The following is a 57,671-nucleotide window of genomic DNA, read 5'->3' on the forward strand; positions in this document are numbered from 1 at the left end:
CCAGTTTTTGCAAGAAGAGCGCGCTGACGCTGACTTTATGACAGAACGCCAGGATGTGGTCGAAGAGGGGAGATTCGAACTGTGAGTCGCTTGTTCATGCTATCTGTTCCTTCATCATGCGTGAACACCCTGCAGAGGTGATTGAAAAGTTGCAGCAGTGCACGCTGCGGCGTGATCGGATTGTGGTCTCTGCCATCACTTACGCTGAAATGCGTTTCGGGGCGGTTGGCAAAAAAGCCTCACGCCATATGCCACTAGTTGATGCTTTCTGTCGCCGGCTTGATGCGGTGTTACCTTGGGATAGCACCGCAGTAGACGCTACGACGAAAATTAAAATCGCGCTAGCCGCAGCAGGCACGCCTATTGGTCCGAATGATACGGCCATCGCGGGTCATGCTATCAGTGCTAAGGCCATATTGGTCACCAATAATCGGAGAGAATTTGAGCAAGTACCGGAGCTGACGTTGGAAGATTGGGTTAAATAATCGCGGATGATGTCTGGTGAAGTGAAAGTCCTGATTCTTGCTAAGCTGCCTATACGGCAGTAAATCCATCACTCAACAATAACCCGCTCATCATTCTCTCCAAGACAGATACTTAACTGCTGCCCGTCAGGGCTGAAGGCGCAGTAGGGGAGAGGTTCACGCAGGTAGAGATGCAGCGGGAGCGCGAAATAAAGCGCGATCAGCAGCAATGCAGCGACCGCTTTCGCATAGGTTGGGCGTTGAGCTATTGGGTTGCGCTGGGCGTGTCGATATTTCATGATGCCAATAGCGGCCATGCCTGCGCCTACCAGCATGGAAACATACAGTTCGCCGGACATGGGGGACAGTATCTGCTCGCCGCTTTCATACGCCTGCCAATATTGAATGCGCCACAGGGCGCTGATACCGATTTGCACCAGTCCCGCAAGTATCCAGGCAACACGCCATCCCGAGAGCCGAAAGAGCGCCAGAAAGCAGAAACCCGATGCGGCGCAAGACCAGTAGATGAGATCGAACATCGCGCTAAACATGCCGCCAAACAGCGTGCCGCCAACGTCCGTCGGTTTCAGAGTATAGAAATTAATGAGGGCAAACAGCGTCAGGATAGCGGATACGGCAAGCCAGCTTGCCGCATAGTAGATGACCCGTTTTAAGGTCGGCAAGCCATGAGCTTGCCGATAAAAACTAGTCAGTCCGTTTTTACTCACCGTCGACGTATTCCAGCGCGGTGCGCTGGGTTAAGCGCGTAATCAGTTCGTAGGCGCTGGCGCCCGTATGCGCAGCAATGCGTTCAACCAGTAGCGTTGGCCCCCAGAGGATGACCTCATCGCCGACCTTGTCCTGCGCATCTGGCCCTAAATCCACCGTAATCATATCCATCGATACGCGGCCGGAAAGCGGCACTTCGCGACCGTTGACGAGCACGGGCGTACCGGCTGGCGCGCCGCGCGGGTAGCCATCGCCGTAGCCGACGGCGACCACGCCCAGACGGGTATTGCGCGGGCTGGTCCAGGTGCCGCCGTAACCGACCGCTTCGCCTGCGTTGTGTTCGCGTACCGCGATCAGGTGAGACGTAAAGGTCATTGCAGGTTGGAAGCCAAAATGCGCGGCGTCTTCGTTATCCAACGGCGATACGCCATAGAGAATGATGCCGGGACGGACGCGATCGCGGTGTGACTGTGGCCACAGCAGAATGCCGCCGGAGGCCGCGATGGATTGTGCACCGGGCTTACCCTGTGTAAAAGCATCAAAGCAGGCCATCTGGCGTTCGGTGGTTCCCGCTTCGGGTTCATCGGTGCGGCAAAAATGGCTCATGATATTGACTGGCTGCACCACATTGCGGCATTCGGTCAGGCGTTGCCAAAACGCGTCGGCGTGCTCCGGCAAAACGCCAAGGCGGTGCATGCCGGTATCAAGCTTCATCCATACGGGGATCGGCTGTGGCAGCGCGGCCTGTTCCAATGCGGCAAGCTGTTCAGGGCTGTGAACAGCGGTTTCTAGCTGGTGTTCCACCAGAAGCGGGAGATCGTCGGTGGAGAAAAAGCCTTCCAGCAGGACGATGGGCTTGGTGATGCCCGCGGCGCGTAGCGCCAGCGCTTCGGAGAGCCGCGCGACGCCGTAGCAGTCAGCGTCGGAAAAAGTATGGGCAGCTTCGATCATGCCGTGGCCGTAGGCATTGGCTTTCACGACGGCAACGACCTGACTGCCAGGCGCTAGCTGACGGATACGTTGCAGGTTGTGGCGCAAAGCACGCCGGTTAATGACGGCAGTTGCCGTTTTCATTCTTGTTCCTTAGTGCAGTGTTGTCATTGCTGAGCGCTGCGTTATTCATCGTCATATTGTGGGCCGGCATAGTTATCAAAGCGCGACCACTGCCCGTTAAAGGTCAAACGAACGGAACCAATCGGGCCGTTACGCTGTTTCCCCAGAATGATTTCAGCGATGCCTTTCAGGTCGCTGTTTTCGTGATAAACCTCATCACGATAGATAAACATAATCAGGTCGGCATCCTGCTCGATGGAGCCGGATTCACGCAGATCCGAGTTAACCGGGCGCTTATCGGCGCGCTGCTCCAGACTACGGTTAAGCTGCGACAGGGCGACAACAGGAACCTGCAATTCTTTTGCCAGTGCTTTGAGCGAGCGGGAAATTTCCGCAATTTCCAGCGTACGGTTGTCAGACAATGACGGCACACGCATCAATTGCAGGTAGTCGATCATGATCAGGCTCAGGCCATTATGTTCACGGAACACGCGACGGGCGCGGGATCGCACGTCGGTCGGCGTCAGGCCAGAGGAGTCATCGATGTACATGTTGCGTTTTTCGAGCAGGATCCCCATGGTGCTGGAAATGCGCGCCCAGTCTTCATCGTCCAACTGACCGGTACGAATGCGGGTCTGATCCACGCGAGACAGAGATGCGAGCATACGCATCATGATCTGTTCGCCGGGCATCTCCAGACTGAAGATCAGTACGGGCTTTTCTTGAGTCATCGCGGCATGTTCGCACAGGTTCATCGCAAAGGTGGTTTTCCCCATTGATGGACGTGCTGCCACGATGATCAGGTCAGATTTCTGCAAGCCAGCGGTTTTTTTGTTGAGATCCTGATAGCCCGTGTCCACACCCGTCACGCCATCATGTGGTTTCTGGTAAAGCTGCTCGATACGGGAAACGGTATCTTCCAGAATGCGGTCGATACTTTTTGGGCCTTCATCTTTGCTGGCGCGGTTTTCAGCGATTTGGAAGACGCGGGATTCCGCCAGATCGAGCAGATCTTCGCTGCTGCGACCCTGCGGATCGTAGCCCGCGTCGGCGATCTCATTGGCGACGGAGATCATTTCACGTACCACGGCGCGCTCGCGCACGATATCGGCGTAGGCACCGATGTTAGCGGCGCTGGGGGTGTTCTTTGCCAGCTCGGCCAGATAGGCAAAGCCACCGGCGGATTCCAATGAACCTTGCAGTTCGAGCGATTCGGACAGCGTGATCAGGTCGATCGGCTTGCTCATTTCCAGCAGCCGATGCATCTCGGTGAAGATCAAACGGTGGGCGCGGTTATAGAAATCGTTAGCGACAACACGCTCGGCGACATTATCCCAGCGTTCATTGTCGAGCATCAGGCCACCCAGTACCGATTGCTCCGCTTCCAGCGAATGTGGCGGAAGTTTCAGACCTTCCATCTGGCGGTCACGAGGTGCATTCGATTTATTGGTGGGTCTTTTCTCTGCCATAAAACAGGTTCTTTACCGATTGATTTGCCATTGGATTAGGGGGCATTGTATATGCCGCACGTCCGAAATAACACAATATACCCGTCATACTTCAAGTTGCATGTGCGTTGGCTTCGCTTAAATACTCGGCCCGTCGTGGGCCTCGCCCTGAAGGGCCGCTGCAAGCAGCGTTCAAATCTGCTCCCGGCAGATTTGTCACCCGAATCACTTACTCAAGTAAGCTCATCGGACTCCTTCGCTTGCCGCCTGCCTGAAACTCGAATTATTTAGGGTATACGTATTATAGAGAAACAACGAACCTGTCACGATTAAGGAGATAACATGGCAAAACGCGTTCAGTTCCGGGCTTATGGTGGCCCAGAGGTTCTGCAATATGTGGATTTCACGCCTGCCGACCCCGCTGCGGGAGAGGTTCAGGTTGAGAACCGCGCCATCGGCATTAATTTTATCGATACCTATATTCGCAGCGGTCTGTATCCAGTACCTGACTTACCTTCCGGTCTGGGAACCGAAGCGGCGGGCGTCGTGACGAAAGTCGGGGCAGGGGTTAGCGTGCTGAAAGTCGGCGATCGCGTCGTGTATGCGCAGTCTGGGCTGGGGGCATATAGCGAAGTGCATAACGTAGTAGCAGAAAAGGTTGCGCTGTTGCCAGATGCCATCAGTTTTGAGCAGGCGGCGGCCTCTTTCCTGAAAGGGCTGACGGTTTACTATTTGCTGCGCCAGACGTATGAAATCAAGCCAAATGAAGTCTTCCTGTTCCATGCGGCGGCGGGTGGCGTTGGGTTAATTGCCTGCCAGTGGGCGAAGGCGCTGGGGGCGAAGCTGATCGGAACGGTGGGCTCCGATGAGAAAGCAGAACGGGCAAAACAGGCGGGGGCATGGGCGACCATTAATTACCGTACCGAGAATATCGCACAGCGCGTCGCGGAACTGACCGATGGGCAGAAGGTGAACGTTGTGTATGACTCGGTCGGGAAAGACACCTGGGAAGCCTCGCTCGATAGCCTGCGTCGCCGTGGACTGATGGTTAGCTTCGGCAATGCGTCTGGGCCGGTCACCGGCGTCAATCTGGGGATTTTGAACCAGAAAGGCTCGCTGTACGTCACGCGTCCGTCGCTGTTTGGCTACGTGACGAATCGCGCCGAGCTGGAACAAGCCAGCAATGAACTCTTTTCACTGATCGCCAGCGGGGCGATTACGGTTGATGTGCCGCAGAACCAGAAATTCGCGCTGTTGGATGCGCAAGCCGCTCATCGGGCGCTGGAAAGCCGCGGCACGCAAGGCTCCTGCCTGCTGATTCCCTAATCTTTGTTTCTGAAAAGCAAAGGGCCTCCCGTCGGGAAGCCCTTGCCGTTACGCTAATTTCATCAGACTGTATGTAGGGTACAGCGTAGCGATCGTCACGAAGGTACCGCTGTGCGGCTATTATTTCACTGACGATGATGAAATCGTGTGGCGAGTTTGCCACTTAGCTTACTCACGCTTTAAATGATAAAAAGGGAGTCAAACCGTGGCGTTATCCTAACAGCCACATCAGGGAAAAAATATCTGCTGGCGCACACTTTTGTATTAAAACAAGGTGGTACTAATACACGCGAGTGTTAAACGCGGTGTTGCCCGTCATTTTCGTGCGTAATTCAGTTTTTTCCCTTTCTGGCATTACCACTCATTCCCGTTGCGCTGGCGATACGTGTATTTGCGATAGGTATAGCGGTGCGAGTTGTAGACAGGTCGTCCGCTAAATTTGCGCCACAGCCACACCGCCGCGACGGCCAAGATCAGCCACGGCAGTACCTTTATCGCGATGCTAAACAGCCCACCGATCAACATAAAAAGGGACGCCACAAACAGTGCAGCAATCACGCCCAGCAGTGACACGCCCGTCAACATCAGCATGATAAAAAAGCCAATAACGAAGAAAATTTCCAACATGGTGCGCTCCTGTAGCGGTTAAACCGTATCTTACGCAGGGAAGAGAAGGTTCTGCGTGCTACATAAGCTATAACAAGAATCGTGCCAAGATGTGCTGCTGGTAAGTGATTGATTTACCAGCAGCACGAGGAAGAGAAATGAAAGAGTGTTGATGAAAAATACTAACTGTTAGTGTTTTTTAAACCAAATTAACCAGCGCTAGCGCACGCTCTACCACTGCCGCGTCGGCACCGGGTTTGTGGGCGTTTTCACTCAGATAACGTCGCCACTGACGCGCGCCGGGGATGCCCTGAAACATGCCGAGCATATGGCGCGTGATGTGGCCTAATGATGCGCCGGAAGAGAGTTCGCGCTCGATATAGGGATACATGGCTCGTACCACGCCAGCCAAATCCGGCGTGGCGGCGTCGATGTCAAATAGCTCACGGTCGACCTGCGCCAGAATACCGGGATTCTGGTAAGCCTCACGGCCCATCATCACGCCGTCCAGATGCTGTAAATGCGTTTTGGCTTCTTCCAGCGTTTTAACGCCGCCGTTGATGGCGAGGGTGAGCGCCGGGAAATCGCGCTTGAGCTGATAAACGCGCGGATAATCCAGCGGTGGAATTTCCCGATTCTCTTTCGGACTCAAGCCTGATAACCAGGCTTTGCGCGCGTGGACGATAAAGGTATCGCACCCACCGCGTTCGGCGACGGTTTGAATAAAGTCGCACAGGAATTCATAGCTGTCTTGATCGTCAATGCCGATACGGGTTTTCACCGTAATCGGAATGGAGGTACTGTCTTTCATCGCTTTGATGCAGTCTGCTACCAGCGCCGCTTCGCCCATCAGGCAAGCACCGAAACGGCCATTCTGCACACGGTCAGACGGGCAACCGACGTTCAGGTTTACTTCATCATAGCCGCGCTGTTCTGCCAGTTTGGCACATTGCGCCAGCGCTTGTGGATCGCTACCGCCGAGCTGCAACGCCAGCGGATGTTCTTCTTCGCTGTAGGCCAGATAGTCGCCTTTACCGTGAAGAATTGCACCTGTCGTCACCATTTCGGTATACAGCAGCGTCTGGCTAGTCAGTTGGCGAAGAAAATAACGGCAATGGCGATCGGTCCAGTCGAGCATCGGCGCGATGGAGAAGCGGTTGAGGTGCGAAGCGCGGGAATCGGCTGACGCCCTGTTGTTTATACCTGATTTTACGTCTGTCATGGTTTGTCAGTTATCGTTTCGTGTGTGCGTGGTCTGATTTTAGCGTTGTCAGCGTCCCTGTGGCCCTTTTGGTTTCGGGTCATAAACAGGTCGGTATGGCCACTATAGCATAGAGCGTGGGTCTCGTGCTGAGGGCGGTGCCACTGCTTTCGGCGGCCTTTGAGCAGACCTCGTCTGGCTAATATGGTGATAGGCCAGCCGTTAGTTTCATTGGGGTAATCCCCCCGAAAAAACGGTGTGTTTATAAGTAGAATTTTCTCTAAGTAGAATTTTCTCGTAATCTGTACTGGGGAGATCTCTATGAAAAAATCACGTTTTACCGACAGTCAAATTATGACCATTCTTAAGCAAGCCGAAACCGGAACACCCGTTGCTGAATTGTGCTGCGAGCACGGTATGAGCAATGCCAGTTTCTATAGGTGTCGCTCATGCTTTGGCGGGATGGATGCTTCCATGATAGCTCACCTGAAGAGTACCTGCTGTGGTTCTCCCGCAAGGATGAATTTCCTCACGGTCGCTTAGGGGAATTGATGCAAATTACGCTGGCAATCAAGGTTGAGGGTCTACAAGGGTTGGTCACGCCGCTGAAACGGCCCCGTCCCTGATTATCCATTTCCTGTCGAACCCCTGATGAAAAAAGGTCGCTTCAATGAAGCGACCTTTCACGTTGACTGGCTACCCCATCCCTGACGCAGACTACACGTAGATATTAATCTGGTTGTCTTCTGTCGGGCGGTTAACGCCTTCTTGTTTAGCACGTTGAGTCGGAGCAGAGGAATCAGACTGTTGTTCTGATTCTTCGTTCTGCAAACGAGCAATTTGCGCCTGTAACATCTGGATCTGCGCCTGAATTGTCTGTTGCTGTTGCTCGATCTGCTTACGTTCTTCGTCGCTTTCTGCGCTGGAAGCGGATTCGGTCAGTTTACTGACCTGTTTGGTAAGCGCTTGAACCTGCTTGGTGAGCTGCGCAATCTGTTGCTCCGAAGTGCTGCTACTGCTTTTACTGCTGCTTGCCGTGGTTGTCGATACGCTGATACTGCTGATGGTGTTTGACATTTTCCCTCCTGAAAAGATGCCGATATACCCGTCATACTTCAAGTTGCATGTGCGTTGGCTGCGTTTAAATACTCGGCCCGTCGTGGGCCTCGCCCCAAAGGGCCGCTGCAAGCAGCGTTCAAATCTGCTCCCGGCAGATTTGTCACCCGAATCACTTACTTGTGTAAGCTCATCGGGATTCGCTCGCTTGCCGCCTGCCTGAAACTCGAATTATTTAGGGTTTATACCCGAATGGTTTGGGCTACATGCCTTTGCATCGGCAATTTAAGCACTTTCTCGAAGGGGATATTGTTGGTAATGAAACATGAAATCCTCACTTTCCTGATAGCTCATGTAACAAAATGTATCAATCAGGAAAGAGAGAGAAAGAAAGAAGGGAATGCGTCAGATATTGCTGTCAGACGTAGATATTAACTCCGCCTTTTTTGTCTTTATTTTCAGTTTGTTGTGATGTTACTTTTGACGCAGTTTCAATCGCTTTCTTTTCTGCTTCTTCCTTTTGGATGCGGGCAATTTCGGCATAGAGCGCCTGTATTTGTGCCTGAATCATCTGCTGCTGCTGTTTAATGAGTTTGCGCTCATTTTCACTTTGCGCATTAGCGGCTGATTCGCCCAGATCTTTTAGCTTTTTGGTCAGCTGTTTGATTTGATTTTGCAATGCAGCAATTTTTTGTTGAGCACCACTACTGCCAGCAGGTGCAGCCTTACTCTCATTAGTCGACGCAGCTTTATTTTCTGTATTAGATGCAGACTTACTGGCCGTAGAGGCCACCGCGACTGTTGACACCGTATTCATTGTAATCCGGCTGATATCATTGGACATCACTTCCTCCTGAAATAGGTCAGTTCTCCGATCACTATCGGCTGTGTCGCTCTTTTCTTTACGAAAAACTTACAAAACGTGAGGGGGCAATGCGTTTGCTCGAAGGGAAGAAAGGGGACAAGGGCGCTTTCCACGCCCTTGCCGCAATGGATGAGATGATGTCAGTTAACTACCGTACACGTTAATCGCGCTATTCAGCCGCCTTGCCTGAAGGTTTAGCCCTTCAGCCGCTTCTGTGGAGTGGGTAACCATATCGGTGTTGCGCTGTGTCATTTGTTCTATCTGTGCAATAGAGGTATTGATCAGGCCCAATGCCGAGGTTTGCTCATGCGTTGCGTTGCTGATCTCTTTGATCATGGTGGAGACCTGCAAGACTTCATCAACGATGTCGCTGATATGTTTGCCCGCGTTCTCGACCATAGTGCTGCCCTGTTTCACACTTTGGACGTTAGCATCGATCAACGTTTTAATCTCTTTGGCCGCAGAGGCGGAATGCTGCGCCAGATTGCGAACCTCAGCGGCTACCACCGCAAACCCGCGTCCTTGTACGCCAGCACGAGCGGCTTCAACGGCCGCATTCAGCGCAAGGATGTTGGTCTGGAAGGCAATACTGTCTATCACGCCAATGATATCAACGATTCTATCACTGGCGCTTGAGATGGAATCCATCATGCCGATGGTTTCCTTCATGATATTGCCACCTTTGAACGCGGTGCTGCTGGCGGCCTCTGCCATGGTGGTGGCCTGTGCCGCCGTCTCTGCACTTTGCTGCACGGCAACGGTAATTTCTTCAATGGCAGCGGCAGTTTGTTGCAGATTGGCCGATGTCTCTTCCGTGCGGGTATTCAGATCGACATTGTTTTCCGCCAGCTTATGGCTGACGTTGGTGATGCCGTTTACCTGTGTACTGACGTCGTCGACAAGCGAATGCAGGTTCAGGCCAAACTGATTAACAGAGCGTAGCAGCAAGCCAATTTCATCGACCCGGTTCAGGTGGACATGCTTTACTTTACGGCCCGATACTACATGCTGAGCCTGCTTCATTATCATCCTGATTGGCTGTGCAATTTGCTTTTGCAGAAACTGATCCATGATGACGATGAGTAATAGCGTCAGTGCCAGTAGCCACAGTGGATTCATGCCATTGAAAGCAAGCAGTGCGGGAATGAGGCCCACCGCCAGCACTGCTAGGCGCAAGCGCCAGCAGACTGACAATTGCTGTAAAAGTGACAGTGGAGAGAAGAGTCCAGTGCGAACGACGAGCCCTTTGTAGAATTTGCGGCTGCCCGCCTGTTTTTTCTGCACGGCGCTATACAGCGTTTCGGCATACTTTATTTCTTCCGCGCTAGGCGTGTTACGTACTGAGATATAGCCCGCGAGCTGCTCCTGCTGGTAGACCGGCGTAACGTTGGCGCGAACCCAGTAGTGGTCACCGTTGTTGCGACGGTTTTTCACTAATCCGGTCCAGCTATCGCCTTGTTTCAACGTAAACCACATGTCGGCATAGGCTTCCACGGGCATGTCGGGATGGCGCACAATATTGTGAGGCTGGTTGATGAGCTGCTCTTCGGAAAAACCGCTAACTGTAATGAAGGCAGAGTTGGCATAGGTAATGTGGCTGTGAATATTTGTTGTGGACATCAATATGGTGTCCATGTCTAACAGATACTCCTGCTGTGTTACAGGTGTATTTAATCTCATTAGAAACCCCGGCGTACGTATCCCGCTCAGCTTCCAGGTTCAGCCATGCTGGCAGCTTCTTGCCTCAGCCGCTCTGGTTATTCCAGATGCGGGTGCGCAGTGTAGCTGCTACTTGGTGATACCGTGAAATCTGTCAGGCATATTGCTGTGTAAATATTCAAGTTATTCAAATAGGTATACTGAAATTTCTTGGGTGATTGATTCGCTTATATAAAATAATGGCATTCCTTAATTATATGAGCGGTCTATTCACCCTATATTGTGCGTGATGGAGGTTTTGTAACTTTATTTTTTGTAACAAATATTTCATCAGTGTTAGCACGCTTTTTCAGCACGCGTAAATTTATGATGAGGATGATTACCTGTCAATTGATTCATTTTATTGGCAATAAATAATTGGTAAAAAAATGATTAAAAATAGGCGGGGATTAAAATAGGGATTTTTCTTAAAAGGTGTTTTAGAATTGATGAAGGTGACGCTAAGAAGAATGACTTGTTAAGTTTTTTTTATCTTTTCTTTGCATGAATGAAATTAAATGTTGCTGCCCTGCTGTTTATTCTTTTAATTACGGCCTTTCTTCCATTTTTATTGACGCTGAATTTATTGCAGATCAAATAACGCTATCCGCAGACCAGATAATGATTCTGGCCTGCGGAGAAAGATAATCAGGTTACTGGCGCCGGATTGAAAACGGCCAGTGCGTTATGCAGCCCCCACTGATCGGACCAAGTTTTTTTCCTGCCGCTGGCGATATCCAAAATGAAGTGGAAAAGCTGCCAGCCTACGTCTTCGATCGTGGCCTCTCCGGTAGCAATGGTTCCGGCATCAATATCCATTAGATCGTGCCAGCGGTTTGCCAATGCGGTTCGGGTCGCCATTTTGATCACAGGGACAGCCAGCAGGCCATAGGGTGTGCCACGACCGGTGGTGAAGACTTGCACGGTGATACCAGAAGCAAGCTGCTGGGTACCGCACACGAAATCACTGGCTGGTGTTGCGGCGTAAATCAAGCCACGTTTAGTTGGACGCTGTCCGGGGGACAGGACTTCGACAATCGCGCTGGTGCCGGATTTGGCGATGGAGCCGAGCGCTTTTTCCACCACGTTCGCGAGGCCACCTTTTTTGTTGCCTGGCGATGGGTTGGCGCTACGATCGGTCTGGCCGCTCTCGAGGTAGTTATCGTACCAAGCCATTTCTTCCAGCAGGCGTTTACCGACTTCTTCATTGATGACGCGCGGCGTCAACAGATGAATGGCGTCGCGTACTTCGGTCACTTCGGAGAACATGACGGTCGCACCGCAGCGAACCAAGAGATCGGATGCAAAACCAACGGCAGGGTTCGCGGTGACGCCGGAGAAAGCATCGCTACCGCCACACTGCATGCCGACAACCAACTCAGAGGCCGGACAGGTTTCACGCTGACGTTTGTTCAACCGTTGCAGGTGCTTGTCTGCCATCGTCAGAATGTCATCCACCATCGATCTGAAACCAACATGGTGTTCATCCTGCAAGCGGACAATGCTGGTGTCGTCGAGGGAGATGGCTTGTACATCAGGCGTCCCTTCCAGCAGGCGCTCCGGCTGTAATTTTTCACAGCCCAGGCCGACCACCAGTATCTCGCCGCCAAAATTCGGGTTCAGCGCCAGATTGTGAATGGTACGGATGGGAACCACCGCAGCAGGAGCATTGATTGCCACGCCACAGCCATAAAGATGGTTGAGTGCGACCACGCCATCCACATTGGGATATCTCGGCAATAAGTCTCGCTCGATAATTTTGACGACATAGTCCACCACGCCCGCGACGCAGTGCACGCTGGTGGTAATGCCCAACAGGTTTTTCGTACCTACGCTGCCATCGGCGTTGCGGTAACCTTCAAAGGTATAACCTTCCAACGCAGGCAGCGTGGGGGGGATTTTGGTCGCTAACGGCAGGGTTTCCAGCGCGGGAGCCTGAGGCAACTCGACCAGAGATTCATCGATCCAGCTTCCTTTGGTAATATCACGCAGCGCATACCCGATAATTTCACCATAGCGGATGATGGCGCCTGATTTGGCGATATCCACAAGGGCCACTTTGTGACCTTGCGGAACATGCTCAATTAATTCCAGATCATCATTAAAACGGGTTCCGGCACGTAAGCCATTATTATTAACAACAATGGCAACATTATCAGAATCGTGGACCTTAATATAAAGTGGCTGCTCTTGTGCAGCATTACTTTCTGATTTATCTGACATGATGCAAGCCTTTATTATTGGTTTATCAGAAACACGGTGGTAACTATTACCACGCTATTACTTCATTGCTCGCTAATGAGTATACGTGAGGTTCCCTTCTCGTACATTATGCAATTGACCTAAGCCAGCGCTTTTTATTTCTGATTTATCAGGCGAAGACCCAATTTTTGGTGAGTTTGATCACATTCTTCCGGCGCACGGTTTTTAAGTCAGAAATGAAAATAATGTGTATGAATGTAAAAAGAGAATAGCGGCGTTTTTCGTGAAACACCTCGCACTATATAGGGCAAGTGCACCAACATATTCAAAAGGACATTTTTAATGTTGTGCTTTTAGCTAGTGAGCAGTCAGTGGGTAAAAATTATAATGTTCCTGCGAGTTGAAGATGTCAGCTAATTACTCTGATGCTATATAGCCTGGCTATTCGCAAAAAAAAATAAAAATGGGAATGTTAACTATCCACTGATCTTCATTCTGATAACCCTACACCGTTATCTGTTATTCGGAATGAATGAGCGAACCGCGATTGAAGCAGGAGTTCATCATGAATACAGTAAGCTCAGCAGCTGGCGCGATACAAAAGAGAACAAACGCCCGCTACTGGATTGTCGTGATGTTGTTTATTGTCACGTCATTTAACTATGGGGACCGCGCAACCTTGTCCATTGCTGGTTCAGCAATGTCTAAGGAAATTGGGCTGGATGCGGTGGGGATGGGCTATATCTTCTCTGCTTTCTCCTGGGCATATGTTATTGGGCAAATACCCGGAGGCTGGCTGCTCGATCGCTTTGGTTCAAAGAAAGTCTACTTCTATAGTATTTTTACCTGGTCGATTTTTACCTTATTACAAGGTTTTGTCGATATTTTCAGCGGTGCGGGCATCGTCATTTCCCTGTTCTTGCTGCGCTTTATGGTTGGTTTGTGTGAATCACCCTCCTTCCCGGGGAATAGCCGAATTGTAGCGGCCTGGTTCCCTGCTCAAGAGCGCGGTACTGCTGTCGCGATATTCAACTCGGCACAATACTTCGCTACCGTGATTTTTGCTCCTATCATGGGCTGGCTGGTACACGCCGTGGGTTGGGCGCATGTGTTCTGGTTTATGGGCGGATTGGGGATCATTCTGAGTTTTGTCTGGCTGAAAGTGATCCACGATCCTAAAGATCACCCTAGTGTGAATCAGGCCGAACTGGATTACATCGAGGCCGGCGGCGCACTGATCAATATGGATGCCAAAGGGTCGAAGAAAGCGACTGAGAAGGGTGAAAAATGGCACCAGATCAAACAATTAATGCAGTCCCGTATGATGCTTGGTGTTTACATCGGTCAATATTGTATTAACGCACTGACTTACTTCTTCATCACCTGGTTCCCGCTTTATCTGGTTCAGGCGCGCGGTATGTCGATCCTCAAAGCAGGATTCGTCGCCTCGGTTCCTGCTATCTGTGGTTTTGTGGGAGGCGTTCTGGGCGGCATTATTTCCGATTACCTGATGCGCCGGACTAATTCACTGACCTTTGCCCGTAAAACACCAATCGTTCTCGGTATGTTGCTCTCCATGTCGATGGTGATTTGTAACTACGTTGAAACCGAGTGGGTCGTTATTGCGGTGATGTCTGCAGCCTTCTTCGGCAAAGGCATTGGTGCGCTGGGCTGGGCGGTTATGGCCGATACCGCACCGAAAGAAATCAGCGGATTGAGCGGTGGACTGTTCAATATGTTTGGTAACGCGTCTGGTATCGTGACGCCGATTGCGATTGGCTACATCATCGGAATGACCGGTTCTTTCAATGGTGGTCTGGTGTATGTCGGGATTCATGCGCTGGTTGCGATCTTCAGCTACCTGTTCATTGTGAAAGAGATTAAACGTGTCGAATTGAAGCCGTTCGTTAAGAATTAAGGCCAGTCGTTACCGTATTAGTCTAGATATAGGCAATAAAACAAAACGCTGTTCCATCAGTATGATGGCGCAGCGTTTCGCTATATACCCGTCATACTTCAAGTTGCATATGCGTTGGCTGCGCTTAAATACTCGGCCCGTCGTGGGCCTCGCCCTGAAGGGCCGCTGCAAGCAGCGTTCAAATCTGCTCCCAGCAGATTTGTCACCCGAATCACTTACTCAAGTAAGCTCATCGGGACTCCCTCGCTTGCCGCCTGCCTGAAACTCGAATTATTTAGGGTATAGATTTGTCATTTATTCATGCCCTTTAACGTCGGGTTTTACCTCTTCGAAATCGAGTGCCAAGGGGACGTATTTCGGTGTTGATAAAGCAGGAATTCGCTTTTCCCAGTTTTCGTGAAACACCTCCCATTGGCCTGTGATAATGACATATTTAATCTGCATTTCGACAGGGAATGCTGTGCTATTGCCCAATGAGTTGTGAAATAAGAAAACTTATACTTTTTACTGAGGTTGGTGAGGCGGTACGAATTACAACACCGCATTCCTGACTGGTTTATTTCAGTAATAACCTGTTTTTATTCTGACAATCTTACAAGCCCTACAAGCATTGTTCAGTTCAAATCAGAGTAAAAACAAGGTCGCGCTAATAAAGTAGGAAAACAACATGAAATCATCTACTGGTGCACCATCTGTTTTTTATTTCTGTATGACTGAATTATTTTCATCCGCCTCAGCGCGCCCCTGCGTTGTGGCAACCATCGGAAACCTAAGCGTCAATCCTGTGCGATCCATTCATGACGGGAGCCTGTCATGACAAACTTTTCAGCGACGCCTGTGATTACCGACATGAAAGTCATCCCCGTTGCGGGCTATGACAGCATGTTGCTGAACATCGGCGGCGCGCATGGTGCTTACTTCACGCGTAACCTCGTCATTTTAACCGACAGCGCCGGGCATACTGGTGTCGGCGAAGCGCCCGGTGGTGAAGTCATCTACAACACGCTGGTTGAAGCCATTCCTCGTGTGAAAGGCGAACAAATCGCCCGCATGAACCGTCTGGTTCATGACATTCATGTCGGCAACCAGTCTTCTGATTTTGATTCCTTCGGCAAAGGTGCCTGGACGTTTGAACTGCGCGTGAATGCGGTGGCAGCACTCGAAGCGGCGCTGCTCGATCTGCTGGGGCAATTCATGGGTGTCCCTGTTGCCGAGCTGCTGGGGCCGGGTAAACAGCGTGATGAAGTCACCGTGCTCGGTTATCTGTTCTATATCGGCGATCGCACGAAGACGGATTTACCTTATCTGTCGGGTGAGAAAGTATCAGGTGAGAAAGGCAAGCACGAGTGGTATCACCTGCGTCACCAGCAGGCGATGGACAGCGACGCGATTGTGCGTTTGGCCGAAGCCACAACCGACCGCTACGGATTTAAAGATTTCAAACTCAAAGGTGGTGTACTGCCCGGCGAACAGGAAATCGATGCCGTGAAAGCGCTGAAAAAGCGTTTCCCGGATGCGCGTATTACCGTCGATCCAAACGGTGCCTGGCTGCTGGATGAAGCGATCGGATTGTGCAAAGACATGAAGGGCATTCTGACTTACGCGGAAGACCCGTGTGGTGCCGAACAAGGTTTCTCCGGTCGTGAAGTAATGGCGGAATTCCGTCGTGCCACCGGGCTACCGGTCGCGACCAACATGATTGCGACCAACTGGCGCGAAATGAACCATGCCGTGATGCTACAAGCGGTCGATATTCCGTTGGCCGATCCCCATTTCTGGACGATGCACGGTGCGGTGCGCGTCGCCCAACTGTGTGATGAGTGGGGTCTGACGTGGGGCTGCCATTCCAATAACCACTTCGATATCTCTCTGGCGATGTTCACGCACGTGGGGGCTGCGGCACCGGGTAACCCGACGGCGATTGATACGCACTGGATCTGGCAGGAAGGGCAGCATCTGACCAAAGAGCCACTGCAAATCGTCAACGGCAAAATTAAGGTGCCGGATCGTCCCGGTCTGGGGATTGAGCTGGATAGGGAACAGGTCATGAAGGCTCACGATCTCTACAAAAAATTACCGAGCGGGGCACGTAATGATGCCGTCGCCATGCAGTACCTGATTCCTGGTTGGACATTTGATCGTAAACGCCCGGTTTTTGGCCGCTAACCCTACATAGAAAAATGAGAGAGAAAGGATAAGAAAATGACATTGCAAAGTTCAACGCCGGTGATTACCCACATGCAGGTTATTCCGGTTGCAGGTCACGACAGTATGTTGCTCAACCTGAGTGGCGCACATGCACCTTATTTCACTCGCAACATTGTGATTCTGAAAGATAACGCCGGGAATACCGGTGTCGGAGAAATTCCCGGCGGTGAGAAAATCCGTCAGACGCTGGAAGATGCTGCCGCGCTGGTGGTGGGCAAAACGCTGGGCGAATACAAAAACGTGATGACGGCGGTGCGTGCGCAGTTCGCCGACCGCGATTCTTCCGGGCGCGGTTTGCAGACGTTCGATCTGCGTACCACCATCCATGTCGTCACGGGGATCGAAGCCGCCATGCTCGATCTGCTGGGGCAATTCCTCAATGTCAGCGTGGCCTCGCTGCTGGGTGATGGGCAGCAGCGTGATGCCGTCGAGATGCTGGGTTATCTGTTCTACATTGGCGATCGTAATAAAACCGATCTGCCTTACCAGAGTCAGGCTAACGAGAAATGCAACTGGTATCGTCTGCGTCATGAAGAAGCGCTGACGCCAGAAACCATCGTGCGTCTGGCTGAAGCTGCGTATGAAAAATACGGTTTCAACGATTTCAAACTGAAAGGCGGCGTACTGGCCGGTAGCGAAGAGGCCGAAGCGGTGACCGCGCTGGCGAAACGCTTCCCGCAGGCCCGCATCACGCTGGATCCAAACGGTGCCTGGTCGCTGGATGAAGCCATCGGTCTGGGCAAACAGTTGCGTGGCGTGCTGGCGTATGCAGAAGATCCGTGCGGCGCGGAGCAAGGCTTCTCGGGTCGTGAAGTGATGGCGGAATTCCGCCGTGCGACGGGGCTGCCTACCGCGACCAACATGATCGCTACCGACTGGCGACAGATGGGGCACACTATTTCGCTGCAATCGGTCGATATTCCGTTGGCCGATCCGCACTTCTGGACAATGCAAGGTTCCGTACGCGTGGCGCAAATGTGCCACGAATGGGGCTTAACCTGGGGTTCTCACTCCAATAACCACTTTGATATTTCACTGGCCATGTTTACTCAGGTCGCCGCGGCGGCGCCGGGCAAGATTACGGCGATTGATACGCACTGGATCTGGCAGGAAGGCAACCAACGCCTGACGAAAGAACCGTTGCAGATTGTTGGCGGCATGGTGGAAGTGCCGAAGAAACCGGGTCTGGGCGTCGAGCTGGATATGGATCAGGTGATGAAAGCACACGAACTGTATAAAAACATGGGATTAGGCGCACGTAACGACGCCATGGGAATGCAGTACCTTATTCCTGAGTGGACGTTTGATAATAAACGTCCGTGTCTGGTTCGCTAACGTTCTGATTTTCCGTTTTTTGAGCGCGCCGCTTCAGTCAAGCGGCGCTGGAATGACCGAGGATAAAAAATGAAGACTCCGCTGTTACCTAACCGTTTTCGCCAAGATTTGCTGCAGGGGAAAACGTTGATTGGCTGCTGGTGTGCGCTGGGCAACCCGATTTCAACTGAAGTGCTGGGGCTGGCGGGATTCGACTGGCTGGTGCTGGATGGAGAACATGCGCCTAACGATATCGTGACGTTTATTCCTCAGCTCATGGCGCTGAAAGGCAGCCACAGTGCGCCTGTCGTCCGCCCGCCGTGCAATGAGCCGATCATCATCAAGCGACTGCTGGATATCGGGTTCAATAACTTCCTGATTCCTTTCGTGGAAACGGCGGAAGAGGCTGCGCGTGCGGTCGCGTCAACCCGTTATCCGCCAGCAGGCATCCGCGGCGTTTCCGTGGCGCACCGTAGCAACTGCTATGGCACCGAACCGGACTATTTCGCCAAGATTAACGACAACATTACCGTCGTAGTGCAAATCGAAAGTCAGGACGGCCTCGACAATCTGGATGCAATTATTGCCGTTGACGGCGTAGACGGCGTGTTTGTTGGCCCGAGCGACCTGTCTGCGGCGCTGGGCTATCTCGGTCAGCCTAATCATCCTGACGTGCAGAAAGCGATCCGCCACATCTTCGATCGCACCGCTGCGCACAACAAGCCGTGCGGCATTCTGGCACCGGTTGAAGCCGATGCGCGTCGCTATCTGGAATGGGGCGCAAGCTTCGTTGCGGTCGGTAGCGATCTGGGCGTGTTCCGCAGCGCAACACAGGCGCTGAGCGACAAGTACAAGAAGTAATGGATTAATTCCGTGCGAATCGGATCCGCCATGAGGTGGGTTCATCGTGAATTGAAGTGATATCTACATCAGACAATGAGGTTAGGGCGATGAAAATTGGTTTTATTGGATTGGGCATCATGGGAAAACCGATGAGTAAAAATCTGCTGAAAGCAGGTTACTCATTAGTCGTGATGGATCGAAATCTGGACGCGGTCGCGGAAGTGGTTGCAGCGGGCGCTACGGCGGCTGAAACGCCGAAACAGGTTGCGGAGCTGTGTGATGTCATCATCACCATGCTGCCTAACTCTCCACACGTTAAAGAGGTGGTGCTGGGTGAAAACGGCGTCATCGACGGTGCGCGCGCCGGAAGCATTGTGGTGGATATGAGTTCAATCGCCCCGCTTGCCAGCCGTGAAATTGCTACCGCACTGGCGGCGAAAGAGATCGCTATGCTGGACGCGCCAGTCAGCGGCGGTGAACCGAAAGCGATTGACGGCACGCTGTCTGTGATGGTCGGTGGCGACAAAGCCCAGTTTGAGCGCTGCTTTGAGATTCTGAAATCCATGGCAGGTTCTGTTGTACATACTGGTGATATCGGTGCAGGTAACGTGACCAAACTGGCGAATCAGGTGATTGTGGCGCTGAACATTGCCGCCATGTCCGAGGCGCTGGTGCTGGCGACGAAAGCAGGGGTTAACCCGGATCTGGTTTATCAGGCGATCCGCGGTGGATTGGCTGGCAGCACCGTGCTGGATGCGAAAGCGCCGATGGTGATGGATCGTAACTTTAAGCCAGGTTTCCGCATCGATCTGCATATCAAAGATTTGGCGAACGCGCTGGATACCTCACACGGCGTCGGCGCACAACTGCCGTTAACGGCGGCAGTGATGGAAATGATGCAGGCGCTGAAAGCGGACGATCTGGGATCGGCTGACCACAGTGCGCTGGCGTGTTACTACGAGAAGCTGGCCAAAGTTGAAGTTACGCGATAAGCCGTGAAGCGATAGTCACGAGGCTGGCACAGGATGCCAGCCGACTGGCAGATAATCACTCTGATCTACCTACTGGGTTTCAGGATCTACTGCCCTGAACGTTGGCAGGTATAAGCGCCGTTTCATGAGCGCGCGGATTATTGATGCAATCGGAACGTTGATGAAATCGGATCGTTTATGAAAATAGTGATCGCACCGGATTCTTATAAAGAAAGCCTGTCTGCACAAGAGGTTGCTACGCAGATTGAAAAGGGATTTCGTGAAATATTCCCCGATGCCTGCTATGTCAAATTGCCTGTTGCAGATGGTGGGGAAGGCACCGTTGAAGCCATGGTCGCTGCGACCGATGGCAAGATTGTGAATGTTAAGGTGACAGGACCGTTAGGCGATAACATCGACGCGTTCTTTGGCCTGTCTGGCGATGAAAAAACGGCTTTTATTGAGATGGCGGCAGCGAGCGGTCTGGAACGAGTGCCTTCGCAACTGCGTAATCCGTTAAAAACGACCAGCTATGGCACGGGCGAATTGATTCGCTGCGCGTTAGATCACGGTGTTCGACACTGCATCATCGGCATTGGTGGAAGCGCAACCAATGACGGCGGGTCGGGCATGGTGCAGGCGCTGGGCGCGAAGTTGCTGGATAAGCAGGGCGAACAGATCGGTTTTGGCGGGGGTGAACTCGACAAACTCGCTCGCATTGATATCAGCGAGCTGGATGAGCGTATTAAAAATTGTCGCTTTGAAGTGGCCTGTGATGTGACCAACCCGTTGACGGGGAAACTGGGTGCGTCGGCGATTTTTGGCCCCCAGAAAGGGGCAACGCCGGAGATGATTGAACAACTGGATAATGCGCTGAAGCATTATGCGGCGGTGATTCGCCACGATCTGGATATGGACGTGGAACACGTTCCCGGTGCGGGGGCGGCGGGCGGTATGGGTGCGGCGCTACAGGCTTTTTGCGGCGCTGAGCTTCGTCAGGGCATTGAGATTGTCACAGAAGCATTGGGGCTGGATGAACTGGTACGAGATGCCACGCTGGTGATTACTGGGGAAGGGCGCATCGACAGCCAGACGATTCACGGTAAAGTGCCGATTGGCGTGGCGCGAATTGCCAAACAGTATAACAAACCAGTGATTGGTATTGCTGGCAGCCTGACGGCAGATGTCGGCGTGGTGCATGAACATGGTCTGGATGCAGTATTCAGCGTGCTTTACAACATCTGCTCACTAGAAGAAGCGCTGGATAATGCGGCAGAGAATGTGCGGATGACGGCACGTAATATCGCCGCCACGATCCGACTGGCGCAGTCTGTGTCGCGCTGAGCACTATCGTGATGCGGTTAATCAGCGCCTTTTATCTACACGTTTTTATGCAGATGCGGAGGCGGTTTCGTGCGCTCGTCCCTTAAACGTTCAGCGTTAGGTTCTCCCTCTGTCAGTCTGCTGTTTCTTATACGAATGCAGCGACATTGTGGGTTTTGCCGTTATCCGGCGTAAAAAATTATGCTGAGGAGATAGCGGGCTTCGGATGAGCCGCAGGACGCGGCGAAAGCTTGCGCCACGTCGGGAACGTGTTGCAAGCGGTCCGTAAAGCCAGATACCGACGAAGGCCCCGCGTTAGCGGCATAATTTCCGCCAAAAAGCCTGGGGTCACGGGGCGAGCGGCGTTTGAGCCGTCCCGTGTCGGGCGCGTGCTGCGGAGGAGCATGGAATAGCCATATTGTAAGCGCACGAAACTGTCTCCACAGCCACATAAAATATGACGAAGAGACAGGGCTATGCTGGGGATATTGATTACGAATGCATAGGTTTGATATGCGGCTGGGCGGCTTTGTTGACGTTGTCGATTTCGTCCAGCAGCTCTAGCCATTCGGGTTCCAGATCGCTGGCGTGAACGCCTTTACGCAGCTGTTGTTCCAGATAACGGCAGATGCGTTGCAGACGCGGAACGCCGCTGTAGCTGCAACTGCCGTGCAGTTTATGAACCAGCTCGATGATGTCATCATCCGTCTGCCCCTTCAGCACGTTTTCTATCTTCCGCTGAACCTCTGGCAAGAAATCCAACAGCATTTGCAGCAGGTCGCGCGCCAGTTCCGGCTTGTTGGCCGCCTGTTGCTGCGCCAGCGCCCAGTCGAGTGATAGCTGGCTATCGTCGTGCTCGTTCAGTAATCCCGTCATCTCGCCCCGATTGCGCTTCAACGGATCTTGCCGTGCATGACGCGTCAACACGCTTTTCAGCATCTGTTCGTCTATCGGTTTCGCCAGATAGTCATCCATACCCGAACGCAGCAGATGCTCACGTTCACCCGTCATAGTCTGCGCCGTCACCGCGATGATAGGCGTGGTGGCATGGTGAGGGATCTGACGGATCAATTCGCTGGCGCAAATGCCGTCCATACCCGGCATCTGAATATCCATGAGAATAATGTCGCACTGATTCAGTTCTGCCTGTGCAATCGCATCTTGTCCGCTTTCGCACAGGATAATCGTCTCGACCTGCTCTTCCAGCAGCGTGCCGATCAGTTTCAGATTAGCTGGATTGTCATCCACCGCCATCACCCTCAACGGTAAACGGGCGAGATGGCGTGCGGCACTCTGATGCGATGCAGTATCGTCCGGCAGAAAAGAGAACTGGAACAGCGTGCTGTCCTGTAACAGCGGCAGCAGGCGTGAGGCGGCGAGCGGTTTGCTCAGGCAGGCATGCACGCCGAAGGTTTTCAACTGCTCGGCATCCATTTGCGCCAGGCTGGGCAGCGCCAGAATCACACAGGGCGAGCGGCGGCAGATATCGCGCAGTCTGGGCGTGTAATCGAGCAGCGTATTACGGTATTGCACGGGAATACCGAGCAGCAGGATATCAAATTCCCCTTCTGGCAGTTGCTCAAACGTCGGGCTGTAGCTCACGATGAGCGGCGTCTGACTCAGGATATCCAGCGTGGCCTGTGCGGCGATGGGATGGTATTCGACATAAGCCAGATGTTTGCCTTGCAGCATCGTGTAGGCGGGTTCGGTCGGTATCGCGTGCGGGTTGAGCGGTAGCGTGATGTGGAACCAGAAGGTCGATCCCTTGCTGAGTTCGCTCTGAAAACTGATATCGCCACCCATTTCTTTGACCAGACGTTGGGTGATGACCAGCCCGAGCCCTGTACCACCATGACGGCGAGAAATGCTGGTGTCGGCCTGACGGAAAGCCTGGAACAGCTGCGATTGCTGCAACTCGGCAATACCGATGCCGGTATCGCGTATTTGCACCTCTAACTGCACCTGATGAAGTTCCTGACGACGCTTCTCCACCCGAATATCGATGTTGCCCTGTTCGGTAAATTTAATCGCGTTGCCCAGCAGGTTGGTGATGATTTGCTGTATCCGTAGCGGATCGCCGACAAACTGTTCGGGTACGTCATTCTGAATACTGAGCGTCAGCTCCAATCCTTTTTCATGTGCCGTGTGCGCCAGCAGCATGACAACGTCGTCCAGCGTGTTGTGCAGCGAGAACGGAATATCCTCCAGCACCAGCTTTCCGGCTTCTAGCTTCGAGAAATCCAGCACATCGTTAATAATATTCAGCAAGTTATTGGCGGACCGCTCGATGGTGAGCAGATAGTCCGTCTGTGTCGTGTTCAGCGGTGTTTTCAACGTCTGGCGGGTGAAACCGATCACGCCATTCAGCGGCGTTCTCAGTTCGTGCGACATATTTGCCAGAAACTCAGACTTGATGCGGGCGGCTTCCTGTGCGCGCTTTTTAGCCAGATCCAGCTCGACGTTTTGGATCTCCATCTGCTCCAGCGTTTCCCGCAGATCGTAGGTCGCCTGATCGATATTTTGCTGCATTTCTTCGTGGTAGGCGGTCAGCGACATCGCCATCGAGTTGATGCCGTTTTTCAGCATATCCAGTTCGCCGAGCATGTAACCTTCGACCCGGCTATCCAACTGCCCACGACGAATACGATCGACGGTATCCACCATATTGCGAATAGGGGTGGTGACATCCCGCATCAGACGATAGGCAAAGATGACGGCGGCGCCCAAAGATAACAGCAGCAAGAGCGCGGCAATGAAAATTTCCTGATACTGCTGAAGCCGAATGGTGCTGGTATCCAGCTCGATCACCAGATAGCCGAGAGGTGTCGCGGTGCCGGGCAGCACGGGCGTTGTTCCGCCCTGCATGAATTCGCTGTCAGTGACGATCGGCATGTGCAGAATCAGCGCGTCATTCGTGTGGTGCAGGTGCAGCTTATTGTGTGCAAGCGCATCGCTGCTGAGCGACTCTAAGGTCACGTTGTTGCGGACGTTGGTGGTGGCGAGGAGCTGATTACGCGCATCGAACACGCTAATGGTACGAATAATCGCGGAGTGACGGCGATGAAGCGTATTGATTAACGCGGGAATCGTGTCCATCTGCCGATGAGTAATGGCATAAGCGCTGATGGTCGCCAGCGGCTCAATGATGCTGGTGCCCGAATCGGCCAATTGCGACTGCAACTGATTGTAACGATGGATGACGAAGAACGAACTAAGCAGCAGTCCGATCATTAGCGTCGGTGCCAAAATCAGTATCAACATCCGTGCACGAAGACTGTATTTGGTCATGGGGTTCCAATGTGGGAGAATTAGAGGATGCTGAGCACCCAATGATGTAATTAGTTATCGGGTACTGCATGTACCGGTTACAGCCGTTCAACTCAAGAGATCAATCGATAGTACATTATGGCGCAATTCTACTCTCCAAACCGGCGTGTGACGACCCGGAAAGCAATTCCTGCTAAGAACCTCACTGTTACGGTCACGTCGCTTGATCCGTTTGGGCAGGGGGTGGCGCGTCACGAAGGCAAGACGGTGTTTGTCACGGGTGTACTGCCGGGAGAGCAGGCCGAGGTCCAACTGACAGAAGAGAAGCGTCAGTTTTCGCATGCAAAACTTAAACGCCTGCTGACGCCTAGCCCGCAGCGCGTTGCGCCGCCGTGCCCGCATTTTACCCGCTGTGGCGGTTGCCAACAGCAGCACGCGGACATCGCGCTGCAACAGAGCAGTAAATCGGCTGCATTGATGCGTTTGATGACGCGGGAAACGGGCGCAGAGCTGCCTGAAGCCTCGCTGATTGCTGGCACACCTTATGCCTATCGGAGGCGCGCGCGGCTTGCGTTATACTTTCAGGCAAAAGAGCAGCGTCTGTTGATGGGCTACCGGCAGTCAAATTCTCACGATCTGGTGGATATCAAAGCCTGTCCGGTGTTGCGCCCCGAGCTTGAAGCGCTGCTGCAACCGCTGCGCGATTGCCTGAGTCGATTAAAGGCGGTGAAACGCCTTGGGCATGTGGAGCTGGTGCAGGCGGAGAACGGTCCGCTGCTGGTGCTGAGGCACCTTGACCCACTCCATTCATCGGATCAACTGGCGCTGCGTGATTTTGCGCAGCAGCAGGGCGTTTCGGTTTATCTGGCACCGGATGCCGATTCGCTGACGTGTTTACAGGGTGAAGAGCCGGTTTATCACGTTGCTGGGCTGACGCTGGCCTTTAGCCCGCGTGATTTTATTCAGGTTAATGACGCAGTGAACCAGCAGATGGTCGCGCAGGCGCTGGCATGGCTGGATGTGCAACCGCAGGATAGAATATTAGATCTGTTTTGTGGCATGGGTAACTTCACGCTACCGCTGGCACAGCGTGCCGCCAGCGTCGTTGGTGTGGAGGGGGTGACCGCGTTAGTTGAGAAAGGACGCGAGAATGCCCGACGCAATGGGTTGTCCAATGTCACATTTTTTCACCAAAATCTTGAAGATGACGTCACGCAGCAGCCATGGGCGGCTCAGGGTTTTGATAAGATATTACTTGATCCGGCACGTGCGGGTGCGGCAGGCGTGATGGAGCAGATAACCAGACTGGCACCGAAACGCGTGGTGTATGTCTCCTGTAACGCCACGACGCTAGCACGCGACAGCAAAGTATTACTGGCCGCTGGTTATCGGCTGGCGAATGTCGCCATGTTGGATATGTTTCCACATACCGGTCACCTTGAATCGATGGCACTGTTTTTGCACGATACCGGCACGCGAAAGGCGTAATAGGCAGCAAAGCGGCGTCGTTTGCAAGGTGAAGGGTAACGTAGGGAGAAATTATGGTTGCGGTAAGAAGTGCGCATTTGAATACGGCAGGTGAGTTTGTCCCTGACGCGTGGATTGCTTCACTGGGTATTTCCAGCCAGCAATCGTGTGAACGTTTAGCCGAAACCTGGCGTTACTGTGAGCAGCAAACGCAAGATCACGCCGATGCATCGCTACTGCTGTGGCGCGGCATTGAAATGGTGGAAATCCTGTCCACGCTGAGCATGGACAATGACAGCATGCGCGCGGCGCTGCTCTTTCCGCTGGCAGACGCGAACGTGGTGGATGAGGCGACGCTGGAAGCCGCGTTTGGTAAAAACATCGTTGATTTGGTGCATGGCGTGCGCGATATGGATGCAATCCGCCAGCTCAAAGCGACGCAGAATGATTCAGGCTCGTCTGAGCAGGTCGATAACATCCGCCGCATGCTGCTGGCGATGGTGGAAGATTTCCGCTGCGTGGTGATCAAGCTCGCCGAGCGGATCGCGCACCTGCGTGAAGTGAAGGATGCCCCGGAAGAAGAACGGGTATTGGCGGCCAAAGAATGTACCAATATCTATGCGCCACTGGCTAACCGCTTAGGTATCGGCCAGTTAAAGTGGGAGCTGGAAGATTTCTGCTTCCGCTATCTGCATCCTGATGAATATAAAAAAATCGCCAAGCTGCTGCACGAGCGCCGTATCGATCGTGCGCAGTACATTGACGATTTTGTCAAAACGCTGCGCAACGCGATGAAAGAAGAGGGCGTGCAGGCGGAGATCTACGGTCGTCCTAAGCATATCTACAGCATCTGGCGCAAGATGCAGAAGAAAGCGCTGTCGTTCGATGAGCTGTTCGATGTCCGTGCGGTACGCATTGTCGTTGAGCGCTTGCAGGACTGCTACGGGGCGCTCGGTATCGTGCATACCCATTATCGCCATCTGCCGGACGAGTTTGACGACTACGTCGCTAACCCCAAACCAAACGGCTATCAGTCCATTCACACGGTGGTGTTAGGGCCGGGTGGAAAGACGCTCGAAATTCAGATTCGTACGCGACAGATGCATGAAGATGCCGAACTGGGCGTCGCAGCACACTGGAAATACAAAGAAGGCACCTCCGTGGGCGGGCGTTCCGGTTACGAAGGCCGCATTGCCTGGCTGCGTAAACTGCTTGCCTGGCAGGAAGAAGTGGCGGATTCGAATGATGTACTGGACGAAGTTCGCAGTCAGGTGTTTGACGACCGGGTTTATGTCTTTACGCCGAAAGGCGATGTGGTGGATCTCCCTACGGGCTCCACGCCGTTGGATTTTGCTTATAACATCCACAGTGATATCGGGCACCGCTGCATCGGGGCGAAAATCGGCGGACGTATCGTGCCGTTTACCTACCAACTGCAAATGGGCGATCAGATTGAAATCATCACCCAGAAGCAACCGAACCCGAGCCGTGACTGGCTGAACCCGAATTTAGGCTATATCACCACCAGCCGCGGACGTTCGAAGATCCAGAACTGGTTCCGTAAGCAAGATCGCGACAAGAACATTTTGGCGGGTCGACAGATTCTGGATGACGAACTGGCGCATTTGGGTGTCAGTCTGAAAGCCGCGGAAAAACTGTTGCTGCCACGTTACAACGTGAATTCGCTGGATGAGTTACTGGCTGCTATCGGCGGCGGTGATGTTCGTCTGAACCAGATGGTGAATTTCCTGCAATCGCAGCTAAAACAGCCGAGTGCGGAAGAGTTGGATCGCGAAGCGCTGCGACAGCTGACGCAAAAATCGCATCAGCCAGCGGCACGTAACACGAAGGACAACGGTCGCGTGGTAGTGGAAGGTGTGGGCAATCTGATGCACCACATTGCCCGCTGCTGCCAGCCGATCCCGGGTGATGAGATCACCGGGTTTATCACGCGCGGACGCGGAATTTCGATTCACCGCGCCGACTGTGAACAGTTGGATGAACTACGCGCCAGCTCGCCGGAGCGCATTGTGGATGCGGTATGGGGCGAAAGCTACTCCAGCGGCTATTCGCTGGTGGTGAGGGTGATTGCCAACGATCGTAGCGGCTTGCTGCGGGATATCACCACAATTCTGGCGAATGAGAAGGTTAATGTACTGGGCGTCGCCAGCCGCAGCGATACCAAGCAGCAACTGGCCACGATTGATATGGATATCGAGATCTACAACCTGCAAGTGCTGGGCCGCATTCTGGCGAAGCTCAACCAACTTCCAGATGTGATCGATGCGAGGCGCCAGCAGGGGGCGTAAATACTGGTTTCACCATCAGCCAGGTGAAAATCTTGTGCGGGTGTGGTGAACAGTTTCGTGCGTGATTAGCCGTATTGTTCTTTGTGGCACCATTGCCACGCCCGACTGAGGGATGCTCAGACGCCGCATCCCTCAGAACCCAGGCTTTTGGCGAGAATTGTGCCGCGATGCGGTTCCTTCGATGAACATGCCCGCTGTCGAGCCGCCTGTGACGCGTTCCCTACGCGGCACAGGCTTTCGCCGCATCCATGCGGCTCACTCGGCGATCATGTGCATCTCAGCACAATTTTCTACGCCGTTTAAATGAAGATAGTGATGTCTTTGCGCTTTTTAGCACAGTTAGCTACCGTGTTTTGCTATTTTCACACAAATTTTTTCAGGAATATTATGATTGTACCTTTGACGAATTTATCCTCCGTTGAGCGCCTGCTCGCCATCATGAAAACCCTACGTGACCCTGAAAATGGTTGTCCGTGGGATAAGGAACAGACTTTTGACACTATCGCGCCTTATACGCTGGAAGAAACGTATGAAGTGCTGGATGCCATCAGCCGTCAGGATTTTGATGACTTGCGCGGTGAGTTAGGGGATTTACTGTTTCAGGTGGTGTTTTACGCGCAAATGGCGCAGGAAAAGGGCTTGTTCGATTTCTCCGATGTGTGTAACGCCATCAGCGACAAGCTGGAACGCCGCCACCCGCATATTTTCGGCGATCTGACGCTGACGGACAGCGATGCCGTGCTGGCAAACTGGGAGCAGACCAAAGCGCAGGAGCGGGCGGAGAAAGATCGTCATTCGCCGTTGGACGACATTCCTGATGCGCTGCCTGCCTTAATGAAAGCGCAAAAAATTCAGCAGCGTTGTGCCTCTGTTGGCTTCGATTGGGACAGCCTGGGGCCGGTGCTCGATAAAGTGTACGAAGAGATCGACGAGGTGATGTTTGAGGCGCGGCAAGCCGTTGTCGATGAAGAAAAATTAGGTGAAGAGATTGGTGATTTATTGTTCGCCACAGTCAATCTCTCTCGTCATCTGGGGCACAAGGCTGAGAATGCATTACAGGCGGCAAATCGCAAGTTCACGCGTCGTTTTCGTGAGGTAGAACAAATCGTTACGGCATCGGGAAAAACGCTGGAACAGGCGACGCTGGATGAAATGGAAGCCGCATGGCAGCAGGTAAAAAAACAGGAAATAGGCCATTAATCCGTTTTTAATCACAAACCCTGTTTTTATCGATTTTAATGAATATATTTTATTGTTATTAAAGGTAATTATTGGTTTTGGTGAGAGCGGTTTTACTTCACCTTCGAGGGGGTTGGAATCGCCACATTGTGTAAAACGAACATTTGTGGCGTTCATCAGGTTCAGGTATACTACTTTCCCGTCTTGGTACCTCCATCGTCTTTAAACCTAAACTCTCAGGTTCAGCATGACAACTAATTATATTTTTGTGACCGGCGGGGTCGTTTCCTCTCTGGGTAAAGGCATTGCCGCAGCCTCTCTGGCGGCTATTCTTGAAGCCCGTGGCCTCAACGTTACCATCATGAAACTGGACCCGTACATCAACGTGGATCCGGGCACGATGAGCCCGACGCAGCACGGTGAAGTGTTTGTCACCGAAGACGGCGCCGAAACCGATCTGGACTTGGGTCACTACGAGCGGTTCATCCGCACCAAAATGTCGCGCCGCAACAACTTCACCACTGGCCGTATCTACTCTGATGTCCTGCGCAAAGAGCGCCGTGGCGACTATCTGGGCGCGACCATTCAGGTGATCCCGCATATCACCAACGCGATTAAAGAGCGCATCATTGAAGGTGGCGAAGGCCACGATGTCGTTCTGGTAGAAATCGGTGGTACCGTCGGCGATATCGAGTCTTTACCGTTCCTTGAAGCGATTCGGCAGATGGCGGTGCAAGTGGGCCGCGAACACACGCTGTTTATGCACCTGACGCTGGTGCCGTATCTGGCGGCGGCGGGCGAAGTGAAAACCAAGCCGACGCAGCACTCCGTTAAAGAACTGCTTTCCATCGGTATTCAGCCTGATGTGCTGATTTGCCGTTCCGACCGCACCGTGCCGGCCAACGAGCGTGCAAAAATTGCTTTATTCTGTAATGTGCCGGAAAAAGCAGTAATATCCCTTAAAGACATTGATTCAATTTATAAAATCCCGTCGCTATTGAAATCACAGGGGCTGGACGATTATATTTGTAAACGATTCAGCTTGAACTGTCCCGAAGCCAACCTGTCAGAATGGGAACAGGTTGTGTATGAAGAAGCGAATCCGGGCGGTGAAGTTACTATCGGTATGGTCGGCAAATATGTTGCACTGCCTGATGCCTACAAATCCGTTATTGAAGCCCTGAAACACGGCGGGTTGAAGAACCGTCTGACGGTGAATATCAAGCTGATCGACTCACAGGATGTTGAAACCCGTGGTGTCGAAGTATTGAAAGATTTAGACGCTATTCTGATTCCGGGCGGTTTTGGCTATCGTGGCGTCGAAGGGAAAATCATGTCGGCGCGTTACGCCCGTGAGAACAATATCCCTTATCTGGGCATTTGCCTGGGGATGCAGGTCGCATTAATGGAATTTGCCCGTAACGTTGCCGGAATGGAAGGCGCAAACTCAACGGAGTTTATGCCAGACTGTAAGTATCCGGTGGTTGCGTTGATCACAGAATGGCGTGATGAGAACGGCAATGTTGAAGTCCGTGATGAAGCAAGCGATCTGGGCGGCACCATGCGCGTTGGTGGGCAGCAATGCCATCTGACCGAAGGCAGTCTGGTGCGTCAGATGTACGGTGAGCAGACGATTATCGAACGTCACCGTCATCGTTATGAAGTTAACAACATGCTGTTGAAACAGATTGAAGCGGCGGGATTACGGGTTGCTGGTCTTTCCGCCGACCGCAAACTGGTGGAGATTGTTGAATTACCCGATCATCCCTGGTTCGTTGCCTGTCAATTCCACCCGGAATTCACGTCAACGCCGCGAGATGGACATCCCCTGTTTGCCGGCTTTGTGAAAGCCGCTGGCGCGTACCAGAAGCGTCAGGTGAAGTAAGAGTTATATCAGCAACGCGCGATCGCTATCGCGCGTTGTTCGTCTAGGGTTTTAGTTCTATCTAAAGTTTTAGTTTAACTTGTACTGAGGAAAATCTAATGTCCAAAATTGTTAAAGTCATCGGCCGTGAAATCATCGACTCACGCGGAAACCCAACTGTTGAAGCGGAAGTTCATCTGGAAGGTGGTTTTGTAGGTCTGGCTGCTGCGCCATCAGGAGCTTCTACTGGCTCTCGCGAAGCACTGGAACTGCGTGACGGTGACAAATCCCGTTTTCTGGGCAAAGGCGTAACGAAAGCCGTTGCTGCTGTTAACGGCCCGATTGCTCAGGCTGTACTGGGTAAAGACGCGAAAGATCAGGCGAACATCGACAAGATCATGATCGACCTGGACGGTACTGACAACAAATCCCAGTTCGGTGCTAACGCTATTCTGGCTGTTTCTCTGGCTGCCGCTAAAGCCGCAGCAGCGTCAAAAGGCCTGCCGCTGTATGCTCACATCGCTGAACTGAACGGCACCCCAGGCAAATACTCTATGCCACTGCCAATGATGAACATCATCAACGGCGGCGAGCACGCGGATAACAACGTTGATATCCAAGAGTTCATGATTCAGCCTGTTGGCGCGAAAACCCTGAAAGAAGCCATCCGTATGGGTTCTGAAGTGTTCCACACCCTGGCTAAAGTTCTGAAATCCAAAGGTATGGGTACTGCTGTTGGTGACGAAGGTGGCTATGCGCCAAACCTGGGTTCCAACGCCGAAGCGCTGGCTGTTATCGCTGAAGCGGTAAAAGCAGCAGGCTACGAGCTGGGCAAAGACATCACTCTGGCGATGGACTGCGCAGCTTCTGAATTCTACAAAGACGGTAAATACGTTCTGGCTGGCGAAGGCAACAAAGCGTTCACCTCTGAAGAATTCACCCACTTCCTGGAAGATCTGACCAAACAGTACCCAATCGTTTCTATCGAAGACGGTCTGGACGAATCTGATTGGGCTGGCTTCGCTTACCAGACTAAAGTTCTGGGCGACAAAATCCAGTTGGTTGGTGACGATCTGTTCGTAACCAACACCAAGATCCTGAAAGAAGGTATCGAGAAAGGCATCGCTAACTCTATCCTGATCAAATTCAACCAGATCGGTTCTCTGACCGAAACGCTGGCTGCAATTAAAATGGCGAAAGATGCAGGCTACACGGCTGTTATCTCTCACCGTTCAGGCGAAACTGAAGATGCAACCATCGCTGACCTTGCAGTAGGTACCGCAGCTGGCCAGATCAAAACCGGTTCTATGAGCCGTTCTGACCGTGTTGCTAAATACAACCAGCTGATTCGTATCGAAGAAGCGCTGGGTAATGCTGCACCGTTCAATGGCCTGAAAGAAGTTAAAGGCCAGTAATTACGCCTCTGGTGTTATCAGGTAGCTGAGAAAGCGGCCTGATACGCGCCCAGCGTGATTAACTATAAAAATCCAGAAGCGTGAAAACGTTTCTGGATTTTTTTCGACTGCGTATCGTTACAAGCTTCGGAGAACAACCATTCCCGGTTTTGAGCGCATATATTCAAGAAATGGCGAGTCGACAACCTTTCTGTTTGCTTCGAGTGAAGAAGCGTTTCTGAACCATAGGGCGTTATCCTTATGGATAGCGATTCCTACGTGTGAAACATCCAGTCCTTCAAGAGGTGAATAAACACCTACGTAATCGCCTGTTTTCAGATGGCTGATTATATGCGTATCAATTAAGTTACCTGGGATGAAATTTATTTTCCGTGGGATAACGCCTAATCCTTTAACATACTCCCCGCCCTGCGGGTTATGATTAAGCTGTTTATTGACAGTGACATAATTTGGGCTGATATCTGCGGTTACATCCAGAGTGTTATGTGGATTCTTGGTGCTCCAGTCAGTAAAAAAGTGGCGGCGGGTAAGGTAGGTGACACGACAGTCGATATAGCGTGTCTTGACTAGATTTTTCAGAAATGATGTTTGATCTTGGCTCTGACTGAGTGCTTCAACGTAATCTGTGAGTGTGAAACAGTCTACTCCGTTGAAATCAGCAACCAATGCCTCCGCTTCGTCAGGAGAGCCAATTAGTGTGTTCGCTATGTAGGGCGTATTGAGAAAGGTTGATGATACCTGACCGATAATTTCTCCTCTGCTTTTACCTGGTGATATGGTGACCTCTGAATTAATAATAAAGCTGATTTTTTCGAGGGTCGTTTCATCTATAACAGTACGATATTCTTGATTATTAGGTGAAGCGCAGGAGGTTAAAGGGGTGGGAACATTTGGACGTGAGGATATTGATGCTTTCATTATATATACCTAATTACGTTAATGTGTGTAATTAGTATTATTGACCAATTTTTTATTTGTGGTTGTAAAAAAACGTTTTATTTTATTGAAGTAGATGAATATTTAAGTGTGATATATATTCTCTCTATTAGTCCATAGTATTACTTTTTTAACCTCTGTTCTGAGGGTTTTTTATGAAGCTTAACGATTATGGGGGCTTGTTTTTTAATAAATTCATTGTGTTGGCTTTCTGTTGTTAGCCTTATTTTCTTACTTTCATATTTTTATCACATGCAAATATTTATACTCATAATACTTCAGTTGTATGCGTATTGGCTGTGTTACTCAGCACGCCCAACCCCGTTGTGAACACTGCAAGCCGCGTTCAAATCTGTCCCAGAAAAATTTGCCAGTCACCTAAATCACTGACTTGATTTAGCACTGTGCTTCAGTGAGAAACATCCTGTCTCTCACTGAAGCCCAATTGCTGGCTGGTCAAATTTATTCCCAACGAATTTTTCCTTCTCTTGCCGCCTGATTGATATAGGGTATAGCGCGGGTTAAGCCAACTGCTTGAGAATCGCTTTAGCAACCACTTCCGAGCTGGCCGGGTTCTGACCGGTGATCAGCTTGCCGTCTTCAACGAGGTACGGTGCCCAGTCCGGGCCTTTTTCGTAGAGCCCGCCGAGTTTCTTGAATTCATCTTCAATCAGGAAAGGTACGACGTCCGTCAACTGAACCGCCGCTTCTTCACCGTTGGTGAAGCCTGTCACTTTGCGGCCTTTAATCAGCGCATCGCCATTTTCTGCTTTCACATGAATCAGCACGCCCGGAGCGTGGCAGACAAAACCGGTCGGTTTGTTGGCGCGCACAAAAGCTTCGATGAGCGCGATAGAGATCGGCGATTCTGCCAGATCCCAAAGCGGGCCGTGACCGCCGGGATAGAAAACGGCATCGAAATCCTGTTCGCTGACGGTATCCAGTTTTACCGTATTCGCCAGTTCCTGTTGCGCAGCCGGGTCGGCTTTAAAACGATGCGTCAGTTCGGTTTGAAAATCGGCCAAATCGCTTTTCGGGTCAAGAGGCGGCTGACCGCCAGAAGGGGAGGCAAGCACCAGCTCGGCACCTGCGTCTTTAAAGGTGTAATAAGGGGCGGCAAACTCTTCCAGCCAGAAGCCGGTTTTATTACCCGTGTTGCCCAGTTTGTCGTGAGAAGTCAGTACCATTAAAATTTTCATCATTTTTCTCTCTAGGGTTGCAGGATGATCGGGTGAATAGACGCTGGTTACCCTTTCAGGGCGGCGACAATCGCGTCTTGTTTCTCATGGTAAGGCGCACGCAGTGTCAGGTTAGACGCGCCATCTTCACTTTGTATGACAATCGGTTTGGCGTGGCTGAAACGGCGGAATCCATGAACGCCGTGATACGCGCCGATGCCGGATGCGCCAACGCCGCCGAACGGAAGTGTGTCGATAGACACGTGCGTCATTACATCGTTGACGACCAGCGCGCCTGATGTCGTTCTGCTGGCGAAGCGTTGCTGCATGGCCTCATCGTTGCTGAACAGATAGGCTGCCAGCGGGCGTGGATGCGCATTGATGTAGTGAATCGGTTCCTCTGCGGCCTGATAGGTTTTGATGGGCAGCAGCGGGCCGAAAATTTCTTCCTGCATGATCGTCATCTCATCGCTTACGCCGAACACCAGATGCGGGGCAATCTTACGGCTTTTGGCGTCGTAGGGCGCTTCGCCTTCCGGTGCCAGACTGACGACGGTCGCGCCTTGCTGCTCAGCCTCTTTCAGAATACGAATCAGGCGATCGTAATGTCTGTCAGCAATGATAGACGTGTAATCTGGATTCGCCTGTAACGTCGGGAAGCTTTTCTGCATAAAGGCTTTTGCGGCATCGCGGAAAGCCTGCTCCTGACCTTCGGGCAGGAGAACATAGTCCGGCGACAGGCAGATTTGTCCGGCGTTGAAGGTTTTCACCGTCAGCGTGCGTTCAACGGCTTCAGTGATATCCGCGCTGCTATCAATCACGACTGGTGATTTGCCACCCAGCTCCAGTGTGACCGGCACCAGATTCTCTGCCGCCGCGCGCATCACCTGTTTCCCAACGGCGGTGCTGCCGGTGAAAACCAGATGATCGAACGGCAGTTCGCTGAATGCCTGACCGATTTCTGCATCACCCAACACCACGGCCAATTCCAGCGGATCAAAATAATGGGCAATCAGTTCTGCCAGCAGTTCAGACGTACGCGGCGTGAGCTCTGACGGTTTCAGAATTGCGGTATTACCGGCAGCAAAAATGTCAGCCAGCGGGCCGAACGATAGGTTCACGGGGAAGTTCCACGGGCTGATCACGCCGATCACGCCCAAAGGCTGATGTTGAATCCATGCCTGCATGCCGGGAGCGGGTTCATCCACAGGTTCTGGCTGCATCCAGCGTTCAACGTTGTCGATGGCGTTCTGGAGTATTTTCAGCGTGATGCCGATGTCGGCGGCGAAAGAGTGATACAGGCTGCGATGGCCGAAATCGTCACTCATAGCCTGCGCGAGCGCCGCATGGTTTTCACGGAGCAGGTTGATGCTGCGCTGTAAGCGATCTTGACGCAGCGCGGCATCGGCGGGGCCAGAGGCAATGTGAGCGCGCTTCATCGTATTCAGGATGGCTTGTAAATCCTTTTTGGATTGTTGTGTCGACATGTTTTGTCTCCTTTTCGTCGTCGAGTACCAGAGAAAACAGAAAGTTAGCCGGGGTTTCCGGGTCACTCAAGATGGGATAAAGGATACGGCAGGGGTTGATCTGCCCGCCAACAAGATTATTATTCGGGGGGTATAAATAATTTTATGGGCATAAAATCTATAGGTATCGTATGTCACTAATTCGCCTACGCACGTTTGTGGAAGTCTATCGGCAGCGCTCAATTAGCGGCGCGTCACGCGCGCTCAATCTGACCCAGCCAGCGGTGTCGCAGCATATTGCCGGGCTGGAGGTGGCGGTGGGGCGTCGTCTCTTTGAGCGTCAGGCAAACGGCGTAACGCCAACGTCGGCAGCGGATGATCTGGCGGCGGATCTGGGGGATAAGCTCGATGAAGCGGAAGCGGCGCTGGCTTCGGCCCGTGCGAGGTCAATGGACGTCGCGGGGACGCTGCATATCATTGGTCATGCGGATTTCATGGCCGAAGTGGTGTCGGAACAGCTATTGCCGCTGCTTGAGGCGGGTGTGCGGGTGCACATGCATACCGGCGACGGCGATTTGATTAAACAAATGCTGCTTGAAGGGCACTGTGATTTGGGCATAACGGCGCACCCGGTGACGGATAAGCGGCTGAAAAGCGATCTGTTGAAGAGTGCGACATTACAGGCGGTGGCGGCACCTGCGATCGTCGAGCGGCTATTGCAGACGGGCGATCTGCCGCAGGCGCTGGCGCAGGAGCCGATGCTGGCGTATGACCTTGAGTTTCCTCTGATCGATCACTGGTTGAAGAAGAACCGCATGGAGGATAAGGGACTGGTGCCTGCCGTGGTGAGTCAGGATCTGCGTGCGCTGCGTCGCGTGCTAACCAGTGGATTTGGCTGGACGGTGATGCCGGTGTATTTGTGTCAGGACCTGCTGGATGCGGGGGAGCTTGTTGTCATTCCGCCTCCCGTTGGCACAACGCAGCTGGATTACTATCTGGCCTGGGTGCCGGGTGCTCTGCGCCAGCCGCGTTTAGCCCACGCGCGGCAAACCTTCCTGTGGCGACTACAGCACGCTGAATAGTGCTATTCTCTGCTAAAAAAAGCGCCATTTTTCAAGACATCACAAGGCAACGTCCGTTGGCGACGTTGCCCTTCTTCCTGCTGACTTCCTATCTTCTATCCTGTGATCGCCATAAACGAACTGCTGGTTTCGTTCAGTTAAAATCGCTTTTTATAAAATCTTTGAAGCGGATCGCACCAATCTTCCCTGTGCTGCCAGCGTGGGGCGCGTGGTGGCAAAAGCGCAAAGGTTTTCACGATCGCCGGGCGCTACCGTATCAGCGTGACACCTTCATAATTAAAAATGTTCGGGGAAGGATGGCGATGAAAACGCGTAAGATCGGTTTGGCTAACTATTTAGCCTACGGTTCAGGGGACTTTCTTGGTGCGGGTACCACCGCGCTGACGGCCGCTTGGTTACTCTATTTTTACACTACGTTCTGTGGCTTAACGCCGATTGAGGCAACGTTTATTTTTGCGATGGCGCGCGTGCTTGATGCTGTCGTCAGCCCGCTGATGGGCTTCCTGACCGATAACTTCGGTTCAACCTGGCTGGGCAAACGCTTTGGCCGCCGTAAGTTCTTTATTCTGCTCGGTATTCCCTTCGTGTTTAGCTACAGCTTCATGTGGGTCGGGGATATGAGCTATTGGTACTATCTGCTGACGTACCTGCTGTTCGATGTCGTTTATACGATGGTGCTGGTGCCGTATGAAACGCTGGTGCCGGAAATGACCGATGACTTCAAACAGAAGACTAAGTTTTCCGGCGCACGTATCGCGCTGGCGCAGCTGTCTGCGATTTTGGCCGCGTTTCTGCCGGGCATCCTGTTAGGCTACTTTGGCAAAGACAATGCGGTGTCCTTCTTCTATTCGAGTCTGGTGTTCTCCGTTATCTGTGCGCTGGTGCTGACGCTAGTCTATTTCTTTACCTGGGAACGGCCACGCGATCAGATGTCGGAAGCGTCGCTGCGGGCGGAGAAAGAGCGCCAGTCTCTGACGTTAGGCCAAAGCCTGAAACGGCTGAACGTTGAGTTGGTTTCCACGCTGCGTATTCGTATTTTCCGTCAGCATCTCGGGATGTATCTGGGCGGGTATATCGCGCAGGACGTGTTCAACGCCGTATTCACCTACTACGTGGTCTTTGTGCTGATGCAAAGCCCGACTATGGCGTCGAACCTGATGGGCACCATGGCGATTCTGCAATTCATTGCGGTGATCGGCATGATTCCGCTGTGCATCCGCTTTGGGCCAGCTCCATCTTACCGCTTGGTCGTGTGCCTGTTTGGCGTGAGTGCGCTGTCCTACGCGGTCCTGTGGTACAGCGGCCTGCATGACACCTTCTCTCTATTGCTGTTGATTTCTGCGCTGGCGGGCATCGGGCGCGGCGGGATCAACTACGTACCGTGGAACACCTACACTTACATTGCGGATGTGGATGAAGTGATTACCGCACAGCGTCGCGAAGGGATCTTCGCTGGGATTATGACGCTGACTCGCAAAGCCTCTCAGGCTGGTGCGGTGATGCTGGTGGGCGTGGTGTTACAGCTCTCCGGCTTTGTGTCCGGCCAGAGCGTACAGGCACCGAGCGTTAGCCACACGATTCTGATGATTTTGAGCTTCGGCACCGTGGGCGTGCTGGCGCTGGGCTTCCTTGTTTCTCTGCGCTTTAAGCTCAACCTGCAAACGCACAGCGTGCTGCGGGAAGAGACGCTGAAAATGCGTGAAGCCGGGCGTCCTGTGCCGGAGAAAATTACGCCGCAGGCGCGGGCAACGGTCGAAATGCTGGCTGGTATGCCGTATGAATCGCTGTGGGGCAACAACAATATCGGCTATCTGAACCGCCACAAAGGCGACAAGCCGGTCACGCATGCCACGCAGCCGTAACTGTATTGAACTGTTAACTGATAACTCAATTGGATGAATGACTATGACCGTATTCAGTGTAAAACATAGCCCGCTTTTACGTCAGCCGGAACGCTTCATCTCCCGTGAGGATCTGAAGGCGCTGATTTGCCGTATCACCGACAATCTGGTGAATATCGAGGATAAAACCGGTGAGTTCTTGTTACGGCTGGACGATGGTCGGGTGATTGATACCAAAGGCTGGGCGGGATGGGAATGGACGCACGGCATCGGGCTGTACGGGATTTATCAGTATTACCAGCAGACGGGCGACGAGCAGATGCGCGCTATCATCGACGACTGGTTTACCGAGCGTCTGGCGGAAGGTACGCCGACGAAGAACGTGAACACCGTATGCCCGTTCCTGACGCTGGCTTATCGCTATGAAGAAACGGGCGATGCCCGCTGGCTGCCGTATCTGGAGCGCTGGGCGGAGTGGGTGATGTATGAAATGCCGCGCACGGACAAGCAGGGTTTGCAGCACATTGTTTATAACAACGAAAACCATCAGCAGATGTGGGACGACACGCTGATGATGAGCGTGCTGCCGCTGGCGAAAATTGGCAAGCTGTTAAACCGGCCTGAGTTTGTGGAAGAAGCCACATATCAGTTCCTGCTGCATGTGCAATATCTGATGGATCGCGAAAGCGGCCTGTGGTTCCACGGCTGGACGTTCGAAGGGCAGCATAACTACGCCAAAGCGCGCTGGGCACGTGGCAACAGCTGGCTGACGATCGTTATTCCTGAATTTATCGAACTGCTGGATCTGCCGGAACACAACGCCACGCGTCGCTTCCTGTTGCAGGTGCTGGAAAGCCAGATTGAAGCATTGGCGAAATATCAGGATGACAGCGGTCTGTGGCACACGCTGATCGACGATCCGAATTCGTACCTTGAAAGCTCGGCCACTGCCGGTTTTGCCTACGGTATCCTGAAAGCGGTGCGCAAACGCTACGTCGACCCGAGCTACGCTGAGGTAGCGGAGAAAGCCATTCGTGGCGTGATTAATCACGTTAATAAGGATGGTGAGCTGACGCAGGTGTCATTCGGCACCGCGATGGGCAACGATTTGGATTTCTACCGTAACATCGCCCTGACCTCCATGCCTTACGGTCAGGCAATGGCGATTCTGTGTCTGGCGGAATACCTGCGGGTGTATCTGTAACGGGTTATCGCAACTCTTATATCCAAATGCTGCGAGTTTTTATGGTTTGGCCGTTATCCGGCGTGAAAATTATGCAGCGGTGGGCTTGACCGCCGAGTGAGCGACAGGACGTCGCGAAAGCCAGCGCCATGCCGGGAGCATGTTGCTGGCGGCTCGAAAAGCGGGCATGGGCACCGATGGAACCGCGTAGCGGCATAATTTAGCCAGAAGCCTGGGTTCGTAGGGCGGCGGCGATTGAGCCGCCCTACGTCGGGCGCGTGTACGGTATCGCATACGAGTGGCGGTGGTGTGGCGCACGAAAGCCTCTCTTAACCTGCATATAAATGTGATTAAGAGATAGGCTAAGCAGGAGGAACCTGCATAGGTTGCGTCTATTTACCGCCCGCTAGGTCGATAAAATTCCCAGTGACATAGGACGCGTCGTCCGATAACAGCCAGCCTATCGCTTGCGCGACCTCCATCGGGTGACCACCCCGTTTCATCGGCAGCGAATGCTTGATGCGATCGACTCTTGCCGGTTCTCCGCCGTCAGCGTGCATATCGGTATAAATAAAACCGGGGCGCACGGCGTTAACGCGAATGCCCTGATCGGCGACTTCCAGAGATAAACCAATCGTTAAGGTATCGAGTGCGCCCTTTGACGCCGCATAATCAATGTATTCATGCGGTGAGCCCAGACGGGCGGCTGCGGATGACACGTTAACGATAGCACCGCCTTTTCCTCCATGACGGAACGCCATACGCTTGACCGCTTCCCGAGCACAGAGAAAACTGATCCTACCCAGCAATAGTGGACACGTGGCTAAGTGAGTAAACTCAGTAACAGAGGAGACTCACATAAAGAGTAAGCAGCATGTGACGGCTTGCGTCTATAAATCCACAGACCCTAATGCCCGTATCAAGACCTGTCAGTCGTGCTTTTCTGACGTTGCTACATCAAACGGTTATTTCAGATGTTTCTGCACTCTGAGCTTGCCTACTCGAGCGCGGCTATGACTGGCGGTTCCTTGCTCAGGATGGAACGCGATACAGAAAGTTGAAAGATTTGGAAGATATTTTGACGTTAAGTGGATTAACCATCGTTGGAACAAAGAAAATAACTACTGGCCATACGGTGGTTGAGATTAAATTAAACGCAGTGTTGCAGAGGTGAATACTGTGGGGGCACTGTTTTTCTACGTTTTCCTCATCGGTGACCTTATGATTACTGTTATTAAAATCATGTTATTAAAATCATGTTATTAAAAACAGTATTGACACTATTTTTAAAATCCGTAAATTAGTTACCAACGGCAGCGAAATTTCAGCTTGCTGTGATGTTAAAGACATAAGATACGTTCTTTAATAAATATTTTGCGATACAGGTCACGAAGTATTTTTGTATGGGCAATCAATGTTGAGAGAAATTCAAATTCTCACTTGGTTATGCTTTAAGGCCTTGTAGTCAGTACCGACAATCGTAAAAATGGGCAAAGGCGCGATGATGTAAAGCCATGATTTTATTGTTATTGCTTGCGATTACGTGTTTGTTGAGTTAGTCGTGAAATATCGCAACATGAGTAAGGCAACGCATCAAAGAGTATATATCGCGATGGGGGATGTACTTGTTAACCTGCCATATCTTTGAATGGTTATAAGGTTGGCAGATTGTTTAAATCAGTAAGTATAGGGAGGCTTGGCTAATTTTAGTGCCCAATATTATCTGTTATAAACGTGTACATTTAAAGCAGTACCGATAGTAGTAAGATGTTATTAAGTTAATGAATGTTAAATCTTAAATTTGCAGTACCTTAAAAGCCCTGGCTAACATAGTCAGGGCTTTTATCATTTTGGCATGTTGCTGTGCTAGAACAGATCGTCGATTGTGCACAAATCAGACGCGTTGCTCTACGCGAACGGTATCATTGCTCTTCAACGGGGTGGAAAGCACAACGAACTAACATGGTTATATTTTGCTAAAAAAGACCGATTGGCTTATTTTGGGCTAATGTACCTTTCAGGGCATGAAGAAAATCCTGATTATCGTTCCCGACGGCAGCATGCTTTTTGAAGCTGCTGGTGTCGCAGACATTCCGCATGTACGCCGTGTGGCTACCCACCTGGCGACTGAAGACTCGGAAATCTCAAAAAGTGCGTGGAACTAAAACTGGTGCGCTTACAGCTTAAGAAAGAAAGGTACAACGTTGGCCGCGGTATCAAGAGCATCTGGATTAGCGTTTTCAACACTCGCTAATGCTTTAAAGCCGCTAAGATACGCCATGGTCACTCAGTTATCGGCTTTCATGCGGTGAAACGCGTTTGCCTGTTGCTCAATGTCAGCATGCGGGATTACCGATCATGGCGCAACCGAACACCCAGTCAACGACAGTTGGCTGACGACATCCTGAGCCAGCGGCTCATTCAGTTGCATCACGACAGCCTGGGAACTTACGGTATCCGGCGTCTGCAACGTGATTTACGGGATGAACAGCATTTTCATGGAAAAAGCCGCATCACCCGTCTGATGAAACTGTAGTGGATCACAAAATCAGGACACCAGGATAGCCTGTTTCCACTGTTCTTCATACACGCAAGGTGGTACGCCACCATTGTTTGTATGAGGATGAAAAACATTGTAATAACGGTTTATCCAGTCGTTGATATCACGTATCGCATCACCAAAATTAACATAGCCTCTTTTTGGTAACCATTCGCTTTTGAGACTGCGAAAGATTTTTTCCATTGGCGAATTGTCCAGACAGTTTCCTCTGCGACTCATAGCATTACGCCATGTCGCCAGAGTAACTTTCTGTATTTGTTGCTTTTATACTGATTTCCCTGATCTGAATGAAACATCAGCCGCCCATTACGTTGTCGCGTTTCCAGGGCATTATGCAAAGCCCTGCACACCAAATCAGCATCGGCGGTTAATGAAAGAGCTGAACCGATAATTCGACGTGCATATAAATCAACGACAAGTGCGAGATAGCACCATTTGTCCTGCAGGCGAATAAAACTGATATCACCGCACCAGACGCGGTTTGATGCGGCAGGATTAAACTGCCGACTCAATAAGTTTGGCAATGCCAGGCTGTTATCACCGTTTATTCGGTAACGGTGTTTAACCGGCTGGTTGCTTGTCAGCACGCATCAATCCCATTCTGTCGCAGCATCTGGCTGATTGTTCGGCTACCTGCGGCACCACGACTAAGAGCATGGAATGCTTTTACCCGACTTCGTAACTCAACTCTTTGCACAGTTATGGGACTCTTCAGATGGGCGTAATAAACGCTGCGGTGAACACCGAATAGATGACAAAGAACCAGTAAAGGCCACTTTGTTTTCAGCCGTGTGATTAACGCGATAGTTTTCTGGGGATCTCGCTCATCAGCACGGCAGCCTGCTTTAGTATTTCTTTTTCCATCTCAAGACGCTTTATCCGCGCTTTAAGCTGCTGAATTTCACGTTGCTCAGGTGTAATGGCATTCCCAATCGGCTCAATACCCAGAAGTTCTTGTTTATACAACCATATCCATTTGCGCAGATGGTCAGGATTGAGTTCGAGTGCCAGAGCAACTTCTCGGGCATCGCGCTGGTATTTAACAACCAGCTCGATAGCTTCGAGTTTGAACTCTGGGGAATTTGATCATTCATCACCCATGTTCACTGTTTAACATTAACAGGATTTAGAAGTGTCCTGAACTACTGATCCACTACACGTGCGCATTAGCTTGGGGAGTTCTTCTGGCCGGATAGTCGGCATATGCTGTTTTTTAGGGCGCTCAAAGGCCATACTGATGCCAGAGGCGGGGTTAGCGTCAATCAGCCCCGTGTTGACTGCGTAAACCATGATTTCATTGATACGCTGTACTAGCCGCCTGACGGTTTCTAGTGCGCCACGGGCTTTAATCGGTTCTAGCGCCTGTATCAACGTGCGGGCTTTGATTTCCTGCACTGGGATATTTTCAATCGCTGGTAGCACATCTTTTTCCAGTGAGCGCCAAATGTCTTTGGCGTGATCTGCACTGACATTCGTCTGTTTCAACATGAACCAACAACGCGCCACGTTAATAAAGATGCTTTCTACCGCGATTTGCGCTTCTTCTTCTTTAGCCACTTTTTGCTGTGGATCTATGCCTTTTGCCAGCAGGGCTAAATGTTCTGCCCGTAGCTGTCTTGCGTCGGCCAATGATAAGGCCAGGTAGCTGCCAAAGGAGAGTGTTGTGCGTTTCTTGGTATCAGGGCGTAGATAGCGAAACCGCCATAATTTTTTCCTGACGGTTTGATAAGCAGAAAGAGGCCATCACCATCATGCAGGCTTAACGCTTTATCAGGCGTTCGTGCTTTGCTGACTTCGGTATGTGTCAAAGGGCGCGCAATTCTTGGCATGGCGGGGTAGGCCTAAACGTAGGCCAATAATCATCGGATTTAGCTGGATAACGTCGGACAATCATGGACACAAAAAAGCCCGCAGGGCTTGTGCCGTGCGGGCTTTTCGTACTTCATCGGTCTTATCTGGACTGAGGGAATCTGAATATCTATCGTAACGTGGTGATATTTATGTTTTAAGTGTGAATTCAGACTTTGTTGGTATACCTAAACGTATACCAATACTGAAAAGTGATAGGGCTTTTTGCTAACGTTCTCACCCTGTGAAACCCACCTTTTTGTCACCTAAATCTATGACTATTCTTTGGTAAGTACACACGAATGTCATTTATTGATGTCATTCGTGTGTACTTGACGAGGGTTTTTTATTCAAGTATACGTGAATGACGTAATTATATGGTTTTCATGTGGACTTATAAATGAACAGGATCACTGCTATTGAGCGTTTAAACGCATTCGATAAGCAAGGGCGTTATGTCTTCACCTCCCGTGATTTAGCCAAGATTTTCCATGAGGATACGCCCAGAGCGTTTAATGCCGGGCTAAATCGTTTGGTAAAAGATGGCATCCTAACTCGTGCTATTCGCGGCGTGTATGTTTATAACCATGCCAAAAGCAAAGATGCCTATACGCTTGATCGTATCGTGTTAGCACTGCGCCGTGGTGAATATAATTATCTTAGCCTCGAATCCGCCTTGTCTGAATATGGCGTGATTTCTCAAATCCCGATTGACCGGATCACGGTGATGACCACCGGACGTTCCGAAGAACATAAAACGCCTTTTGGGGTGATTGAATTTACCCATACCAAGCGGCCACCAGAGCAGATTTTGCAGGATACCTATTTTGGCAATTCTCCGTTACGGCAAGCGACGAAGAAAACCGCTGTGAGGGATTTACGCCGCGTTGGACGCAATACCCACCTGATTGACGAATCGGAGCTACATGATGAAGGAGATGACGGAAAAGCGCCGTTCGTCATTTAACCGTCAGTAGCCAAAATAAAAAGATTTTGCACAAAACTGTTCACCCTCTTCACCAGAGGTTTTTATTTTTAATAATCAATAAATTAATGGGTGATGAGTTGGTGAACAGGTGACGAGTTACTCATCACCTTTCAACTTTTGGTGAACTGCTCCCGCATCGGAGCGCTCAGCTTCTTAAATTCTTTCAGCGCGTGCTCTTCAAACTCCAGCTTATAACTCATCCAGATCAACCTTCACACATTTACCCTTCATCCGGGAATGGGCAATTTTGGCAAGTTCGATATCTTCCTGATAGTCAGCCAGCGCTTCCCATGTTTCCGTGGAAACATAGTAGCCAGAAATACGGCCATTGGTGAGCACCGCTACAGGCTCGCCGTTAGCTTCTTTCAGCGCGACATTGGGCGATTTTTTAAAGTCGCTGATACTCACAGCAGCATTGGCAAGGATTGGTTGTACGGACATAATCAGCCTCTTTTAAGTATGATATTTGATACTGAATTTAGCACTCAATCAAGAAAGCAGCACAATCGCGGTATAAATGTGACACCAAATAAAATAATATTGAAAATACATTAAAAACAGGGAGGTTTAATGGATACTACTGAGGAACTCAATAATACATATTATTATCATGGGCATGGAAATTTAACTGCTGGTGAGTTATTTAACCTGATCTTTCTTGAAAATTTTTCTTCTCGCACCGGTTTAGAGATTACAGCGGCGGCGCTGATCCTCTCAGGGCAACCTTATCTAAAGGTATCAGGGAAACTATCCGCCGCCACTGCGACGCTCGGAACCAGTGTGGCTTCCAGAGTATCACGAGCATTGCTCAGAGATTTACGTTTCCCTTATGGGCTAAGGCCGCTCACGCCTATGGGAAAGAATCTTGCGACATTGAAGATGGTTCCTACGAATAAGATTGCCTCTTTTGTTGGGCGTTATATTCCATGGATAGGTTATGTCCAATTAATAGCTATAATGCAATTGGTAGCAAGAGATACCCGTCGACAATATAACCTGATCGCTAGGCCAGAAGACCGCATTGAATGGACGTATTTCTGATGAACCAAAGAAATATCGAAAATGAGGTTATTCAATACCTAATGCAACGTTACCCGATTAGGAAGCATTGGTTTAAATCCGGTATTAGACAAGTCACTAAAGATTGGACATTACAGGATGATTACCAGTTTCTGCCGGAGGATGCTCATGATTTCCTTCTTGATATATTCGGACATTTTAATATTGAGCACTCAAACTTTGATGGAAGAAATTATTTTGAATATGAGTATCCCATCTGGCAAAAGAAACCACTATCAAAAGCGTTAAAACCGCTCACGGTCGAGATGATTATTGAGTCAGCTAAAGCAGGGAAATGGTTATACGATTAGAGGCATCTAATATTGAAGTGTCTGGGCGTAAAAAAACCGGCCGGAGTCGGTTTTGTCGTTTCTGGTGTCTACCTCGCCGATTCACATTTGGGCAGCCAGTCGGCGTCTGATTCGTCTTTCAGCTCAAGGTTAGTCTGTATGCCCTGCTTGGTTCTGCCCTTGAGGTAACTCTGCCCGTATTCCGACATCATATTAGGCAGCACCTTACCAAAGGCCGTCAGGCTGATCGGCTTCTGGTGGCCGTGCGATTCCATAAAGGACAGATAGGCGTGGTACAGGTACTTACGCGGGTTACGCGGCGTGATGTTGGCGTTGCCCATATACAGCCCGGTGGTGTCGCTGTGAGCCAGCAGGTAGCCGCAAAAATCAACCAGCGGATCAGCCTGCCGTTTGATTTCCAGCGCCTCAGCGGAGTGTTGCTGCGCCTGTAACAGCGTCCGGGCGTCGTTTGGCTCTTCAAAGCGTTTCATCAGGTGACGCACTATCACCGCCAGCTCTGCGCGGATTTTCTCTTTCAGCTTGGGATCGCGTTCGCTGGCTGGGATGGTTTCACCAAAATGGATAATCACCCGACGACGGGATACGCCGCCGCTGCGGTCGCTAAAACGCATCGGCGAGTTGTTGACGGCCAGATATCACCGCTGGAATCCGGGTTGAGTAGGCGTCACGGTATTTTGGGTCAACCATCACCGCATCGCCGCCGGTAATCGCCTTGATACCTGCACCGTCACCGCTCCATTTTTCTTGGTCAGGCAGTACGATGAGTGAGAAGCCGATAATCGACGAGCGTTCACGGGACGATTCAATGGTGTTGATGGTGGCAGCCGTGGTGTTGTCCTCCCCGGCCAGCATAGTGGCGATTTCGGCCAGAATACTCTTGCCGCTGCCACCGGGGCCGGTGACTTCAAGGAACAGTTGCCAGTCATAGCAGTTCGCCAGCACCATAAACAGCGCGGCTAAAATGCGCTCTTGTTTATCCGCGTGGTTCCCCGCAGCACGGGTCAGCCAGCGCCAGAAGTGCGGGGCGTTGTCGGCAAGGTTTTCCCCGGCCTTAAACGGCGTGTAATCCACATCATTGACGGTATTCAGCCAGTGCTCCCTGCGATGGGGTTTAAATTTCCCGCTGACGGTATCAAACACCCCGTTACGAAAACCGATTAACCGGCGCTGGGGCTTTTCCTGCATCGGGATAATCAGTTTCAGGGTGTCTAACACGCTGCCAATTCCGGACGCGGTAAAAGGTGCCTGTATCTTCTGAAACAGCGCGGCGATATCCCGGCTTAACAGGCGATAGGGCAACACTTTCCACGCGCCGTTCTGGTACTGGAAGAACGTTTCCCCGAACGCGTCAATCGCCAGCGTATCGCGGTAGTGGTCGCGTATCTTCTCCGCTTTCTCGCTGGCGCTCATGGCCTTGAATTCAGCCTCGCCCAACGACTTAAACGGGCTGACAGGCTCTGGTTGAGTAAACGCATTCAGGTGCTGCCGGGTGGCGTCAGCGCCCTCAGCAAGATAGACATCATTCCAGTCACCAAATACCGGCGGCAGCGCGACACGGCCATTGACGGCAACGGCTGCTTGTTCGGCTTTGGTCTGGCCGGTGCCGTTCTCGTCCCGGTCAGCGGCTATCAGCAGCGTGACCGCCGGGTGGCGGGTTTTCAGCTCACGGGCAAGGGATGGCAGGTTGTTGGCGCTGAGTGCGACATACACGCTATCACCCGTTAACTGATGCAGCGTTAACCCGGTAGCGTAGCCCTCGGCCAGCCAGATAACGCTGGCCTGTTTGCCGCTGAAACAGTGAAAGGTGCCTTTCACCTGTCCGCCTTTTAACGTGCGTTTGTCGCCCTGTGCGTTGATAAGCTGGAGATTCACCACCTCGCCGTCCGGTGTGGTCAGCGGCACCAGTACATCGCCGGGCTGATAGGTGATACCGCCTACGCGCAGCGGCTTACCTGTAAGGGTTGGCACGGTCACGTCCGGCTAGCCTTTGGTGCTGAGATATGCGTTGCTGGGTTGCGTCACCGCCTCTTTCAGTTTCGCCTGTGCCTGAACCGCCGCCCGTTGCCGGGCGGCCTCGCTGTCTTCGTCCTCTGGCGTTGATGCTGCCGGGCTGTCCGGCAGGTTGCCCAGCCACGCGCCCACTTTCAGGGCGGCTTCTGTCGGTGTCAGTTTCAGGGCTTTCTCAACCAAATTCAGGCCGTCACCCGCGCCACACTGGTTACAGAACCATGTGCCGCACCCTTCCTTGTTATCGAAACGGAAACGGTCTTTGCCCTCGCACATCGGGCAGGCGGTATGCTGCCCGATAGCACCAATACGAATACCCACAGCCGGGAGCAGTTGCGGCCAGTGGCCGCTGGCGCGTTTCACAGTCTGTGTCACGGTAAGGTGTGCCATGCGTTGCCCCTTAATGCAGTGTGGTGGTCGGGGTGGCCGCTGTCGCGCACAGGCTGAGGGCTTCCCGTTCATCAAGTGTGACCGACTGCCCGGCGATAGTTAAGGTGATCATGCGTGGTTCTCCTGTTGACGGGCGGCGATACGCTCGGCCACCCAGTGATGAATTTCGGACTCAACCCATGCGACGTTCTTCCCACCCAGCGGAACACGGGCAGGAAAGGCCTTGCGGCCGCTCAGTTCATACAGCGTCGAGCGGGAAATGCCGGTGACGTGCAGCACTTCCGGCAGGCGCATTAAGCGCTCTCTGACCGGATGCGGTGACATCGGGGGCATAGCAGGAATGGGAGTTGGGGGTGTGGCTGACAACATGTGACGCTACCTCGTTCATGTCCGCCCGGCTCTGGCCGGATGGCGCTGGATTTCTCTGGTAGCTCGCTATTATGTGAATATTTTCGGAGACCACAACAAGGGGCTGTTGTGCTGTCGATGGGCAAAAAACAGCCCCAAATTGCCAACGTTTGCCAATAGTTACCATTAGTTTTCCTTTGTTTGCCATTCGAGAAAGGTCTACATGTTTATGGCTATTAATCACTACGTTATTTATAGGAAATAACATCGTAAAAACTGCTCGCCAGAAAAAAGGCTCAAAAAAGCGGGTGAACAGTGTGAACACTCGGCGAAGAGTTATTTATCAACTCTTCACCCCTTTATTTATTGATTTATATATTCTTTTTTCTCAGGTGAAGAGTAGTGAATAGTTTTATAAAAAAGTTAGTTCTCAATTGGGGAAACAGCCTGTGTTAGAGATTGTTTTGTGTGGGAAGTAGCACAACCGGCTTAGATAGCGGGAGTTGTGTGGTGAATTGCACAATAGCCAACAGACACTCACCCCATACGGAGAATGACCATGAGCCAGAAGGCAGAACAAACCGATAAACCCGTAACCCCGCCTGATGTCCTGAAAAAAACGGCTGATGAATACCAGAAGAGACGAGCGGAACACTTTGCCAACGCTAGCGAACTGGACAACATCGATACCGCTATTGCACGAGCCAAAGAGCAGAAAGCCAATACGGAAGCGGAAAATCAGCTTTCTGATACCGACTGGCGTGCGCGTTTTCTTGCGGCACGTGGCGAAATGACGGAAGAATTAAAAAGCCAGCAATTACAGCGGTTGGCACAGCGTGAACTGGCGCAGGAGTATGACGGATTGCTGGCGCAGTTGGAAATCGACCAGCTCAAGCAGAAAGCAAAATGTCACTTTTCAGCAAAAGGCTGTCGGGATGCTTATAAAACGGCGTTATTCCAATACGCACACCGGGAATTTGGGCTGGCGATGAATAACATTAGCGAGGATCTTATCCGGGCTATTAAGCTATATCGGCATATGTATGATGTTACTACATCTGAATTTACTGAAGGGCTTGCCTATCAAGACCCTGATAAGAGGGTGATTAATCAGGTGATTGACCACCTGATGGCGAAATCGAATAAGTATCAATTTAATATGGACAGTGAACCGGAATTGTCATCTCTGAGATTGTATCAACCCGCTCTGCCGCATTCCGATTTCCCGCCGGTGTCGACGCCTTGCCAAAATACGAAATTTTGGCGTGAATTAAAGGAAAAAGAAGAAGCATTAAAAACACGGAGCCAGAAAGTATGATGCACTGCCCGTTCTGCGGTCATGCCGCCCACGCTCGCACCAGTCGTCCGTTATCGGAGAACGTTAAACAGCGCTATCACCAATGCCGGAATATTGAATGTTCAGCAACATTCCGGACACTGGAATCGATAGAGGAAATTATTCAGCCGTCGAATAGACGAGATCTGCCAGTGCCTGATATTCCGTTATCCCCGGCCATGCAGAAAAAATATAAGGATTACCCGGCCTCAGCCCTGCGGAATTAATTAGCCAGATTATAATTTCATTACCGTCAATATCAGGAAGTCGCCCGCCATTGCGCGGGCTTTTTTGCGAGATTTTTTCTCTGGCTAGCGATTTTTTGACCGTGCATGCATACGGTGCATGGAATTGCATGCAATACTTACCCCTGAATCTGCCCTACAGCGCCAGTACTGGCGCGGCCTGAGCGCTTCCATGCAACTGCATGAAAAGCGCTACATAAAGCGGGCAGGCGTGGCGGGGATAGCATTGCGCGCGGGGGCGTGTTAAGGCTATGACGTTATGAATGAACAATGCATGAAATGCCAACTGGCTAAATAGTTGCTCACAGTATAGATATATAGGTAGTACTTTGTCTGTTGCCGAATTTAACGGCTAAGCTTCCTATAGGAAAATGTTTGTGAACGAAATACGCCTGACCCCTTGTGTTATAAACCTTCCCCAACGTGGAATGTAATGTGTAAAACTATTTATAAAAAATATGTATTGGCTTATTTAAATTTGATTGAATATTTTAATTTATCGATGATGGATATGGTTTTTTAATTTATTATTAATGCAATGAAGTGATTTGATTTAATTATTAGGCAATTTTTTATTAACTAATAGAGGAAAGTAAATGATATCTTTTTCAGAAAAACAAATACAAGAATATATTTGGAGTGCAAGAGATGATTTTTCGGAGCTTTTAGACGATAAATATGATATTGAATTACATGAGTTTAAAGATGATCTATCTGATGTTACTGCTAAATTACTTATGCGAAATAAGATAAGTAAAAGATTATCACATCTTTATTCGAAGTTACATGGTATGGAGCTGATTGGTTATGAAGTTCCATTAGAGCAAAATTCTAATTCAACAATTAGAGCTGATTTCTTGGCTGTTTTTCCCGGAGATACAGGGTTGGCTGTTGTAGAGCTAAAAAAAAGCAATCAAACAGAGAGGCAAGCATTTACTGAGTTGTTAGCATATTCAAATCATATGACGACATTATTTCCAGCAATGACTCGTGATGATAGTATATATGTATTGATATCACCGATGGAAACTAGAATAGCACGTGATGCAGTTATTCAAAGTTTGACTTTTGATAATCGAAGTATAGTAGCTCTAGTCCCTCGATTTACAGATCCTCAAGATATAACTACATTAAGGCTTCATTTGTGGGTTCCAAGCGAATCTGAATTATCTTCTTTCTCAAATATAGCATTTCGAGAGGAAAATTTCAGTGTTTGTAAACTATCATGGGAATACGATCCCGGTAGGTGGGATGCAGAAAAAGGAGAATCCCCTGCAGAATATTTTGTCAATCAGTTCGATAACGTATCTTCTTTAGCTGCGCAACATATGGAAGAGATAGGGATTCATGGGTTCACATATTGTTCTCAACTGTGGCCGGAACTATCAGACGTGCTTCCTTATACTAACTCACTTGTCTTAGTTGGTTTAAATCCTTATGCAGTAGGTAGCGCTCAGTATTTAATGGGGATGCGAACAAATGAAGATGATGAAATTCCAGATCCTAATATGTACGTACCTCACATTTCTGAATTAATTGAAAAACTTGGAGTAGGGGAGCTTTATGAATCAAATAGTGAAGTTCTTGAGAGCTTACATCGTATATGGAATTCTCAGTTATTCAGAATTGGAAAGCAGGTTGTAGATGTGGCAACAAAGAATACAGATGGGAAATATATAGATGTAGAATATGGCTTTATGGACTGGGGAACTTATCAGAGGTCACTGCTTGAAGATGTTTTATGCCATAATTTTGCTATTCGTTCAACTGGATTAATGCGCCATCTATATACTGATATTCTTAAGCTAGACTATGAACTATGTAAGAAATTTGGTTTGGAGAATCATCCAATACATGGTGATATGCCATATTTAGGCGTGGATTTTTTAAATTCTCAGATGTACTTTCGTGAGTTTATTTCGCGTATGTTTTATTCTGAGTCTTAGGGGTAAATATTTATTTACTGCTTTTGTATTAAGATAAAATATGAGTTTGATAATTCACGTGGCTGAGCGATATACGCTCAGCCCTTCTATTTATGCACTGCCAAACCCCACCAATCCATCAGCTCTTTACGTTGTTCAAGATAGGTAGAGCGGTTATAAGCCCGTCGAACTTCGTTCTTATCACAATGCGCTAATGCCGCTTCAATCACATCAGGGTTAAAACCGGCTTCATTCATGGCAGTACTGGCTATCGAGCGTAAACCATGTGCGACCAGTTTGCCACCGTAGCCGATGCGTTTTAGCGCGGCATTCGCGGTCTGGCTGTTCATGGGCTTTTTAGGATCGTTACGGCTGGGAAATACGTGCTCCCGGTTGCCGCTGATAGGGCACATGATGTCGAGCAGTTCCAGTGCCTGATCGGAGAGCGGCACGATATGAACGCGCTTAGCTTTCATTCGTTCAGCCGGAATGCTCCACGTTCTTTTCTCTATATCGATCTCTGCCCATGCCGTGGCAGAGGCTTCTGCCGGGCGAATCAGTGTCAGTAGTTGCCATTCCAATAGGCAGCGGGTAGGGATGGACAGGTTAGACATGGCAATGGTGCGCATCAGCTTGGGAAGTTCTTCTGGCCAGATAGTCGGCATGTGCTGCTTTTTAGGGCGTTCAAAGGCCATACCAATGCCGGAGGCGGGATTAGCGTCAATCAGCCCCGTATTGACCGCGTAAACCATGATTTCATTGATACGCTGTACTAGCCGCCTGACGGTTTCTAGTGCGTCACGGGCTTTAATCGGTTCTAGCGCCTGTATCAGCGTGCGTGCTTTGATTTCCTGTACCGGGATATTCTCAATCGCTGGTAGCACATCTTTTTCCAGTGAGCGCCAAATGTCTTTGGCGTGATCGGCACTGACCTTTGTCTGTTTCAACGTGAACCAGCTACGCGCCACGTTAATAAAGATGCTTTCTACCGCGATTTGCGCTTCTTCCTCTTCTTTAGCCACTTTTTCCTGTGGATCGATACCTTTGGCTAACAAAGAGAGTTTCTCGTCTCTCATTGCGCGGGCATCAGCTAGCGATAATGCTGGGTAAGCGCCAAACCCGATCATGGTGCGTTGGCCGGTTGTTGGTTTCTGGTAACGGAACCGCCACAGCTTTTTCCCGGTAGTTTTGACTAAGAGAAATAACCCGTTGCCGTCATGCAACGTCAGATCTTTGTCTGTCGCTTTGGCTTTTTGTACTTCAGTGTGGGTGAGGGGGCGGGTTGTCCGTGCCATGAGGGAATCCTTTGTCATTGGTATACACATGCAATTGGTATACGCCTTTTGGTACATATCCTACCGTATACCAATTCGTATACCAATAATCTCTGGATTCAGGCGAATATCGTCGGACAATAACGGACACAAAAAAGCCCGCAGGGCTTGCGCCATGCGGGCTTTTCGTACTTCATCGGACTTATCTGGTAATAACCGATGTCTAAATTGGTGGAGCTGGGGGGATTTGAACCCCCGTCCGGAACCACTCTACCGTCGGTACTACATGCTTAGTCTATCTTTACATTCGCTTGCCAGCTGCGAATAGACACGCCACTAACAAACTAGCCTGATTAGATTTAGTGCTTCAACCCCAGGCAAGGCATCCACACGATCTCTTTTGGGTTTGACCTCTCTTGATCCCCGTCCTAAGAGCGGAGGCTAGGGAGAGAGGGCTATAAGCAGGTTATTAAGCTGCTAAAGCGTAGTTTTCGTCGTTTGCGACTATTTTTTTGCGGCTTTTTACGAGGCAAACCGCCCCTCGGCATGCACCTTGGGCTTTGCAAATCCCGTCGAATCCAGAATCAGCCCCCAAGAAACTGTTACCAGTATACCAGAACTTACTATCGCTAAGCCAGCGACTTAGCGATTGGCGTTCTTCATGATACGGGCTTTATCTAACTTCCATTCACGTTCTTTAATGTCATCACGCTTGTCGTGATCTTTTTTACCTTTTGCCACGCCGATTTTGACTTTGCTCCAGGCATTTTTCCAATACATGGACAGCGCGACGACCGTGTAACCTTCACGGCTGACGCGGCCAAACAGCGAATCTAGCTCGCGTTTGTTGAGCAGGAGTTTGCGCGTGCGTATAGGGTCGCAAACAACGTGTGATGAAGCCACATTAAGCGGCGTGATCGTTGCGCCAAACAGGTAAGCCTCACCGTTCATGAAGGTGACATAGCTGTCGCTGAGGTTTGCTTTGCCTGCGCGCAGTGATTTGACTTCCCATCCTTGCAGCGCAAGACCGGCCTCAAATTCTTCTTCAATGAAGTATTCGTGACGGGCGCGCTTGTTCTGCGCAATGGTGGCGGAACCGGGTTTGTATGCTTTTTTCTTTGTCATAGTGCCGTCATTATACTGGATGTTATTGGGAATGAAATCCCCGCCGTGCGTCCGTGTCATGGTTAATGATATCGTGCGATAAGCTTCGCAGAATTTTTGTCTGTCGGGCTATCAATGCTATTATTTTGCGCGTTTTATGAAACTCGGAAAATAGTATGCCAAAGATAAGTCGTTCCGCATTGGTGCCGTTCAGCGCTGAACAGATGTACAAGCTGGTGAATGATGTCGCTTCCTACTCCGCGTTTTTACCAGGCTGTACGGGGAGCCGCGTGCTCTCTTCCTCAGAAGGGGAGATGACCGCCGCAGTGGACGTTTCCAAAGCCGGTATCAGCAAGACCTTTACCACCCGTAATACGCTGACGCACAACCAGAATATCAATATGCAGTTGGTCGATGGCCCGTTCCGTCAGTTGGGGGGCGACTGGCATTTTACGCCGCTGAGCGCTGATGCCTGTAAAGTCGAACTGCATCTGGAATTTGAATTCACCAATGCCTTGATTGAACTCGCTTTTGGCAAAGTATTCAAGGAGCTGGCGGGAAATATGGTGCAGGCTTTCACGCAGCGAGCAAAAGAGGTCTACAGTGTCCGCAATGCAGGTTGATGTCGTCTACGCGTTGCCGGAACGTCAGTATCTACGCACGGTAAAGCTGGAAGAGGGCAGTACGGTTGAGCAGGCGATTGTGGCATCGGGCTTGCTGGAGTTGCGCCATGATATCGATTTGCAGGTGAATAAAGTCGGTATTTACAGTCGTGCAGCGAAGCTGGCCGATGTTGTTCAGGATGGTGACCGTGTGGAAATTTATCGCCCGCTGATTGCCGATCCGAAAGAACTACGCCGCCAGCGCGCAGAGCGTGCGAAGAGCAAATCCTGAATAATGCTGCTAAACGGCACATGACGTTTTACTGAGCGTCCTTACCGAAATGCCCTTACAAAAAAACACAGGCAAACCTGAAGTGTTCAGATTTGCCTGCTGTTATACCCGCTAGACATCAAGCCGCGTGTGCGTTGGCTTCCTTCAAGTACTCTGCCCATTGTGGGCTTCGTCTTAACGCGCCGCCTTTGGCTACCAGAATCGTTCATCCTGATTCAGCCGAACGGCATTGAAAGCATTAATTCAGCGCAGGCTTGTTGTTGATGTTGGTTAACACGCCACTGCCGCTGAAGGTCAGCGTCAGCGTCTGCTGTTTTACTGACTCATGACCAGGCTGCTGGCGGAAGACGTAAAACCAGGTATCGCTGCCAAACGGATCCTGCATCATAGGAGTACCCAGCGTATAAGCGACCTGTTGTTTGGTCATGCCGGTGTGAATTTTCGCAACGTCAGCCGGTGCCAGATAGTTTCCCTGATTGATGTCCGGCCGATAGACCACCTTTTCCAGTGTGGAACAACCGGCAGTCAGCATAACAACCACCGCGGCGACGACAGTCAGCGTTTTACAGCGCATAGTGATTACATTCCTTAAGGGCATAGGTTGCCGATGATAATAGACCTTGCAGGACTTGGAAACCTGCAAGGCGATTGTATGACCTCAGGAAGGTAAAAAAGTTGAGCTTTTTTACCAGTAATCCGCCTTTCTTGCCCTGTCGGCGGTAGATTTTAGGCCGCCAGCAATTCTTTGGCATTCGCCAGCGTGTTTTTGGTTACGGCGCTGCCGCCCAAGAGGCGTGCCAGTTCTTGTAGCCGTGCACGTTTATCCAACGGCTGCATCAGGGTTTCTGTTTCTGCACCGTCTGTTTGTTTGCTCACGAAGAAGTGCTGATGACCGCAGCCCGCGACCTGCGGCAGGTGAGTCACACACATCACCTGCGTAGATTCGCCGAGCTGGCGCAGCATTCTGCCG

General features: G+C 51.1%; 46 protein-coding genes, 1 other RNA gene and 8 pseudogenes (1 of these 55 running past the window's edge). 29 read left to right on the forward strand and 26 right to left on the reverse strand.

The window, feature by feature from the left end; all coding sequences use genetic code 11:
* The first annotated feature begins 53 nt into the window (after positions 1-53).
* Positions 54-485: a type II toxin-antitoxin system VapC family toxin gene (locus tag K7X24_RS10170; protein ID WP_224554701.1), complete on the forward strand. Its 432-nt coding sequence runs from the start codon at positions 54-56 to the stop codon at positions 483-485.
* A gap of 68 nt (positions 486-553) precedes the next feature.
* On the opposite strand, the gene K7X24_RS10175 is transcribed toward K7X24_RS10170, so the two are convergent.
* The 3 genes from K7X24_RS10175 to dnaB are packed head-to-tail and all read right to left on the reverse strand — an operon-like array spanning position 554 to position 3,715.
* Positions 554-1,192 (reverse strand): hypothetical protein, encoded by a 639-nt coding sequence (locus tag K7X24_RS10175; protein WP_224554703.1) that lies wholly within the window; start codon positions 1,190-1,192, stop codon positions 554-556.
* Entirely contained in the window at positions 1,185-2,267 is a 1,083-nt protein-coding gene (gene alr / locus K7X24_RS10180) for an alanine racemase (RefSeq protein ID WP_224554705.1), read from the reverse strand. The genes K7X24_RS10175 and alr overlap by 8 nt, the downstream gene beginning before the upstream one ends.
* Before the next feature lie 41 nt (positions 2,268-2,308).
* Positions 2,309-3,715 (reverse strand): replicative DNA helicase, encoded by a 1,407-nt coding sequence (gene dnaB / locus K7X24_RS10185; protein WP_039490832.1) that lies wholly within the window; start codon positions 3,713-3,715, stop codon positions 2,309-2,311.
* A 321-nt stretch (positions 3,716-4,036) separates the two neighbouring features.
* On the opposite strand from dnaB, the gene K7X24_RS10190 reads away from it, so the two are divergent.
* Complete coding sequence (locus K7X24_RS10190; protein WP_224554707.1) at positions 4,037-5,020, forward strand: quinone oxidoreductase; 984 nt, start codon at positions 4,037-4,039, stop codon at positions 5,018-5,020.
* A 354-nt stretch (positions 5,021-5,374) separates the two neighbouring features.
* On the opposite strand, the gene pspG is transcribed toward K7X24_RS10190, so the two are convergent.
* Both pspG and dusA read right to left on the reverse strand, forming a co-directional pair.
* Positions 5,375-5,647, reverse strand: a complete 273-nt coding sequence (gene pspG / locus K7X24_RS10195; protein WP_010279209.1) for an envelope stress response protein PspG — start codon at positions 5,645-5,647, stop codon at positions 5,375-5,377.
* Positions 5,648-5,825: 178 nt separating this feature from the next.
* Positions 5,826-6,848, reverse strand: coding sequence for a tRNA dihydrouridine(20/20a) synthase DusA (gene dusA / locus K7X24_RS10200; RefSeq protein ID WP_224554709.1), 1,023 nt, complete (start codon positions 6,846-6,848; stop codon positions 5,826-5,828).
* 300 nt (positions 6,849-7,148) lie between these two features.
* Between dusA and K7X24_RS10205 the strand changes: the two are divergent.
* Positions 7,149-7,319: pseudogene (locus K7X24_RS10205) on the forward strand (transposase); the annotation flags it as partial.
* Entirely contained in the window at positions 7,277-7,453 is a 177-nt protein-coding gene (locus K7X24_RS10210) for a putative quorum-sensing-regulated virulence factor (RefSeq protein ID WP_224554712.1), read from the forward strand. The pseudogene K7X24_RS10205 and the gene K7X24_RS10210, both read left to right, overlap by 43 nt.
* A gap of 91 nt (positions 7,454-7,544) precedes the next feature.
* Here the strand turns inward: K7X24_RS10210 and K7X24_RS10215 are convergent, their stop codons facing one another.
* From K7X24_RS10215 to garD, 4 genes are all read right to left on the reverse strand, one after another.
* On the reverse strand, positions 7,545-7,904 hold the full coding sequence (locus tag K7X24_RS10215; protein WP_224554713.1) for a FlxA-like family protein: 360 nt from the start codon (positions 7,902-7,904) through the stop codon (positions 7,545-7,547).
* Positions 7,905-8,301: 397 nt separating this feature from the next.
* Positions 8,302-8,727 carry a FlxA-like family protein gene (locus tag K7X24_RS10220; RefSeq protein ID WP_224554715.1) on the reverse strand — a complete coding sequence of 142 codons (426 nt, stop codon included), beginning with the start codon at positions 8,725-8,727 and terminating at the stop codon, positions 8,302-8,304.
* A 165-nt stretch (positions 8,728-8,892) separates the two neighbouring features.
* Positions 8,893-10,428 (reverse strand): methyl-accepting chemotaxis protein, encoded by a 1,536-nt coding sequence (locus tag K7X24_RS10225; RefSeq protein WP_224554717.1) that lies wholly within the window; start codon positions 10,426-10,428, stop codon positions 8,893-8,895.
* A 666-nt stretch (positions 10,429-11,094) separates the two neighbouring features.
* Positions 11,095-12,669 (reverse strand): galactarate dehydratase, encoded by a 1,575-nt coding sequence (gene garD, locus K7X24_RS10230; RefSeq protein WP_224554720.1) that lies wholly within the window; start codon positions 12,667-12,669, stop codon positions 11,095-11,097.
* A 544-nt stretch (positions 12,670-13,213) separates the two neighbouring features.
* Between garD and K7X24_RS10235 the strand changes: the two genes are divergently transcribed.
* From K7X24_RS10235 to K7X24_RS10260, 6 genes are all read left to right on the forward strand, one after another.
* Positions 13,214-14,566: an MFS transporter gene (locus K7X24_RS10235; RefSeq protein ID WP_161529762.1), complete on the forward strand. Its 1,353-nt coding sequence runs from the start codon at positions 13,214-13,216 to the stop codon at positions 14,564-14,566.
* Between the two features lie 813 nt (positions 14,567-15,379).
* Positions 15,380-16,732: a glucarate dehydratase family protein gene (locus tag K7X24_RS10240; RefSeq protein ID WP_224554722.1), complete on the forward strand. Its 1,353-nt coding sequence runs from the start codon at positions 15,380-15,382 to the stop codon at positions 16,730-16,732.
* A gap of 36 nt (positions 16,733-16,768) precedes the next feature.
* Entirely contained in the window at positions 16,769-18,109 is a 1,341-nt protein-coding gene (gene gudD, locus K7X24_RS10245) for a glucarate dehydratase (RefSeq protein ID WP_224554724.1), read from the forward strand.
* 69 nt (positions 18,110-18,178) lie between these two features.
* Positions 18,179-18,949: a 2-dehydro-3-deoxyglucarate aldolase gene (gene garL, locus K7X24_RS10250; protein ID WP_010309153.1), complete on the forward strand. Its 771-nt coding sequence runs from the start codon at positions 18,179-18,181 to the stop codon at positions 18,947-18,949.
* Positions 18,950-19,008: 59 nt separating this feature from the next.
* Positions 19,009-19,923, forward strand: coding sequence for a 2-hydroxy-3-oxopropionate reductase (garR, locus tag K7X24_RS10255; RefSeq protein WP_258874442.1), 915 nt, complete (start codon positions 19,009-19,011; stop codon positions 19,921-19,923).
* A gap of 177 nt (positions 19,924-20,100) precedes the next feature.
* On the forward strand, positions 20,101-21,246 hold the full coding sequence (locus K7X24_RS10260; RefSeq protein ID WP_103861736.1) for a glycerate kinase: 1,146 nt from the start codon (positions 20,101-20,103) through the stop codon (positions 21,244-21,246).
* 471 nt (positions 21,247-21,717) lie between these two features.
* Here K7X24_RS10260 and barA read toward each other — a convergent pair whose 3' ends face one another.
* Positions 21,718-24,513: a two-component sensor histidine kinase BarA gene (gene barA, locus K7X24_RS10265; protein ID WP_103861735.1), complete on the reverse strand. Its 2,796-nt coding sequence runs from the start codon at positions 24,511-24,513 to the stop codon at positions 21,718-21,720.
* A gap of 117 nt (positions 24,514-24,630) precedes the next feature.
* Between barA and rlmD the strand changes: the two genes are divergently transcribed.
* The 5 genes from rlmD to eno all read left to right on the forward strand — a co-directional run bounded on the left by rlmD (position 24,631) and on the right by eno (position 32,726).
* Positions 24,631-25,980 carry a 23S rRNA (uracil(1939)-C(5))-methyltransferase RlmD gene (rlmD, locus tag K7X24_RS10270; protein ID WP_103971922.1) on the forward strand — a complete coding sequence of 450 codons (1,350 nt, stop codon included), beginning with the start codon at positions 24,631-24,633 and terminating at the stop codon, positions 25,978-25,980.
* 53 nt (positions 25,981-26,033) lie between these two features.
* Complete coding sequence (gene relA, locus K7X24_RS10275; protein WP_103861733.1) at positions 26,034-28,268, forward strand: GTP diphosphokinase; 2,235 nt, start codon at positions 26,034-26,036, stop codon at positions 28,266-28,268.
* A gap of 387 nt (positions 28,269-28,655) precedes the next feature.
* Positions 28,656-29,468: a nucleoside triphosphate pyrophosphohydrolase gene (gene mazG, locus K7X24_RS10280; protein WP_224554726.1), complete on the forward strand. Its 813-nt coding sequence runs from the start codon at positions 28,656-28,658 to the stop codon at positions 29,466-29,468.
* 226 nt (positions 29,469-29,694) lie between these two features.
* Positions 29,695-31,332 carry a glutamine hydrolyzing CTP synthase gene (pyrG, locus tag K7X24_RS10285; protein WP_010305827.1) on the forward strand — a complete coding sequence of 546 codons (1,638 nt, stop codon included), beginning with the start codon at positions 29,695-29,697 and terminating at the stop codon, positions 31,330-31,332.
* A gap of 98 nt (positions 31,333-31,430) precedes the next feature.
* Positions 31,431-32,726: a phosphopyruvate hydratase gene (gene eno, locus K7X24_RS10290; RefSeq protein ID WP_224554728.1), complete on the forward strand. Its 1,296-nt coding sequence runs from the start codon at positions 31,431-31,433 to the stop codon at positions 32,724-32,726.
* A 117-nt stretch (positions 32,727-32,843) separates the two neighbouring features.
* Here eno and K7X24_RS10295 read toward each other — a convergent pair whose 3' ends face one another.
* The 3 genes from K7X24_RS10295 to K7X24_RS10305 all read right to left on the reverse strand — a co-directional run bounded on the left by K7X24_RS10295 (position 32,844) and on the right by K7X24_RS10305 (position 36,327).
* A complete protein-coding gene (locus tag K7X24_RS10295; protein WP_224554730.1) occupies positions 32,844-33,644 on the reverse strand; it encodes a DUF1460 domain-containing protein in 801 nt (266 codons plus the stop codon).
* A 539-nt stretch (positions 33,645-34,183) separates the two neighbouring features.
* Positions 34,184-34,861 carry a type 1 glutamine amidotransferase domain-containing protein gene (locus K7X24_RS10300; protein ID WP_103972453.1) on the reverse strand — a complete coding sequence of 226 codons (678 nt, stop codon included), beginning with the start codon at positions 34,859-34,861 and terminating at the stop codon, positions 34,184-34,186.
* 47 nt (positions 34,862-34,908) lie between these two features.
* Positions 34,909-36,327: a coniferyl aldehyde dehydrogenase gene (locus K7X24_RS10305; RefSeq protein WP_107333386.1), complete on the reverse strand. Its 1,419-nt coding sequence runs from the start codon at positions 36,325-36,327 to the stop codon at positions 34,909-34,911.
* A gap of 170 nt (positions 36,328-36,497) precedes the next feature.
* On the opposite strand from K7X24_RS10305, the gene K7X24_RS10310 reads away from it, so the two are divergent.
* The 3 genes from K7X24_RS10310 (at position 36,498) to K7X24_RS10320 (ending at position 40,433) form a co-directional block, all read left to right on the forward strand.
* Complete coding sequence (locus K7X24_RS10310) at positions 36,498-37,388, forward strand: LysR family transcriptional regulator (protein ID WP_103861728.1); 891 nt, start codon at positions 36,498-36,500, stop codon at positions 37,386-37,388.
* Positions 37,389-37,690: 302 nt separating this feature from the next.
* Positions 37,691-39,250 (forward strand): MFS transporter, encoded by a 1,560-nt coding sequence (locus K7X24_RS10315; protein WP_010309927.1) that lies wholly within the window; start codon positions 37,691-37,693, stop codon positions 39,248-39,250.
* A 43-nt stretch (positions 39,251-39,293) separates the two neighbouring features.
* Positions 39,294-40,433 (forward strand): glycoside hydrolase family 105 protein, encoded by a 1,140-nt coding sequence (locus K7X24_RS10320; protein ID WP_039494700.1) that lies wholly within the window; start codon positions 39,294-39,296, stop codon positions 40,431-40,433.
* Positions 40,434-40,804: 371 nt separating this feature from the next.
* Here K7X24_RS10320 and K7X24_RS10325 read toward each other — a convergent pair.
* Positions 40,805-41,203, reverse strand: a pseudogene (locus tag K7X24_RS10325) (SDR family oxidoreductase); the annotation flags it as partial.
* 1,233 nt (positions 41,204-42,436) lie between these two features.
* Here K7X24_RS10325 and K7X24_RS10330 point away from each other — a divergent pair.
* The 3 genes and pseudogenes from K7X24_RS10330 to K7X24_RS10340 all read left to right on the forward strand — a co-directional run.
* Positions 42,437-42,505 (forward strand): annotated as a pseudogene (locus K7X24_RS10330) (DJ-1/PfpI family protein); the annotation flags it as partial.
* Positions 42,506-42,595: 90 nt separating this feature from the next.
* Positions 42,596-42,673 (forward strand): annotated as a pseudogene (locus tag K7X24_RS10335) (helix-turn-helix domain-containing protein); the annotation flags it as partial.
* Positions 42,674-42,720: 47 nt separating this feature from the next.
* The gene (locus tag K7X24_RS10340) at positions 42,721-42,948 is read left to right on the forward strand and encodes an IS3 family transposase (protein WP_224554732.1); all 228 of its coding nucleotides are present in this window, start codon (positions 42,721-42,723) and stop codon (positions 42,946-42,948) included.
* A 12-nt stretch (positions 42,949-42,960) separates the two neighbouring features.
* On the opposite strand, the pseudogene K7X24_RS10345 reads toward K7X24_RS10340, so the two are convergent.
* Together K7X24_RS10345 and K7X24_RS10350 are read right to left on the reverse strand one after the other, a co-directional pair.
* Positions 42,961-44,052: pseudogene (locus K7X24_RS10345) on the reverse strand (IS3 family transposase); the annotation flags it as partial.
* A 66-nt stretch (positions 44,053-44,118) separates the two neighbouring features.
* Positions 44,119-44,801, reverse strand: a pseudogene (locus K7X24_RS10350) (phage integrase central domain-containing protein); the annotation flags it as partial.
* Positions 44,802-45,220: 419 nt separating this feature from the next.
* Here K7X24_RS10350 and abiEi point away from each other — a divergent pair.
* Positions 45,221-45,787 (forward strand): type IV toxin-antitoxin system AbiEi family antitoxin, encoded by a 567-nt coding sequence (gene abiEi / locus K7X24_RS10355; RefSeq protein WP_224554734.1) that lies wholly within the window; start codon positions 45,221-45,223, stop codon positions 45,785-45,787.
* Positions 45,788-45,924: 137 nt separating this feature from the next.
* Here abiEi and K7X24_RS22080 read toward each other — a convergent pair.
* Together K7X24_RS22080 and K7X24_RS10360 are read right to left on the reverse strand one after the other, a co-directional pair.
* Positions 45,925-46,008: pseudogene (locus tag K7X24_RS22080) on the reverse strand (type II toxin-antitoxin system RelE family toxin); the annotation flags it as partial.
* Positions 45,998-46,249 carry a prevent-host-death protein gene (locus tag K7X24_RS10360; RefSeq protein ID WP_224554736.1) on the reverse strand — a complete coding sequence of 84 codons (252 nt, stop codon included), beginning with the start codon at positions 46,247-46,249 and terminating at the stop codon, positions 45,998-46,000. The gene K7X24_RS10360 and the pseudogene K7X24_RS22080, both read right to left, overlap by 11 nt.
* A gap of 129 nt (positions 46,250-46,378) precedes the next feature.
* Here K7X24_RS10360 and K7X24_RS10365 point away from each other — a divergent pair, with 129 nt between their 5' ends.
* Positions 46,379-46,849: an STM2901 family protein gene (locus K7X24_RS10365; protein WP_224554738.1), complete on the forward strand. Its 471-nt coding sequence runs from the start codon at positions 46,379-46,381 to the stop codon at positions 46,847-46,849.
* A complete protein-coding gene (locus tag K7X24_RS10370) occupies positions 46,849-47,178 on the forward strand; it encodes a DUF1493 family protein (protein ID WP_224554740.1) in 330 nt (109 codons plus the stop codon). Before K7X24_RS10365 ends, K7X24_RS10370 begins: the two co-directional genes overlap by 1 nt.
* A gap of 68 nt (positions 47,179-47,246) precedes the next feature.
* Here K7X24_RS10370 and K7X24_RS10375 read toward each other — a convergent pair.
* Both K7X24_RS10375 and K7X24_RS10380 read right to left on the reverse strand, forming a co-directional pair.
* Positions 47,247-49,575: pseudogene (locus tag K7X24_RS10375) on the reverse strand (phage/plasmid primase, P4 family).
* Between the two features lie 108 nt (positions 49,576-49,683).
* Entirely contained in the window at positions 49,684-49,944 is a 261-nt protein-coding gene (locus K7X24_RS10380) for a helix-turn-helix transcriptional regulator (RefSeq protein WP_224554741.1), read from the reverse strand.
* Between the two features lie 538 nt (positions 49,945-50,482).
* Here K7X24_RS10380 and K7X24_RS10385 point away from each other — a divergent pair.
* Positions 50,483-51,241, forward strand: coding sequence for a capsid size determination protein (locus K7X24_RS10385; protein ID WP_224554743.1), 759 nt, complete (start codon positions 50,483-50,485; stop codon positions 51,239-51,241).
* Positions 51,238-51,486, forward strand: coding sequence for an ogr/Delta-like zinc finger family protein (locus K7X24_RS10390; RefSeq protein WP_072037053.1), 249 nt, complete (start codon positions 51,238-51,240; stop codon positions 51,484-51,486). Before K7X24_RS10385 ends, K7X24_RS10390 begins: the two co-directional genes overlap by 4 nt.
* Here the strand turns inward: K7X24_RS10390 and K7X24_RS10395 are convergent.
* Positions 51,380-51,616, reverse strand: coding sequence for a hypothetical protein (locus tag K7X24_RS10395; protein WP_224554745.1), 237 nt, complete (start codon positions 51,614-51,616; stop codon positions 51,380-51,382). The two genes, K7X24_RS10390 and K7X24_RS10395, sit on opposite strands and share 107 nt — an antisense overlap.
* A 484-nt stretch (positions 51,617-52,100) precedes the next feature.
* Between K7X24_RS10395 and K7X24_RS10400 the strand changes: the two genes are divergently transcribed.
* On the forward strand, positions 52,101-53,450 hold the full coding sequence (locus K7X24_RS10400; RefSeq protein ID WP_224554747.1) for a hypothetical protein: 1,350 nt from the start codon (positions 52,101-52,103) through the stop codon (positions 53,448-53,450).
* An 86-nt stretch (positions 53,451-53,536) separates the two neighbouring features.
* Here the strand turns inward: K7X24_RS10400 and K7X24_RS10405 are convergent, their stop codons facing one another.
* The 3 genes from K7X24_RS10405 to smpB all read right to left on the reverse strand — a co-directional run bounded on the left by K7X24_RS10405 (position 53,537) and on the right by smpB (position 55,828).
* The gene (locus K7X24_RS10405) at positions 53,537-54,724 is read right to left on the reverse strand and encodes an integrase domain-containing protein (RefSeq protein WP_224554749.1); all 1,188 of its coding nucleotides are present in this window, start codon (positions 54,722-54,724) and stop codon (positions 53,537-53,539) included.
* 208 nt (positions 54,725-54,932) lie between these two features.
* Positions 54,933-55,295, reverse strand: a transfer-messenger RNA (tmRNA) gene (gene ssrA, locus K7X24_RS10410).
* 50 nt (positions 55,296-55,345) lie between these two features.
* A complete protein-coding gene (gene smpB, locus K7X24_RS10415; RefSeq protein ID WP_102118193.1) occupies positions 55,346-55,828 on the reverse strand; it encodes an SsrA-binding protein SmpB in 483 nt (160 codons plus the stop codon).
* Between the two features lie 155 nt (positions 55,829-55,983).
* Here smpB and K7X24_RS10420 point away from each other — a divergent pair, with 155 nt between their 5' ends.
* Positions 55,984-56,430, forward strand: a complete 447-nt coding sequence (locus tag K7X24_RS10420; protein WP_010282427.1) for a type II toxin-antitoxin system RatA family toxin — start codon at positions 55,984-55,986, stop codon at positions 56,428-56,430.
* Complete coding sequence (locus K7X24_RS10425; RefSeq protein ID WP_214652895.1) at positions 56,420-56,701, forward strand: RnfH family protein; 282 nt, start codon at positions 56,420-56,422, stop codon at positions 56,699-56,701. Before K7X24_RS10420 ends, K7X24_RS10425 begins: the two co-directional genes overlap by 11 nt.
* 238 nt (positions 56,702-56,939) lie before the next feature.
* On the opposite strand, the gene bamE is transcribed toward K7X24_RS10425, so the two are convergent.
* A complete protein-coding gene (gene bamE / locus K7X24_RS10430; RefSeq protein ID WP_039355545.1) occupies positions 56,940-57,275 on the reverse strand; it encodes an outer membrane protein assembly factor BamE in 336 nt (111 codons plus the stop codon).
* 152 nt (positions 57,276-57,427) lie between these two features.
* A protein-coding gene (gene recN, locus K7X24_RS10435) for a DNA repair protein RecN (RefSeq protein WP_224554751.1) crosses the window boundary here: on the reverse strand, positions 57,428-57,671 show its final stretch. 1,418 nt of this gene lie beyond the right edge of the window; 244 of the gene's 1,662 nt are visible here — the last part of the coding sequence; its start codon lies off the right edge, out of view; its stop codon occupies positions 57,428-57,430.

The sequence above is a fragment of the Pectobacterium versatile genome, assembly GCF_020166435.1.
GTDB lineage: Bacteria > Pseudomonadota > Gammaproteobacteria > Enterobacterales > Enterobacteriaceae > Pectobacterium > Pectobacterium versatile.

Coding starts and splice junctions, on each gene's coding strand:
- K7X24_RS10170 (WP_224554701.1), top strand. CDS start 54: ATGTGGTCGAAGAGGGGAGATTCGAACTGTGAGTCGCTTGTTCATGCT.
- alr (WP_224554705.1), bottom strand. CDS start 2,267: ATGAAAACGGCAACTGCCGTCATTAACCGGCGTGCTTTGCGCCACAAC.
- dnaB (WP_039490832.1), bottom strand. CDS start 3,715: ATGGCAGAGAAAAGACCCACCAATAAATCGAATGCACCTCGTGACCGC.
- K7X24_RS10190 (WP_224554707.1), top strand. CDS start 4,037: ATGGCAAAACGCGTTCAGTTCCGGGCTTATGGTGGCCCAGAGGTTCTG.
- pspG (WP_010279209.1), bottom strand. CDS start 5,647: ATGTTGGAAATTTTCTTCGTTATTGGCTTTTTTATCATGCTGATGTTG.
- dusA (WP_224554709.1), bottom strand. CDS start 6,848: ATGACAGACGTAAAATCAGGTATAAACAACAGGGCGTCAGCCGATTCC.
- K7X24_RS10210 (WP_224554712.1), top strand. CDS start 7,277: ATGCTTTGGCGGGATGGATGCTTCCATGATAGCTCACCTGAAGAGTAC.
- K7X24_RS10215 (WP_224554713.1), bottom strand. CDS start 7,904: ATGTCAAACACCATCAGCAGTATCAGCGTATCGACAACCACGGCAAGC.
- K7X24_RS10220 (WP_224554715.1), bottom strand. CDS start 8,727: ATGTCCAATGATATCAGCCGGATTACAATGAATACGGTGTCAACAGTC.
- K7X24_RS10225 (WP_224554717.1), bottom strand. CDS start 10,428: ATGAGATTAAATACACCTGTAACACAGCAGGAGTATCTGTTAGACATG.
- garD (WP_224554720.1), bottom strand. CDS start 12,669: ATGTCAGATAAATCAGAAAGTAATGCTGCACAAGAGCAGCCACTTTAT.
- K7X24_RS10235 (WP_161529762.1), top strand. CDS start 13,214: ATGAATACAGTAAGCTCAGCAGCTGGCGCGATACAAAAGAGAACAAAC.
- K7X24_RS10240 (WP_224554722.1), top strand. CDS start 15,380: ATGACAAACTTTTCAGCGACGCCTGTGATTACCGACATGAAAGTCATC.
- gudD (WP_224554724.1), top strand. CDS start 16,769: ATGACATTGCAAAGTTCAACGCCGGTGATTACCCACATGCAGGTTATT.
- garL (WP_010309153.1), top strand. CDS start 18,179: ATGAAGACTCCGCTGTTACCTAACCGTTTTCGCCAAGATTTGCTGCAG.
- K7X24_RS10260 (WP_103861736.1), top strand. CDS start 20,101: ATGAAAATAGTGATCGCACCGGATTCTTATAAAGAAAGCCTGTCTGCA.
- barA (WP_103861735.1), bottom strand. CDS start 24,513: ATGACCAAATACAGTCTTCGTGCACGGATGTTGATACTGATTTTGGCA.
- rlmD (WP_103971922.1), top strand. CDS start 24,631: ATGGCGCAATTCTACTCTCCAAACCGGCGTGTGACGACCCGGAAAGCA.
- relA (WP_103861733.1), top strand. CDS start 26,034: ATGGTTGCGGTAAGAAGTGCGCATTTGAATACGGCAGGTGAGTTTGTC.
- mazG (WP_224554726.1), top strand. CDS start 28,656: ATGATTGTACCTTTGACGAATTTATCCTCCGTTGAGCGCCTGCTCGCC.
- pyrG (WP_010305827.1), top strand. CDS start 29,695: ATGACAACTAATTATATTTTTGTGACCGGCGGGGTCGTTTCCTCTCTG.
- eno (WP_224554728.1), top strand. CDS start 31,431: ATGTCCAAAATTGTTAAAGTCATCGGCCGTGAAATCATCGACTCACGC.
- K7X24_RS10295 (WP_224554730.1), bottom strand. CDS start 33,644: ATGAAAGCATCAATATCCTCACGTCCAAATGTTCCCACCCCTTTAACC.
- K7X24_RS10300 (WP_103972453.1), bottom strand. CDS start 34,861: ATGAAAATTTTAATGGTACTGACTTCTCACGACAAACTGGGCAACACG.
- K7X24_RS10305 (WP_107333386.1), bottom strand. CDS start 36,327: ATGTCGACACAACAATCCAAAAAGGATTTACAAGCCATCCTGAATACG.
- K7X24_RS10310 (WP_103861728.1), top strand. CDS start 36,498: ATGTCACTAATTCGCCTACGCACGTTTGTGGAAGTCTATCGGCAGCGC.
- K7X24_RS10315 (WP_010309927.1), top strand. CDS start 37,691: ATGAAAACGCGTAAGATCGGTTTGGCTAACTATTTAGCCTACGGTTCA.
- K7X24_RS10320 (WP_039494700.1), top strand. CDS start 39,294: ATGACCGTATTCAGTGTAAAACATAGCCCGCTTTTACGTCAGCCGGAA.
- abiEi (WP_224554734.1), top strand. CDS start 45,221: ATGAACAGGATCACTGCTATTGAGCGTTTAAACGCATTCGATAAGCAA.
- K7X24_RS10360 (WP_224554736.1), bottom strand. CDS start 46,249: ATGTCCGTACAACCAATCCTTGCCAATGCTGCTGTGAGTATCAGCGAC.
- K7X24_RS10365 (WP_224554738.1), top strand. CDS start 46,379: ATGGATACTACTGAGGAACTCAATAATACATATTATTATCATGGGCAT.
- K7X24_RS10370 (WP_224554740.1), top strand. CDS start 46,849: ATGAACCAAAGAAATATCGAAAATGAGGTTATTCAATACCTAATGCAA.
- K7X24_RS10380 (WP_224554741.1), bottom strand. CDS start 49,944: ATGTTGTCAGCCACACCCCCAACTCCCATTCCTGCTATGCCCCCGATG.
- K7X24_RS10385 (WP_224554743.1), top strand. CDS start 50,483: ATGAGCCAGAAGGCAGAACAAACCGATAAACCCGTAACCCCGCCTGAT.
- K7X24_RS10390 (WP_072037053.1), top strand. CDS start 51,238: ATGATGCACTGCCCGTTCTGCGGTCATGCCGCCCACGCTCGCACCAGT.
- K7X24_RS10395 (WP_224554745.1), bottom strand. CDS start 51,616: ATGCAATTCCATGCACCGTATGCATGCACGGTCAAAAAATCGCTAGCC.
- K7X24_RS10400 (WP_224554747.1), top strand. CDS start 52,101: ATGATATCTTTTTCAGAAAAACAAATACAAGAATATATTTGGAGTGCA.
- K7X24_RS10405 (WP_224554749.1), bottom strand. CDS start 54,724: ATGGCACGGACAACCCGCCCCCTCACCCACACTGAAGTACAAAAAGCC.
- smpB (WP_102118193.1), bottom strand. CDS start 55,828: ATGACAAAGAAAAAAGCATACAAACCCGGTTCCGCCACCATTGCGCAG.
- K7X24_RS10420 (WP_010282427.1), top strand. CDS start 55,984: ATGCCAAAGATAAGTCGTTCCGCATTGGTGCCGTTCAGCGCTGAACAG.
- K7X24_RS10425 (WP_214652895.1), top strand. CDS start 56,420: ATGCAGGTTGATGTCGTCTACGCGTTGCCGGAACGTCAGTATCTACGC.
- bamE (WP_039355545.1), bottom strand. CDS start 57,275: ATGCGCTGTAAAACGCTGACTGTCGTCGCCGCGGTGGTTGTTATGCTG.